Source organism: Haladaptatus pallidirubidus, from assembly GCF_020700235.1.
Classification (GTDB): domain Archaea; phylum Halobacteriota; class Halobacteria; order Halobacteriales; family Haladaptataceae; genus Haladaptatus; species Haladaptatus pallidirubidus.
This window is the reverse complement of sequence record NZ_CP085305.1, coordinates 401,746-459,416: the sequence shown is the minus strand read 5'-3', so window position 1 is coordinate 459,416 and position 57,671 is coordinate 401,746. Positions and strand designations below refer to the sequence as shown.

39 protein-coding genes and 4 pseudogenes (1 of these 43 running past the window's edge) are annotated in these 57,671 nt (G+C 50.6%); 25 read left to right on the top strand and 18 right to left on the bottom strand.

What is annotated here, in order from left to right:
• Window positions 1-240 precede the first annotated feature (240 nt).
• A complete protein-coding gene (locus LIX15_RS28975; RefSeq protein ID WP_227778264.1) occupies window positions 241-2,889 on the bottom strand; it encodes a PQQ-dependent sugar dehydrogenase in 2,649 nt (882 codons plus the stop codon).
• A 795-nt stretch (window positions 2,890-3,684) separates the two neighbouring features.
• Between LIX15_RS28975 and LIX15_RS28970 the strand changes: the two genes are divergently transcribed.
• The 7 genes from LIX15_RS28970 (at window position 3,685) to tatA (ending at window position 14,162) form a co-directional block, all read left to right on the top strand.
• Window positions 3,685-4,659, top strand: coding sequence for a sugar phosphate isomerase/epimerase family protein (locus tag LIX15_RS28970; protein WP_227778263.1), 975 nt, complete (start codon window positions 3,685-3,687; stop codon window positions 4,657-4,659).
• Window positions 4,660-6,326: 1,667 nt separating this feature from the next.
• Window positions 6,327-7,997 (top strand): multicopper oxidase family protein, encoded by a 1,671-nt coding sequence (locus LIX15_RS28965; protein ID WP_227778262.1) that lies wholly within the window; start codon window positions 6,327-6,329, stop codon window positions 7,995-7,997.
• A 493-nt stretch (window positions 7,998-8,490) separates the two neighbouring features.
• Window positions 8,491-9,570: a BMP family lipoprotein gene (locus tag LIX15_RS28960; protein ID WP_227778261.1), complete on the top strand. Its 1,080-nt coding sequence runs from the start codon at window positions 8,491-8,493 to the stop codon at window positions 9,568-9,570.
• A gap of 32 nt (window positions 9,571-9,602) precedes the next feature.
• Window positions 9,603-11,261 carry an ABC transporter ATP-binding protein gene (locus LIX15_RS28955; protein WP_227778260.1) on the top strand — a complete coding sequence of 553 codons (1,659 nt, stop codon included), beginning with the start codon at window positions 9,603-9,605 and terminating at the stop codon, window positions 11,259-11,261.
• Window positions 11,262-11,263: 2 nt separating this feature from the next.
• Window positions 11,264-12,397 carry an ABC transporter permease gene (locus LIX15_RS28950; protein ID WP_227778259.1) on the top strand — a complete coding sequence of 378 codons (1,134 nt, stop codon included), beginning with the start codon at window positions 11,264-11,266 and terminating at the stop codon, window positions 12,395-12,397.
• Entirely contained in the window at window positions 12,394-13,443 is a 1,050-nt protein-coding gene (locus LIX15_RS28945) for an ABC transporter permease (RefSeq protein WP_227778258.1), read from the top strand. Before LIX15_RS28950 ends, LIX15_RS28945 begins: the two co-directional genes overlap by 4 nt.
• A 470-nt stretch (window positions 13,444-13,913) precedes the next feature.
• Entirely contained in the window at window positions 13,914-14,162 is a 249-nt protein-coding gene (gene tatA, locus LIX15_RS28940; protein WP_390185105.1) for a twin-arginine translocase TatA/TatE family subunit, read from the top strand.
• 357 nt (window positions 14,163-14,519) lie between these two features.
• Here the strand turns inward: tatA and LIX15_RS28935 are convergent, their stop codons facing one another.
• The 3 genes from LIX15_RS28935 to LIX15_RS28925 all read right to left on the bottom strand — a co-directional run bounded on the left by LIX15_RS28935 (window position 14,520) and on the right by LIX15_RS28925 (window position 18,572).
• Window positions 14,520-16,049: a 3-keto-disaccharide hydrolase gene (locus LIX15_RS28935; RefSeq protein ID WP_227778257.1), complete on the bottom strand. Its 1,530-nt coding sequence runs from the start codon at window positions 16,047-16,049 to the stop codon at window positions 14,520-14,522.
• Between the two features lie 420 nt (window positions 16,050-16,469).
• Window positions 16,470-17,591, bottom strand: coding sequence for a Gfo/Idh/MocA family protein (locus LIX15_RS28930; protein ID WP_227778256.1), 1,122 nt, complete (start codon window positions 17,589-17,591; stop codon window positions 16,470-16,472).
• 9 nt (window positions 17,592-17,600) lie between these two features.
• Window positions 17,601-18,572: a sugar phosphate isomerase/epimerase family protein gene (locus tag LIX15_RS28925; RefSeq protein ID WP_227778255.1), complete on the bottom strand. Its 972-nt coding sequence runs from the start codon at window positions 18,570-18,572 to the stop codon at window positions 17,601-17,603.
• Between the two features lie 396 nt (window positions 18,573-18,968).
• On the opposite strand from LIX15_RS28925, the gene LIX15_RS28920 reads away from it, so the two are divergent.
• The 5 genes from LIX15_RS28920 to LIX15_RS28900 all read left to right on the top strand — a co-directional run bounded on the left by LIX15_RS28920 (window position 18,969) and on the right by LIX15_RS28900 (window position 24,698).
• Window positions 18,969-20,300, top strand: coding sequence for an alkaline phosphatase family protein (locus LIX15_RS28920; RefSeq protein WP_227778254.1), 1,332 nt, complete (start codon window positions 18,969-18,971; stop codon window positions 20,298-20,300).
• A gap of 877 nt (window positions 20,301-21,177) precedes the next feature.
• On the top strand, window positions 21,178-21,957 hold the full coding sequence (locus LIX15_RS28915) for a TatD family hydrolase (protein ID WP_227778539.1): 780 nt from the start codon (window positions 21,178-21,180) through the stop codon (window positions 21,955-21,957).
• Between the two features lie 2 nt (window positions 21,958-21,959).
• Window positions 21,960-22,835: a sugar phosphate isomerase/epimerase family protein gene (locus tag LIX15_RS28910; protein WP_227778253.1), complete on the top strand. Its 876-nt coding sequence runs from the start codon at window positions 21,960-21,962 to the stop codon at window positions 22,833-22,835.
• Between the two features lie 27 nt (window positions 22,836-22,862).
• The gene (locus tag LIX15_RS28905) at window positions 22,863-23,780 is read left to right on the top strand and encodes a UbiA family prenyltransferase (protein WP_227778252.1); all 918 of its coding nucleotides are present in this window, start codon (window positions 22,863-22,865) and stop codon (window positions 23,778-23,780) included.
• A 66-nt stretch (window positions 23,781-23,846) separates the two neighbouring features.
• A complete protein-coding gene (locus LIX15_RS28900) occupies window positions 23,847-24,698 on the top strand; it encodes a sugar phosphate isomerase/epimerase family protein (RefSeq protein WP_227778251.1) in 852 nt (283 codons plus the stop codon).
• Window positions 24,699-24,882: 184 nt separating this feature from the next.
• Here the strand turns inward: LIX15_RS28900 and LIX15_RS28895 are convergent, their stop codons facing one another.
• From LIX15_RS28895 to LIX15_RS28885, 3 genes and pseudogenes are all read right to left on the bottom strand, one after another.
• Window positions 24,883-25,065: a LysE family transporter gene (locus LIX15_RS28895; protein WP_227778538.1), complete on the bottom strand. Its 183-nt coding sequence runs from the start codon at window positions 25,063-25,065 to the stop codon at window positions 24,883-24,885.
• Between the two features lie 521 nt (window positions 25,066-25,586).
• A pseudogene (locus LIX15_RS28890) lies at window positions 25,587-26,648 on the bottom strand (transposase); the annotation flags it as partial.
• Between the two features lie 175 nt (window positions 26,649-26,823).
• Window positions 26,824-27,888, bottom strand: coding sequence for a mannonate dehydratase (locus LIX15_RS28885; protein ID WP_227778250.1), 1,065 nt, complete (start codon window positions 27,886-27,888; stop codon window positions 26,824-26,826).
• A 339-nt stretch (window positions 27,889-28,227) separates the two neighbouring features.
• Here LIX15_RS28885 and LIX15_RS28880 point away from each other — a divergent pair, with 339 nt between their 5' ends.
• Window positions 28,228-29,001, top strand: a complete 774-nt coding sequence (locus tag LIX15_RS28880) for an IclR family transcriptional regulator (protein WP_227778249.1) — start codon at window positions 28,228-28,230, stop codon at window positions 28,999-29,001.
• A gap of 320 nt (window positions 29,002-29,321) precedes the next feature.
• Here the strand turns inward: LIX15_RS28880 and LIX15_RS28875 are convergent, their stop codons facing one another.
• Complete coding sequence (locus tag LIX15_RS28875) at window positions 29,322-30,323, bottom strand: Gfo/Idh/MocA family protein (RefSeq protein WP_227778248.1); 1,002 nt, start codon at window positions 30,321-30,323, stop codon at window positions 29,322-29,324.
• A 925-nt stretch (window positions 30,324-31,248) separates the two neighbouring features.
• Between LIX15_RS28875 and LIX15_RS28870 the strand changes: the two genes are divergently transcribed.
• A complete protein-coding gene (locus tag LIX15_RS28870) occupies window positions 31,249-32,520 on the top strand; it encodes an ABC transporter substrate-binding protein (RefSeq protein ID WP_227778247.1) in 1,272 nt (423 codons plus the stop codon).
• Window positions 32,521-32,845: 325 nt separating this feature from the next.
• Here the strand turns inward: LIX15_RS28870 and LIX15_RS28865 are convergent, their stop codons facing one another.
• A complete protein-coding gene (locus LIX15_RS28865) occupies window positions 32,846-33,757 on the bottom strand; it encodes a carbohydrate ABC transporter permease (RefSeq protein ID WP_227778246.1) in 912 nt (303 codons plus the stop codon).
• A 48-nt stretch (window positions 33,758-33,805) separates the two neighbouring features.
• On the bottom strand, window positions 33,806-34,735 hold the full coding sequence (locus tag LIX15_RS28860) for a carbohydrate ABC transporter permease (protein WP_227778245.1): 930 nt from the start codon (window positions 34,733-34,735) through the stop codon (window positions 33,806-33,808).
• 218 nt (window positions 34,736-34,953) lie between these two features.
• Between LIX15_RS28860 and LIX15_RS28855 the strand changes: the two genes are divergently transcribed.
• The gene (locus tag LIX15_RS28855) at window positions 34,954-36,096 is read left to right on the top strand and encodes an ABC transporter ATP-binding protein (protein WP_227778244.1); all 1,143 of its coding nucleotides are present in this window, start codon (window positions 34,954-34,956) and stop codon (window positions 36,094-36,096) included.
• A gap of 52 nt (window positions 36,097-36,148) precedes the next feature.
• Here the strand turns inward: LIX15_RS28855 and thsB are convergent, their stop codons facing one another.
• Window positions 36,149-37,720 (bottom strand): thermosome subunit beta, encoded by a 1,572-nt coding sequence (gene thsB / locus LIX15_RS28850; protein WP_227778243.1) that lies wholly within the window; start codon window positions 37,718-37,720, stop codon window positions 36,149-36,151.
• A 145-nt stretch (window positions 37,721-37,865) separates the two neighbouring features.
• Here thsB and LIX15_RS28845 point away from each other — a divergent pair, with 145 nt between their 5' ends.
• The 3 genes from LIX15_RS28845 to LIX15_RS28835 all read left to right on the top strand — a co-directional run bounded on the left by LIX15_RS28845 (window position 37,866) and on the right by LIX15_RS28835 (window position 41,134).
• Entirely contained in the window at window positions 37,866-39,320 is a 1,455-nt protein-coding gene (locus tag LIX15_RS28845) for a family 4 glycosyl hydrolase (RefSeq protein ID WP_227778242.1), read from the top strand.
• 230 nt (window positions 39,321-39,550) lie between these two features.
• Window positions 39,551-40,438, top strand: coding sequence for an NAD-dependent epimerase/dehydratase family protein (locus LIX15_RS28840; RefSeq protein WP_227778241.1), 888 nt, complete (start codon window positions 39,551-39,553; stop codon window positions 40,436-40,438).
• 21 nt (window positions 40,439-40,459) lie between these two features.
• Window positions 40,460-41,134, top strand: a complete 675-nt coding sequence (locus tag LIX15_RS28835) for a carbohydrate-binding family 9-like protein (protein ID WP_227778240.1) — start codon at window positions 40,460-40,462, stop codon at window positions 41,132-41,134.
• A gap of 45 nt (window positions 41,135-41,179) precedes the next feature.
• Here LIX15_RS28835 and LIX15_RS28830 read toward each other — a convergent pair whose 3' ends face one another.
• From LIX15_RS28830 to LIX15_RS28820, 3 genes and pseudogenes are all read right to left on the bottom strand, one after another.
• Window positions 41,180-42,397: a mandelate racemase/muconate lactonizing enzyme family protein gene (locus LIX15_RS28830; RefSeq protein ID WP_227778239.1), complete on the bottom strand. Its 1,218-nt coding sequence runs from the start codon at window positions 42,395-42,397 to the stop codon at window positions 41,180-41,182.
• 418 nt (window positions 42,398-42,815) lie between these two features.
• Entirely contained in the window at window positions 42,816-44,309 is a 1,494-nt protein-coding gene (locus LIX15_RS28825; RefSeq protein WP_227778238.1) for a family 4 glycosyl hydrolase, read from the bottom strand.
• Between the two features lie 155 nt (window positions 44,310-44,464).
• Window positions 44,465-45,698, bottom strand: a pseudogene (locus tag LIX15_RS28820) (mandelate racemase/muconate lactonizing enzyme family protein).
• Between the two features lie 230 nt (window positions 45,699-45,928).
• Here LIX15_RS28820 and LIX15_RS28815 point away from each other — a divergent pair.
• Window positions 45,929-46,867, top strand: a complete 939-nt coding sequence (locus tag LIX15_RS28815) for a dihydrodipicolinate synthase family protein (RefSeq protein WP_227778237.1) — start codon at window positions 45,929-45,931, stop codon at window positions 46,865-46,867.
• A gap of 197 nt (window positions 46,868-47,064) precedes the next feature.
• Here LIX15_RS28815 and LIX15_RS28810 read toward each other — a convergent pair whose 3' ends face one another.
• The gene (locus LIX15_RS28810) at window positions 47,065-47,904 is read right to left on the bottom strand and encodes an NAD-dependent epimerase/dehydratase family protein (protein WP_227778236.1); all 840 of its coding nucleotides are present in this window, start codon (window positions 47,902-47,904) and stop codon (window positions 47,065-47,067) included.
• Between the two features lie 336 nt (window positions 47,905-48,240).
• Between LIX15_RS28810 and LIX15_RS28805 the strand changes: the two genes are divergently transcribed.
• Together LIX15_RS28805 and LIX15_RS28800 are read left to right on the top strand one after the other, a co-directional pair.
• On the top strand, window positions 48,241-49,374 hold the full coding sequence (locus tag LIX15_RS28805; protein ID WP_227778235.1) for a mandelate racemase/muconate lactonizing enzyme family protein: 1,134 nt from the start codon (window positions 48,241-48,243) through the stop codon (window positions 49,372-49,374).
• A 38-nt stretch (window positions 49,375-49,412) separates the two neighbouring features.
• The gene (locus tag LIX15_RS28800; RefSeq protein ID WP_227778234.1) at window positions 49,413-50,222 is read left to right on the top strand and encodes an EamA family transporter; all 810 of its coding nucleotides are present in this window, start codon (window positions 49,413-49,415) and stop codon (window positions 50,220-50,222) included.
• A 129-nt stretch (window positions 50,223-50,351) separates the two neighbouring features.
• Here the strand turns inward: LIX15_RS28800 and LIX15_RS28795 are convergent, their stop codons facing one another.
• The gene (locus LIX15_RS28795; RefSeq protein ID WP_227778233.1) at window positions 50,352-51,227 is read right to left on the bottom strand and encodes a sugar phosphate isomerase/epimerase family protein; all 876 of its coding nucleotides are present in this window, start codon (window positions 51,225-51,227) and stop codon (window positions 50,352-50,354) included.
• 100 nt (window positions 51,228-51,327) lie between these two features.
• On the opposite strand from LIX15_RS28795, the gene LIX15_RS28790 reads away from it, so the two are divergent.
• From LIX15_RS28790 to LIX15_RS28780, 3 genes and pseudogenes are all read left to right on the top strand, one after another.
• Window positions 51,328-52,407 carry a Gfo/Idh/MocA family protein gene (locus tag LIX15_RS28790; protein WP_227778232.1) on the top strand — a complete coding sequence of 360 codons (1,080 nt, stop codon included), beginning with the start codon at window positions 51,328-51,330 and terminating at the stop codon, window positions 52,405-52,407.
• Between the two features lie 269 nt (window positions 52,408-52,676).
• A pseudogene (xacF, locus tag LIX15_RS28785) lies at window positions 52,677-54,117 on the top strand (2,5-dioxovalerate dehydrogenase).
• A gap of 1,137 nt (window positions 54,118-55,254) precedes the next feature.
• A complete protein-coding gene (locus LIX15_RS28780; protein WP_227778231.1) occupies window positions 55,255-55,473 on the top strand; it encodes a PCC domain-containing protein in 219 nt (72 codons plus the stop codon).
• A 204-nt stretch (window positions 55,474-55,677) separates the two neighbouring features.
• Here the strand turns inward: LIX15_RS28780 and LIX15_RS28775 are convergent, their stop codons facing one another.
• The gene (locus tag LIX15_RS28775) at window positions 55,678-56,457 is read right to left on the bottom strand and encodes a helix-turn-helix transcriptional regulator (RefSeq protein ID WP_227778230.1); all 780 of its coding nucleotides are present in this window, start codon (window positions 56,455-56,457) and stop codon (window positions 55,678-55,680) included.
• A gap of 389 nt (window positions 56,458-56,846) precedes the next feature.
• Here LIX15_RS28775 and LIX15_RS28770 point away from each other — a divergent pair, with 389 nt between their 5' ends.
• The gene (locus LIX15_RS28770) at window positions 56,847-57,065 is read left to right on the top strand and encodes a hypothetical protein (protein ID WP_227778229.1); all 219 of its coding nucleotides are present in this window, start codon (window positions 56,847-56,849) and stop codon (window positions 57,063-57,065) included.
• A gap of 52 nt (window positions 57,066-57,117) precedes the next feature.
• Here the strand turns inward: LIX15_RS28770 and LIX15_RS28765 are convergent.
• Window positions 57,118-57,671, bottom strand: a pseudogene (locus tag LIX15_RS28765) (glycerate kinase type-2 family protein); it runs 771 nt beyond the window's last position.

Here is a 57,671-nt window from a genome sequence, read left to right as displayed (position 1 = left end):
CGAGACAAAAAGATATAAATGTATATTTAAAACCTGTAATTATATAAAAATTTATACTATTAAATTTATGGGTATATACTCTATTGATTATAGTAGATCGTATTCTGAACTGGATGAAGAATTCTACTATTTTACGAATATGCATAGTATGTTTAATTTTAATTATATAGGAAAATGAATACAACACGGATTTTCAATCTTAAACCTGCATAAAGGGATAGCAACAGAGATGAATTTGAGTTAGACTACTTCAACATCACCCACCATTGTACCCGGGTGGACGGTGCAGATATACTGAACCATTTCTGTTGAAGCGGTGAACGTCAATGATACAGTAGCACCTTTTTCTGAGACAATATCAGTCTTGATAATATTGTTCCCATTTTCGTCTTGGAGTGCGAAATCATGAGGCGATCCGTCGCCGTTCGTCCACTTGACGGTGTACTCGCCACCCTCTTTTAGCGTAAGCGTCGGGTTCGTCTCACCCTCAATCTGTGAGGGTGCAGTCCCGTTCCAACCAGAAATTACGCCATTAACTTCGATTGTCGTTCCTGGTTGGATCACCTCCGCCGGCGGGTCATCGTCTCCCGGCGGGTCATCGTCTCCCGGCGGGGACGTCTGATATTCGACAACGTGGATGCCGGAGTACATGCCCATGATAACTAGCCGGCCGTCGGAGAGGACTTTCATGTCGTAGGCAGCAGCGATAGTGTCGTCATTTGGGAGGAACTCATTCATCTCGAGGCTGCCGTCGTCGTTGAAGGTGACATACCGGGTGACATCAGAGTTACTCGGCCGCATGATGAACGTCTTGCCGTCGAAATATGGGTCAAGCGCTCCTTCGCCGTAGTCTTCAGAGTAACGGTAGACCACGCCGACGTCCGCTGAGCCGCCGGTGTCGAATTCGGGATAGGTGATCTCGCCGGGACGAGGCTGGTCCAGCCACGGAAAGGTCTCGGTGGCATTCGCTAAATTCTCGAAGTTCTGGGGGTGCCAGAAGAGTGCCGGAGTAACGTTGGGGATATCCGTAATGCCGGTGTTGTTTACCGAGTCGTTGCGGAGGTTGTCGGGCCAGAACGGCTGGCCGACCTCATCAGTCTCGAAGTCGTAGTCACGGTAGGGGTAGTACGCCCGGAACCACGGATAGCCGACGTTGCCCGGCTTGCACCACAGATGGTAATCCCCAAAGCCAGGCATGCCGAGGACACTAGTTCCCCCAGCGTCGTTGCCGTAGTTGGCGGTCCAAAGGTAGCCAGTATGCTCGTCAATAGAGATCGTGAACGGATTGCGCAGTCCCATCACGTAGATTTCCGGTAAGAACTCTTCATCAGAGTAGGACTCGCCGGTCTCCGCTTCCCATTGCTCTTTGAGATTGCCGTTGGGGATGTCGTAGCTACCGTCCTCGTTGAGGATGATCCGGTGGACCTTTCCGCGCTTGTCGGCCGTGTTACCTGAAGTGCGCTGGGCGTCGGCGACCGGACCTGGTCGCCCGCCGACGATTCCTTGACGCTCGTCGCCCATGAACGTGTCGACAGTGGCTCCTGGTAACCCATCGACAGTATCGTCGGGTGGCCAGTCGTGAGTGGGATGTCCCACGTTGTTAGAGTTGTCGCCGGTCGAGATGTAGAACTCACGGTTCTCGCCGAAGGTGATGTAGCAGCCGTGGTGACAGCAGGTATTGTACTGCTCGGGGAGCTCGAAGACGACCTGTTCGGAGTCAGGGTCGAGGGTTCCGTCGTCGGCCATCTCGAACCGGGAGACGAGCGTATTGGCGTAGAAAATCTCGTCGTGGTAGGGGTTGTCGACCTCCTCCAAATTCTCGCTTGAAGGATGGTACATGATGTAGACGTAGCCGTTTTCCTTGAAATCGGGGTCGATCGCAATCCCCTGTCCGCCGAGTTCACGGGCGGCGGACGATTCCCCGGAGTAGTGTGGTTCGGCGATGTGTCCGCCGTGGAAGGCGACGGGGAGTTCGAGGGCGAGTTGGTGCTCGCCGCTGTTTGGATCGACCCAGGCAACCTCGGCGTAGCCATCGCCTTCGCTGACGAAGGGGGCCCCACGGGTGATGACCCAGATACGGTCCTGGGGGTCGACGGCCATCTGCATCCACTCGCCCTCCTCGCCGTCTTGGAGGTCGTATTGACTTGCGATGTCGCCCGTCGAGAGGACAGTACTAATGTTGTAGTTGTCCCAATTTGTAGCTTCCTTCGGATTGCTTGGCGCCTCAAGGTCGCGATTCCACGGTACTTTCTCCTCAACGATTAGGGTTCCGCTAGCTTCATCATTTTCGGTAGCAACGGTGAGGGTGTACTCAGCCGGGTCAAGTCCGCTCGTATCGATGCCTTCGAAAACGACAGTGGTGCTATTGTCCGCAGCAAGGGTAAGGTCTTGTGAGTCAACGGTGTTATCGTCGATTAGGAGAGTGATTTCCTGTGTCCCTTTGCTGCCACCGGTATTGGTGATCGTCGCGGAGACATCGAGGGAGTCGCCCTGTTCGACGGTTAGCCTTGTAGGATTGAGGTCACTTACCTTAAACCGAGATACTCCCACCTCGATGGTGCCCCGCATATCGTGACGGTTGGTCTGGGAGTAGTATTCGGCCATCGCTTCGGTTGCGGTGAATGTGACAGTTTGTGTCGCGCCTTTCCTCGGCAGCACCTTGCTCTTGTGGAGCTTCTTGCCATTGGAATCCACAATGGTGAAGTTTTGCGGGTGGCCGTCAGTATTCGTCCACTCAACCGTATACTCTTCGCCGGCAACCAGGGAGAGCGTGGGATTTGTCTTGCCCGCAATCCCCTCCGGTGCGACTCCTTTCCAAACATGTTTTGGATTATTTGCCTGATCGGGCGTTTTTTGGTCCTTTACACGGACTGCATCAAGTTTAATCATATTTTACGCTCATAGTGAACAATTAACTCACGTGACTTAAAATTAACGGATAAGACATAGGAGATAGAGACGAAATACATCTCGTTCGTCTTCTATGCTACACTGATCGGCGTGTTGAATTGGCATCTAGACAAATTCTACCCTATTTCTGACCGACGACCTAACTTCATCAAAATACAAGGTGGAGACCCTGAACCTTGACCACAGAGAGGAAGTTGACACTATCCTCTACTAACAATACTTGATGGCAATTCCGGCCCCCGGTTCTAACCTGCTACCTTAAATGTAAATATAAAATTTATTATATATGTCAATCATTCAATTATCAGCTCAAACTCGGCGTTCCTGAGGACGCTCACAGCGTTATCGATGAGACGTTTGAACAGCTCTAGCAAGCAGTCTATATATGTCGCTGGCCACGGATGGAACAACACCCCCACGTCATCACGGAAACGAAGAACATGCTCTACAAGGAAACGTACTATCACGATCGTGAATGCGTTACAAATCAAGTTTGGTGAGAAATTGTGTTGTTTTGGACAATACAACCGTATTTTGTGGAGTACAAATTTCAAGCCTTTGCCAAAGACATGCTGCTCAAATTGCGCTACCTCCCACAGAGTTCACCGGAACTGGATTCCGTGGAGGAGTGATAGCGTCAACTCAGCCAGTGCTTCAGAAGCCGTTTCTTCGACGAACTTAATGTACTCCGAGATGCTGCTCTCACCTCTCCTCCCTCTCAATTCCATCGCATATACCCAAACAATTAAGTTGTATGGTAATAATCCATATTCTATGGTGCAGAAATCAGACGACCAAAAGATGACAGATAACAAGTTCTTCAACGTGAACCGTCGGCGAGTCCTTCAGGGGATTGGTGCTGCCGGTGTGGGCACTGCGATTACGTCCACCGCCTGGCAGGCAAAGACGACCGTTGCAGCCCAAGAGACAGATGACGATATTCCCATCTCCACGCAGTTCTACTCGTACCGTGATACTGGACTCTCGGTACCGGAATTGATACAGAAGGCTGCCGCCGCTGGCTACGACGCTTTCGAGCCCTATTCAGTCGGCGCCAATACTAATGTGAACCCAATACTTCAGGCAATGGACGACACGGGTCTCGAGATGAGCAGTGCCCACATTAGTATCAGTGCTGTTGAAGACAACACTGAGGCGATGGCCAATACCTTCTCACAGTTCGGCACACCGACCCTCATTGACCCAGGTGCTGGTCCCGACGATTGGGGCGACGAAGCGGCTGTTATCGACTTTGCCGAGCGGTGTAATGCGGCGGCAGACCTGCTAGCCGAATACAACCTTGAATTCGGTCATCATAATCACGACTCCGAGTTCACAGAGATCGGCGACACAACTGGCTACGACATCTTCGCCAAGAATCTCGATGATCAAGTCCAGATCCAACTTGATGTCGGTTGGGCACTTGTCGGCGGCCGGGATCCAATTAGCTTCACCGTGGATCACTCGACAAACGTTAGATCACTCCATATGAAGAATATGACTGTTGATCCCCAGGAATTCACCGAAATTCACGAAGGCGACGTCAATATGCGTGCAGTGGCAACGGCCTTCCGCAACACCGGAGATACCGACTATCTAGTCTTTGAACACGACGCACCGGGGAATCCGCTCGAGTCAATGCAAATCGGAGCTAATTGGCTTGAGAAACTGAATCAGCCTTGGCAACCTGGTGGTATCTGTGCTATCGAAGGTGCAGACACCCACCCCGCTAAACTCTATAGTCCCTAACTACCTTCTAAGAGGAGCCCCTCGTTTCGAAATTTTTTATCCAAATTGTTAGAGAGGTAGTAGCTATACATATTAGCTACGTGAAATTGGATGCACCAGGTATGACTTGTCCATCGCCACTAGTACGATTTATGTCCAGTGCGAAACACACGCACTCTTAGTATTCACTATCAGTAGTCTGCCTCATGCTAGAGGCGACTGACTATCTGCTTGAGCGAGTCCATTTCGTATTTCACTCCCTGCACCTAAGCGCTATTCTGTGATGAATGCGTGTACTAAAATCAGTACTTGACCATGGCTCGGAAGCTATCCACGTTCGTTTTTAAAAGTTGTTGGCTCCAAATCTTTAATTAATTTCGTTGGTAATTGCTCAAAGCTCTTTCTGATGAGCGCTCCCAAATAAATTAATTGAGGGGTATATGATTTTTATATATTATAGGTAAATTGTTATATTCTCTTGGCCATCGGCTAATTCCCTTCTGTAAGAACACGCAGCCAGTTGTGTCCCTTACCTATCTCCTATATGTGGTTTGTTACCATTCGAATGGATTCTTGGTAGAATAATCCTAATAACGTCACTTTCAACCCATCTACCCATACAATAGGCCCCTGGCTTGGCCTACTCAACTTGTGCTGCACTGTCTTCATTTTTTCTTGGTTAATATCGTTAGGAAGAGCCAGGCATTCACGGTCAGAGGCCAATTGGGGTTTGATTAGTGCTTATAATAGTAGATTCGTATCGTGGAGTAATCTGGACTTTACTTGGTGAATTTAAGCGATTTTCTTATTGAGTGTCTGTTTTGTATGTCAGTACATAACAAGTACCTAAATCATTTTTTACCTATTATTTGAAGTAGTATTTTTCTTTATTACTGGCTATCAACTCGTTATCTCCTTACCTTTACATTACTAAACCTGTAATAGATAGAGATTCTGCATCTCATAACGATTATTAAATCTAAATACATATATTAAAGAGAGTATAAGCCACTATTCATGATTCGAAACTTTATTTCAAAACCGTGTAAAAGTATGAATAACAATAATGGTAATTGGTGAAAGTTAGCGTTGCTGCTGTTACAAATATAGGAATGTAATGCCACCTACAGCGATTTGTATTCCGAACGTCGAAATATTACGGTCGTTCTGTAATCAAGAACAGAACGACAAGAGTAACACCGTAATCCGCTTTAAACGTCATAGTGAAAGAAAAAATGCTGATAAAATCTTGGTGATAGTTGCTTTTTCCTATTTAAAGAAGGTCTTATCATAGGTGCATATTGACCAACTCAATCCATAGTTCGTAATAACCTCCACTTAAGATTGCAGTTGATACACGTTTTCTATGGCTTACCTTTTATTACCGTCAAACTTTACAGTATCCATTTCAAAATCAGACTATTTTATTGTATATAACTATATTATTAAATATTATAACCACGTAATTAGGTTATGGGCTTTGGGCAAAGTATCGTGCCCGTTCAACAATCTCGTTTAATCCATACAAGATGGAAATCATCTTATTTTTGGCTAGTTGGCCAAAAGTTTTAAACGATTTATCTTCCAAACCAGTATTGAGGTTGAATACAATATGAAACTTGATGATGAAATTTACGATGTGATCGCTACTGTTAATCGCAAACCAACTTCAATCCAATTAATTAACCATGACTAAACTATCTAGGCGGCGCTTGCTCCAAACTGGTCTAACCTTTGGAGTAGCCAGTGCAATACCTCAAACAACAAGTGGGACAGCTGCGCAATCATCTCCTAATCTTGAGAAATACGTACAACCACTTCCCATTCCAGAGGTCAGAGACCCCGATGGAAAACGGAGAGGTGCTGATACCTACGAAATACCTATCACGGAATTCACGCAAAATCTCCATCCTGACCTGCCAGATACCACACTTTGGGGCTTCGACGGCGTCTATCCTGGGCCACTCATTGAAGCTCGGCGGAATCAGCGGATGATGGTGCGTTTCGACAACAGTCAACTTCCGACCGATCATCTGTTCGAAGTTGACGAGCGAATTGGTGGAACAACGGCCGAAAACCACCCCGGATACGATAAGGCCGTTCCTGTTCCGGAAGTTCGGACAGTGACTCATTTTCATGGCTTGAAAATTGCTCCCGAAAATGATGGACAGTCTGACATGTGGACTTCTCCGAGTGGCGTTGTTGGACCACGGTTCACCAATGAGTGGCAAGAACTTCCAATGCGCCAATCTAGATTGACATCGACATACCATGACCACACGCTTGGCATCGTCCGGCTCAACGCCTACGCCGGACTAGTTGGCTTATACTCTATCCGGAGTCAGAAAGAGGCGAAGCTCAATTTACCAAGTGGTAGGTATGATATACCGCTTCTCCTGCAAGATAAGTCGTTTAATTCAGATGGTTCGTTGGATTATCCAGATACCTGGACTCCGATGTTTGCTGGTGATACTGCAGTTGTCAATGGTGCTGTGTGGCCCTATCTGGAAGTCGAACCCCGACGATATCGATTCCGGATCGTAAATGGTGCAAATCATCGCACGTTTAGCCTTCAACTTAGTAACGAATCGGGCCAAGGCGCCCCAACTCTCTACCAGTTTGCCCCGGATCATGGATTTTTGGAGTCAGTAGTTCCAATTGGGCCAACTGGGGATCTTGACTCACTTGTTCTCCAGCCGTTTGAGCGCGGAGAAGTTATTGTCGACTTCTCCGACCAGGTAGGCGAAAGATTCACCCTCACCAATAACGCCGAATTACCATACGTGGGCGAAAACTCGGGAAGCGATCTCGGCGAGCTTATGCAGATAAAGGTCACTGACCCGAGTGAGGATCCAATAGACAACAGCGCAAATCCAAAGAATTTGAATCTCCCATCCTCTAAGAAACTCAATAAAAATAGTGCAATTAAAACGCGGGAAATGGATCTCGGTTTGGCTGTGAAAGACGGGTTAGTCACGTATCAATTGAACGGACACGGGTTTGGAGATAAGGAAGCAACTGTCCGACCACAGCTCGGAACGACTGAAATTTGGGAACTAACAAACAATACAAATGGTTCACACCCAATCCATCTTCATCTTGTCACATTTGAAGTGATTGGACGTGGACCGAATGGAACTGATACCCCCGATCCAAATGAACGAGGCCAGAAGGATACCGTCCGAGTTGAACCAGACGAAACGGTACGTATTCTTGCGCGCTTTGACGGTTACTCTGGAGAGTTCCCCTGGCATTGCCATATGCTTGAACACGAGGACAATAAGATGATGCTTAAATTCGATGTCTCCACTGGAAAAGGACGAGGGCGCGAACCACCCGGACGAGGGCATAAACCATGACAGCGAGATAGATTACGATAATATTGTTGATTTATTAAGCACTTTGAGGAACTTGTTTCCCCCAGATCGTCAGAAATCAGATGGTTTTTAGAATAACCGCGATTCGTTCAGGATAGTCTAATGACCACGATTTTCACCAACTAAAAACGGATGACCGAAGAAGTAGAGTGATTAGCAATTGAAAACGAAACCTTAGCATACTTTGACACTGTTAAGCCAAAAAGTGAACAGTTCTTGGAGACGGAGGCTATGGCCACCCAAGAACAGTTCACCGTAGGTCTGCGAGTTGTATGAGTATTTCTCGCTCCTACCTGCCCGTTTCTCAAACTCTCAACTAGACAGGGCCGGTTTGGTTCCCTGCCGTCGGATTCATCCTGCGGCTAAAGCTACAGGTATTCTCCTTGTATATCTATAACCACTATTCTATCTAGAAATTTCCGCAATCTATAAGTGTAGACTTCGTGTTGACAGAATTGAAGCAAGGGATGTAATTATGGACCGAAGAAATTATCTCAAAGTTATTGGTGCTTCCACAACACTCAGTGGACTCGCCGGCTGTCTCGGCGGCAACGACGGCAACGGTGGTGGTTCCGGAAACGGGGCGACGAACATTGCGCTCGTTTCGAGCCCTGCCGGCTTCGACGACGACGCTTTCAACGACCTTGCGCTTGAGGGCCTTAAGAGCGCCCAGAAGGAGCATGATATCGAGATTAACAAGGTCGAGGAAACCCAACAGGCTCAGTACCAGTCAACACAATCGGAACTCGCTCAAACCGGCAAGCATGATCTCATCGTGCTGGTTTCGTACAACCATACCCAAGCGTTAACTCAGAACGCCGCAGACTACCCCGATCAGAACTGGATGCTCATCAACGACCACGTTGACGAGTCCAACGTTGCCGGGTACACCTGGGCCAACCACCAGATGTCCTATCTGGCAGGCGTTCTCGGGGGCACGTTGACCACCGAGGAGTTCGCCCAGGGAAGTGGCGAGACGGGTCCGGAGAATGCTCAAATCGGCTTCGTCGGTGGCGTCGACGAGTCGCTAATCAACGCGTTTGAGCAGGCTTACATTGCCGGCGCCAAGTGGGTTACCGAGAACGTCAACGTCAATGTTGGGTATATTGGTAACTATACCGACACGGATACGGCAGCCGACATCGCTAGCTCTCAGTACGACGCCGGAGCCGACATCGTCTATCACGCCGCCGCAGCTGCGGGACGGGGGGTCTTTGAGGCCGCACAGGCAAAGGGCCGATTTGCTATCGGTGTCGATTCCGATCAGTCACAGACGCTACCTGACTTCCAAGACGTCATCCTCGGGTCTGCGGTCAAATACATTAATGAAGGAACCCGAGAAGTCGCGACGGCGGTCGCTAAGGACAATTTCAAGAGCGTTTCCGGCGAAAACATCCTGACACTTGAGGATGAAGCTATCGACTGCGTGATCGGCCAAGCGTTTGAAGGAGATCTGCCAGGTGTCGTCGACAAGAACTTAGAGGAAGCCAAGCAAGGTATCATCAACGACGAAATAAAGGTTCCTTGTACTGCTACCGGATGTAACGGATCCTAGCATAGATATGATACAAATCCTGTATTTGAAATATGACTAGAAAAGACTCAGGGGTACCCACAGTCCGACTCAAGAGCATCACCAAACGGTTCGGCGACGTCGTGGCTAATGACGAGATCGACTTCACGCTCGAACAAGGCACAGTTCACGCACTGCTCGGTGAGAACGGGTCGGGAAAGACGACGCTGATGAGCATCCTCTACGGCTTGTATGATCAAGATTCGGGGACGATTGTCGTCGACGGAGAGCCTCGCGAGTTCGACTCACCTCGAGATGCGATGGAGGCGGGCGTCGGAATGATCCATCAGCACTTCCAACTCGTCGGCCCGATGACGGTGCTGCAAAACATCATTTTGGGCCACGAACCCGCGTCGAACGGGCTAGTTGATGAGTCGGCCGCCCGGGATGACATCGAGGCGATTTGCTCGCGTTACAGGTTCGACATCGACCGACATCTTGACACACCAATTCGGGATTTCGATCTCGGTGTCCGCCAACGCGTTGAGATCGTCAAGACCCTCTATCGGGGCGCCAACATCCTTATTTTCGATGAGCCGACGGCTGTTCTCACGCCACAAGAGGTCGATCAGCTCCTCGAAATGATGCGTGAACTCACCGAAACCGGATGCTCACTAGTTTTTATCACTCACAAGCTTGATGAGGCACTGGCAGTCGCTGATCAGATTACCGTCCTCCGCGACGGGAAGGCCATCGATACCGTAGCTGCCGACGAAACCTCCGAACAGGAGTTGGCGCGCATGATGGTCGGACGGGAGGTGTTGTTCGATCGTGAATCCCGAGAGACCGTCCCTGGCGAGCCTGTCCTCGAGGTTAATGGCGTTCGAGTTGACGGTGACCGCGGCCTCGAGCAAGTTAGTGGCGTCGATCTCGCTGTTCGAGAAGGTGAGATCCTCGGCATTGCGGGCGTTCAGGGCAATGGCCAGAACGAACTGATCGAGGGAATCGCTGGATTGCGACCTGTTACAGCAGGAACGATCCGATTTGACGACAAGAAAATTACTGATTTAAGCCGTCGCCATCGCATCGAGTCGGGGATCGCCTATATCCCCGAGGATCGCCAAACTGAGGGGCTGGTACAAGACTACGATCTAGTCCGCAACGCACTGCTTGGTAACCAGACGATCAGCCCATACGTCAGTAGCGGCATCATTGATTGGTCAGCCGTTCATGACCACGCCGAGACGATCATCGATGAATATGACGTGCAGGCACAAAACGCTAATTCCGAAGCGATATCGCTGTCCGGTGGCAATCAACAGAAGTTCATTGTCGGGCGTGAAATAATGCGCGATCCAGATGTCATGATCGCATCACATCCAACCCGTGGGGTTGACATTGGGTCGATCGAGTTCATTCATAATCGACTACTGGAACTGCGGGATGCAGGATTAGCAGTCGTGGTTGTCTCCTCGAAGCTCGAAGAGATTCAACGCCTCTCCGATCGCATCGCGGTCATGTACGAGGGAGAGTTTATCGACGTTGTCGATCCTGACAAGGTCACAGAAGAGGAACTCGGTCTCCTGATGGCTGGGCGAAGTCGTGACGAGAGCGGCGAAGAAGACGAAGAAATGCACATTACAGAAGCAAATAAGGATATGACTACAAAGGGAACTGAAAAAGGCGATGATACAGACACGACAGTTACAGATTCTCGTGACGGAGGCGTTTAAACATGAGCGACTCTAATTCCGAAACTGCTCGTGACGTTCTTGACCGTGTCGCAGCTGCTATGTTGAAAATGTCGATCATAGAACGGTTTGTTATTTCAATGGCAGCGATTATTCTAGCACTATTCGTCGGGTTGCTTGTCGTGGCTACAACCGGGTATAACCCAGCCGCATTCAGTCAAAACATGCTCGAAGGGGCATTTGGCAGCGAAGCTGCCATTGCACAGACACTCATGTTCACGACGCTATTTATCCTTACTGGCGTCTCCGTGTCGATCGCGTTTCGCGCTGGCGTGTTCAACATCGGCGTCCAAGGGCAGTTCATCGTCGGCGGGTTTGCGACAGTGCTTTCTATCCTCTGGACGGCTCCATTACTCCCTGAGGGGACGATCGGCGGTGTTATCCTCATAATCGTCGGCACCCTCGCTGCCATCGTCGCCGGCGGCGCGTATGCAGCGGTGCCCGGCATACTGAAAGCGTACGGTGGCGCAAACGAAATCGTTACAACGATAATGCTAAACTTCATCGCGATTGGGACCGTCGGATGGCTTGTCGAAGGTCCATTCCGAGGAGAAGGACAATCCGCGCCGAACACAGAGCGGCTCCCGGAATACGCCGAGCTACCCCAACTCATCTATAATTCCCCTAGTTTTTCTGTCGTCGGCCTGGGTGTCGCATTCCTGATAGCCGCGATAATCGCGATTCTTATGAGCCGGACCAGCTTCGGGTATGACATAATTACCAGTGGCCATCAGGAATCTGCCGCGGCGTATTCGGGCGTAAACGCCAAGCGAATGGTCGTCATAACGATGACCGTCTCCGGGATGGTCGCCGGGATCGCAGGCGCGATTTTTACTATCATGATTCAGGGGTATTACAGCGACCCTGCCGGAATTGGCTCATATGGCTATGATGCGATCGCCGTCAGCCTGCTCGCGGCGAATCACCCACTTGGCGTCATCCCAGCCGGCCTCCTATTTGGCAGCCTCGATTCTGCCGGCTCCTATATCGGACTGAGCAGCGATGTGCCAGCGGAGTTAATCAATGGAACCGTCGGCCTCGTCGTTCTGTTCATCGCCGCACCGGAACTGTTTCGGATGGCTGCAAAGCGGACTGGTCTCGGAGGCGACGAGCAATGAACATCGCTGCCTACGCCACTCAAAACCGCATGCGATTCGGGGCTGGCGCTGCGATCGTTCTCGTGTCCATGGTGTTTATCTCCTGGTTTGATCTGCCACTTGCGGATATTCTCACTGTCGGCTTTCTCACACGCTCACTTCAGGCAGCAGCACCGATCGCGCTCACTGCGATCGGCGGACTATACGCCGAGAAAAGCGGCGTGTTCAACATCGGCGTTGAAGGGTTCATGATTTTTGGAGCTGTCAACACGGCGGCTATCACATGGCTCGTCGGTGGCAAGACGGCTGGCCAGAGCGCCCTCTGGATCGCCATACTCACGTCGACGCTGATCATCCTACTATTCGCACTGGTCTTTGCCGTACTGATGATCCGATACAAGGCTGATCAGATCGTGGCGGGTCTAGCGGTTTGGTTAATTGGCCTCGGGTTCGGGCCGTTCATGGCCGTGTTACTTTGGGGGAGCCAGAACAGTCCCGGCCTCGCCAGCATCGACAATCTAACGATACCGGTTCTCTCCAAGTTACCAGTCGTTGGGCCGCTGTTGTTCAACATCTCTCCCTTGGTGCTCCTCACCGTTCTCGGAACCGTCGCTGCTTGGGTGGTCCTCTATCACACTCGTTATGGCTACTGGATTCAGGCCGCCGGTGAGAACCCCGAGGCGCTGGACACGGCGGGTATTAGCGTCACCCGCGTCCGCTATGCAGCGGTGATCTTCTCCGGCGTAATGGCGGGATTGGGTGGTACCGTTCTCATGGCTCATGCTGGGTCGTTCACTGGCACTGGCGAGACGATGGTCAGCGGACGTGGATGGATCGGGATAGTCGCCTACCTATTCGGTAACTATAACCCGATTGGGGCTGCCCTCGCGGCGCTTCTGTTCGGAGGCCTAGACATGCTACAAATCCAGTTCCAAACGGTCGGGATTAACCTTCCCAACCGGTTGGTGAATCTGTTCCCGTATATAGCCGTAATCGTCGTGCTTACGATTTGGGGGTCGACGCGTGTGCCCTCTGCTGTGGGGGAACCTTACGAGAGCGAAGAGTGATCAGCACTAGCACCTCTGTTTCCCGTTCGAGTCGATCGTGAATGTAGATACGCGTTAGGGTACTTCATTAAAGTTGAAACTCTTTCCGTTCATGGTGGGGATACACGACAATTCAATCACAACCACCGGAATTAAGCTATCCAACGATGTATCGAGCGAAGAAGCACAACGGACAAAATTGGCGGTTGGAGTAGGACCTGCCCGGTCAATGAAGGCCACTACACCGTCCCGAGAGCGCGTCACCTCGGCGAGGCCGTCACCAGATAGTGGTCAAAAAGCGACTCTCGTCCGCATGTGTCTGTCCACCGTGATCGATCGAAAGATCGGAGAGTGAACTTGAAACTCCTGCACGGCTTCAGTTCCCGTCTGTGAGGGGAGAGAAGCCACGACTTTAGTCATGGGAGAAGTCACTCCGACAAAGCGGTTTATTAGAGCCAAACTTTTAAACTATAGATCGGGGAATAAAGCATATGGGAATGATGATCAAAGTATTAATCCCATTATTCGGTCCGATTCCCGGTGGGACAGAATTAGCCATAATCTTACTACTAATAGTGTTATTATTTGGTGCTAGCAAAATCCCGAAATTAGCCAAATCAACTGGTGGGGCAATAGGTGAATTCAAAAAGGGACGTAAGAAGATGGAATTGGAACTTGAAGAGATGCGCAATGAAACAACTCAAGAGATTGATCCAGTGCCAAAGCAAGAACAAGAGTAGAGAGTTAAAGCAACATCCACTAGCCAAATGGCAGTGAAATCGCTGTTCATCGTGGTTTACTAGAAGAGAGCAATGTTTTGGTGATTTGGCCACCGAAACTACGAACGTATCTAACAACGATCAGTGATCCCACTTTGAGGTGACCGCCGAGATGATCGAGTCCGTTTGCAAACCTCACCAAGAATTGATGAACAGCGATATCGTCGTCCAGTAAGATACTCAGGCATCAGATCACCATGTGCCCATTATTATAAATTTAAATTAGATAAAATATAGCCAATTTTAGAAATCTCGACGCTTCCTTTCCGTGAATTGGTCAATTATGGTTTCCAGGTCGAAATTTCGAAGGTATATGTTTTAGTCGAGCGAACGTGCCCAAGTGTTGCGGAACTGTATTAGGCTGTTGTCCTCTTGGAGGCGAAGCGGCAGCTCGGACGCGTGTTCCTCATATTCTACGAGCTTGCCGTCGGCGTTCGGACCATCGACTAAGAGCCGCGTCTGGACGGCGACGCCGTTGAGTAAAGCAGTCACTTGTGCTGGCTGAACCTCGACACTGTCAAAGCGCGGGCCCTGCCAAAGGATGTCAAGTTGTTGCCACTCACCAGGACGGCTGACGACATCGTGATGGGGTTCAGCTTGGTCCGTGTAGGCGCCAGTCCATTTGTCGGCGTCAGCGTTGCGGTGGAAGCGCATGTCAACGATTTGAATCTCGTACTTGCCCATCATTAAGACGCCGCTGTTAACCCGGTCTATGCCTCTCCCTCTAACGTCCTCGGGGATGCGGTACTCAACGTGTAACTGCACGTCACCGTACTTGTTGTCACTCTCCCAGTTACCGTCTCCTGGCTCGAGGGTCAGCCTATCATCGATCAACACGTCGGCGTCTTCGGGCGCATCGCCAGTCGTTCCTACTCCACCGGGTTCGACTTGCTTAGGCATCTCATAGTCGCCACCCGAACTGTCATATTGGGGCATCGCGTCGGGATTGTCGATCTTCACAGGTTCTTCGGGCAGGTCACGATACCATATATTCCGGAAGTGCACCACGTCTTGGCTGCTGCCATGATCCTGCAGATTGAAGGGAACCTCCTCGAGAAATGTCCCATCGTCATCCCGGGGATGGCCGAAGTCCTCGTGATCGAAATCGTACAACGTGTCATACCAGACAGGGCCCGGGATATCGAAGTGGGTTTGGACGGCCACGCCGTTGAAAAAGAGCGTCGCCTGGGGATAGCGAACGAGTTCGCCATCCTCGAAGCGCGGACCGCGCCAAATAATGTCGTACTCCTGCCACTCTCCCGGAGGCCGGATTGGGAGAACCAGCGGCGCGCTGCCGCCACCTGGCTGGTACTTATAGAACGATCCCGCATGACCGCTTGGGTAGGTGGGATTCTCGTAGCTCTGGAGGATCTGGAACTCATACGTTTCCATCATGAAGAGACCACTATTTCCTGGTCCCTGACCTTCTCCCTCTAAGCCTTCGGGAATTCGCCACTCGAGGTGGAGGTGACAGTCACCTATTTCTTCATTGGGTTGAATGTCGCCAGTTCCAAGATTGGTCTTGAAGTAATCGTCGTGCTCAATCCATTCAGCATCACGACCGTCGGGATAGTGCTGCCAATCGTCGAGAGAGGCCTCTTTACCGTTCCACAGGATCGTCGCGTCCGACGGTGGGTCCGCGCTGAGCCCTTCGGCACCTGGCTTAACACGTCGCGGCCGAATTTTATTCTTTCCGGAGTTCTTCCTGCCGGGGCAATACTCTGAGGCTTGTCCGAGCCCAACGAAAGAACCTCCTAAGCCGATAGTACTAATCCCTTGGAGAACTTTCCGTCGGTTTGTTGATTTACTATACTCACTGTTTCCTTCTATTTGGTTTGAATCACTCATATATTGTCTCTTACTGGTCGTAGCACTCATCCGACAGAATGAGTGCTACTTGATATCATCTCGCACTTGACTAATAAGCATTTCTATTCCAATAATACATAATATCTATTACTACATAATATTTAAAATTCGCAGTGAAAATATATATTAAATTTAGTTTATATTTATATACTACTTATAATATTTTGCTAATTTTAATCAATCGGAAATGGCATCAACTATCAGTTATTGCTTTGTTGACTCTTCTATGAGACGGGAGAACTTCGGGTATTCCAGGATGTTGGTGTCCGCCTGTGATTAGTGGAGTGAGACGGCATCAGAGAGTCTATTTGATTTGGAAATATCTCATTCTGATCCAGAGATTAAAACTCAGGTCAGTGGTCGCATAGTAAGCCGTTGATTTCAGATTAATTTAAATATCTATTTCATCGTATCTAATTTAATCCACTCATGCTGCTTGTTACTCTGTTGGATTGCATCAAGAATACGCTGAACCCGATAACCATCTTCAAAAGAAGGAGAGAACTCTTTGTCCTCGCTAATTGCGGTTAAGAACTCGTAGTTCTCGTGGATGAAGGTGTGCTCCCAGCCGATGATGTGGCCCGGCGGCCACCAGTGGTCGATGTAGGGGTCGGACTCATCGGTGACGAGCACCGTTTCGTAGCCGCGGTTGTCGTCCCGCAAGAGTTCGAGTTCGTTGAGCCGTTCGAGCGAGAACTTCAAGCTTCCCTTGGAGCCGTGAACCTCGACGATGTGGTCGTTCTTGTGCCCCGTAGCGAACCGCGAGGCCTCGAATGTTCCCATCACGCCGTCCTCCAACTCGGCCTGCGCGGAGTACGCGTCATCCACCGTTACCGGCCGGTTTTCGTCTTCCCCTTCGACCGGACGCTCGTCCACGAAGGTTCGGAGGTGGCCCGACACGCGCTCTACGTCGCCAACGAGGAATCGTGCGAGGTCGATGGTGTGCGCGCCGAGGTCGCCGAGCGCGCCGCTGCCCGCCAACTCCGCGTCACTGCGCCACGACCACGGCGCGTCGGGGTCGACCAGCCAGTCTTGAAGATAGCGCCCCCGGAACTGATGAATCTCGCCGAGTTCACCATCCTCGATTAGGCGTTTCGCGTACTTGATAGCTGGGACAAATCGATAGTTGAATGCACAGCCAGCAAGGGCTTTACTATCAGCAGCTGTTTCACGCATTTCCTTGGCTTGTCTGAGAGTCGGCGCCATCGGTTTCTCACAGAAAACGTGGGTGTCAGCCTCCAAAGCCGCAATAGAGGGTTCTGGATGAATATGATTGGGACCGAGATTGTAGATGACGTCTACCTCCTCAATCGCCTCTTTCCAGTCCGTCGTGGTATTCGTAAAGCCAAACTGTTCGGCAGCCTCTGTTAGTGACTCTTCGTCCCGGCCAATGAGCGTATGACGAACTATCTTTGGTGCATCCGGGAAAAACATTGGCAGCCTTGCTAGGGCATTTGAATGGGCTCTGCCCATAAAACGATATCCGAGGACGCCGACATCAATGGTGTTGTTTGTACTCATTCTTCTCCTCTATTCAGCCCAATAGGCTTCGCCGGGTGTCGTCTGGAACACAGCGCGTTGCAACAATGTGATTGCCTTCTCTAACCCTTCTCGTGAACTAGTCAACGAATCCTCGTGCTCGACGGAGAGCGCGCCGTCATACTCTATCATCCGGAGCGCGCTGACGATGTCCTTCCAGTGTTCCTCACCATGGCCGTAGCCGACGGAGCGGAACAGCCACGAGCGGTTGGCTTCCTCGGTGTATGGCGTCGTGTCGAGAACGCCCTTGTAGCGGGCTTGGGACTCGTATACCTTCGTATCCTTCGCGTGGAAGTGGTGGATGGCGTCGTGTTCGCCGAGGAGCCGGATGGCTTCGACTACATCGATGCCCTGCCAGTAGAGGTGGCTGGGATCGAAGTTCGCCCCGATTCGCTCGTTGGTTGCGTTGCGGAGTTCCAACATTCCGACGGGCTCGTGGATGAGCATGTTCGGGTGCATTTCGATAGCGACGTCGACGCCGTGGTTTGCGGCGTGTTCCGCCACGTCGCGCCAGTAGGGGATGGCGACTTCCTCCCACTGGTAGGTGTGCGCCTCGTCGTGTTCCGAAGGCCACGGGGCCGTAATCCAGTTCGGCACCTCGTCGTTTGGGCCGCCGCTCGGTAGCCCAGAGAAGCACGTGACGGCGTCCACGCCGAGTTGGTTAGCAAGGCGGATCGCCTCGCGGAGTTCGGTATTCGCCGCCTCGGCCACCTCGTCGTCCGGATGAAGCGGGTTGTTGTGGGTCGCCAGCGCAGATATCCATAGATCATTTTCTTCGATAAGATCAAGGAGTTCTTCTTGCTTCGTCGTATCGTTGAGATACTTTTTCCTTGGAAGGTGATCGTCACCGACGAATCCACCACAGCCCAACTCAACAGCACCAACACCCTGGTTGGCGAGATATGCAAGGGCTTCTTCAAGCGATTCATCTGCTAGTGGGACAGTAAGTACACCTATGTCCATGAATATTAGTATAATCAATTCATACATTAATATTATTATTTCGGCAATCTAGTAAGAGGGAATTATTATAGCCAATACTAAGAACGGCCAAAAATAGTCAAAAATATGGTTAATACCATCATAGTTTTGGTTCTAATAAAGAGATTGTGAATGGTAATTACTTTATGAAACTTCATCGAGAACGGATGAAAAATAATATCTATTCACCATTATTTACTATTATATAAAACATAATTGATTTACTATAAACATTATTAACGCAAGAGTCAATAACAAGGAGTTCAATTGACGGAGATAGATGTGTGACAAAGTACACTATCCTGGCCAAATAAAGAGACAGTCAGACCAAATTCAACTACAGCAGGAATCGGCTAACTCAAATAATCGAGGGAATCAATGACTAAGTTCGAAGCTAAACGAGTCATCGTATTGGATATTGTCGGTCTACAACCAGAACATATTACACCTAAGCTTGCTCCAAACTTGGCAGATTTGCTTAACGATGTGATTCCGATGCGCCCATCGTTCCCATCACTGACTGTTCCGGCGCAGACGACACTCGCTACAGGGCAGTCACCGAGCAGACACGGTGACGTTGCAAGTGGTGAGTACAATCGCACCCAGCATGAAGTAGAATTCTGGGCACGCGACCGCAACGGCCGAGATCGGCTCTGGGAGACTGCTCATGATGAAGGTCTAACAACAGGGGCCCTATTTTTCCAGCATCTTATTGGGTCAAACGCTGATGTAGTTATCACGCCTTCGCCGATTGAGGATGAGAACAATAACATGATTGAGATGAACTGTTGGACAAACCCCGATAATCTGTATGATACCCTGCAAGAGAAGTTTGGCCACTTCCCATTATTCAACTACTGGGGTCCAGGTGCTAACAAAAATAGCAGTAAATGGATATTTGATGCAGCGACTGAAGCGATACACCAATTTGATCTCGATATGCTTTGGGTGTATATCCCGCATCTAGACTATACAGGACTTCGAGAAGGGCCTGGAAACGAACTAAACGCTGAAATTGAAGTTGTTGACGAACTTGTCGGTGAATTCTTAGCTACTCTCAAAGCTGGCGATCGCTGGGAAAATACAGTCGTTAACGTTGTAAGTGAGTACGGCTTCCACTCTGTCGATACACCTGTTTTTCCTAATCAAGCCCTTCGAGAGGCAGGATTACTTTCAGTTACCGATGACGATGAGAGAGGTGAGGAAGTTGACCTTGTCTCTTCACGTGCATTTGCGATGGTTGACCATCAAATTGCTCACGTGTATGCCGATAATGAGGCGATTGCGGCCGCCAGAGAAGCACTTAGTAAGCTTAACGGTATTGATACGATTATAGGCAAAAAAGAAAAGATTAAATACAACATTGACCATCCGAATTCAGGTGATTTAGTAATAATCGCAGAAACAGATTCCTGGTTCCAATACTACTGGTGGGATGCCCCAGATGACGCACCAGAGTATGCAACCGCTATGGATATTCACGCTAAACCTGGATTTGACCCTTGTGAGCTCTTTCACGGTGAGGACGAAATAGTATCACTCGATCCGACAAAAGTCGGCGGATCCCATGGACGCATTGATCCAGAGACTTGGCCTGTTTATGGCATTGGAGGACCCGCTGCGCCAGATCTAGAGCTCGCATCACAAAGTAGTGTAGATGCACGAGCAGTCGCGCCAACAATAGCGAATATCCTCGAAATTAAAAATTAGTTGCTATCATAATAAAATAATTCATCTGCAAATAGATAAATAATAAACGCAATTCCTACCCATTCTTGTCCGATATATTATAGATAATGCCTTATTTAATTCAATAATTATTTTATGTAATAAAACTATTAGGGCTTTGTTCAAATTCCTCACTGTGTTCATCGGAGCAGAAATGGTACTCTTTGTTTTTAAATACTTTTGTAATATCCTCGTACTGATGAACTGGATTTCCGCAGATAGTACATTGCATTATTGTATTACCCTATTTGAAGAAGATACAGGTAAATCAAATAAAAGTTTCGGTGGTTGACTTTATTGAATCTTATTACTAATAAATATATAATGAATTTAGAATACCAAAACGGACTACTACAGAGAAAGACATACAATTACAATAACTGTGAAGTGCCTCGGGGCGTGATCTCGAGGCATCCCATTCGACGATGTTGTTAATATCGAAACTTTGATATTAGGTTTAATTCGATAAATCTATCAAACGTACAGATTACACCACTTAATCCATGTAATGTTTACCATTCCAAATCAGTGTCAGATTCCCGCCGTGATATCTGCTCCTGGCTTTCACTAAAGTCAAGCTCCTTGTTGAGTACAGTTTCCTCTGGATGGTACCATTCTTTTTCACAGTCTTTGCACTGCCATACCTCGTATGACCGATCGTTATCAGATGTCCTCCGAGTTGAGTCAATGGGGTCACCGCAGAAGGGACAAACTTCTGGCATACTAGAAATTACGTAGACAGTTGAGAAAAATCTATCCCTTCGTTGGGTCTCCTAAGTATTTAACTTTTCATCAATAAACTTAATATACCTACAATATAACAAAGCAGTATATGTCGATTCCAATAATCGATCCCCATATGCATATGGTATCCCGTTCGAGTAATGATTACAAACGGGCACGCCTAGCTGGAATTGAATGCTGTATTGAGCCCGCATTCTGGAGTGGAACAGACAAGCAACACGCAGAATCCTTTTTCGATTACTTTGAGCAGATAATCGACTTCGAGACTGAGCGGGCCGATAGGACAGCCGGTATCGACCATTATGTTACCATTGCCCTTGAACCAAAGGAGTCAAACTATCCCGACATGGCTGAAGAGGTGATGGACCAGATTCCAGCGTATCTTGACCGCGAAAACGTGGTTGGCGTCGGCGAAATTGGTCTTGATCAAGGAACAGAAGAAGAAGAATATGCCTTCCGCCGCCAACTTCGGATGGCCGAAGAGCGTGAACTTCCTGTCATCGTCCATACTCCCCATACGAGTAAACCGGAGGGAACCGAACGAATTGTCGAGATGATCCACGACGAAGACGTTACTGAAGAACGGATCGTCATTGATCATAATACGGAGAACACTATCGAAATTGCGCTTCAGACAGACTGTTGGATCGGCTTTACGTTGTATCCTGGGAAGATAACGGACGAGAAGGCGATTGACCTCTTGGAAGAGTACGGCAGTGATAAGATGCTTCTTAATAGTGCCGCTGATTGGGATCCATCTGATCCCCTCGCTGTGCCGAAAGCACGTGACAAAATGCTCGACCGAGGCTGGGATAGAGAGGAGGTTCGCAAAGTAGTTTTCGAGAATCCTCTAGAGTTCTTCAACCAGTCTCCAAACTTCAATTACAAACCTTAACAATGAAATTTGGATTCTCTACCAACGCATTCCGCGAATACCAGCTTGAAGAAACTATCAGCATACTCGCTAATGCCGGATACGACGGTATCGAGATACTGCTTGATGAACCCCACCTCTTTCCAGCAGAGGCAGATGAAAAGAGAATTAAACGCATTCGGAATGTGCTTGACGACCATGACCTCACCGTAAGCAACTGCAACGCGTTCATGCTCAGCGCCATCGATCGAACTGAGAAGAGCCGTATAGCAAAGTATCCCCATGAGACGGAGTTGTTCCACCACCCATCATTTATCGAACCTGCAGCGGTTGACCGGCAGAATCGAATTGAACATACAAAAACCGCGCTCAAGACAGCAGCTGAACTCAATGTACCACAGATCTCAATCCAGCCCGGTGGACCTGTTCCAAAAGGTACCTCTCAAGAACAAGCGATGGAGATGTTCATTGAGGCTCTTCAGGAAGTAACGGAGACTGCCGAGATGGTCGGCGTCGACGTGCTAGTTGAGCCCGAGCCAGACCTACTAATAGAGACTTCCAATCAGTTCCTAAAACTTGCTGACCAAATCGATTCCTCTCGAGTTGGCTGTAATTTCGATGTAGGTCATTTCTATTGCGTTGACGAGGATCCTGTCGACCTTATCTATGAACTCGATTCATACACTGGGCACTATCACCTCGAAGACATCCCCGCTGATCGGACACACGAACATACCCAACTTGGAAACGGTGCGATAGATATTAACGGATTCCTGGATTCACTCAAAGAGACCGGCTATGACGGATTCGTTACTATTGAGCTGTACCCGTATGAGGAGACAGCAAAGGAAACTGCCCACAACGCAATGCACTATTTGGAGGAGAATGGGTGGGTCTGACATCATGATTATTCCAGCTGACCCGCGATGAGTAGGAAGGATGGAAGTCGCCATTGGCTCACGGCGTATGCCACGTTAGTTAGGCTCCCCAATCTCTTCACAGCACCACCTGACGTTGTGCTCGGTGTTGCACTTATTGCAAATCTTGGCTACGATGTGTCGATTCGTACTGTCGCCGGGCTTGCAATTGCTTCTGTTCTACTATACGCGGCAGGAACGACACTAAACGACTATTTTGACACATCCGAGGATATTCGCGAACGTCCGGAACGGCCTATTCCCTCTAAAGAAGTATCTCGCGGAGCAGCACTTATATTCGGAATTAGCCTCCTCGTTGGCGGTATCGTGGTTGCCCTGACCGTTTCTGGAAAGATTGCCGGAGTAGTTGCTGGCAGTCTTGCACTTGTCATTCTGTTCTACGATAGTTTGTTCAAAGGCTCGACTATTGGTTTCCTATTCATGGGTGGGTGCCGAGGGTTGAATGTTCTTCTCGGGATGAGCGCATTTGGGTTTCCCACTACACTCCCACCATGGGTACTTACAGTACCTGTAGTGATCGTCGTTTACATTGCCGGGGTCACGTATATGGCCGAAAGAGAGACTGGAGGAGGCGACCAAATGGCTGTGATGACTGCAGTGGGTGGTACAGTAATCGCAACACTTGGAGTTATCGGGCTCCTTGTAATGCGCTCTCCGTCACCGATCGAAATCGTCTTGGTAGTTGTTCTTCTTATTGGGTTCGTCGGCTGGACTGGCCAAGCGTTACGGGCTGCCTACGATAACCCCGTCCCAGAAACGATTGGGCCGGCTGTCGGCGCATGTGTGTTAGGACTGACCGTGTTGGATGCAGCGTTTGCCGCAACCGTTGGATCGATATGGTCGCTCGTTGCGCTGGCATTTGTTATCCCCGCAGTCGGTTTCTCTCGTCTATTTGAAGTGACATGACCACTACAAATATGAAGCAACTATAGGCAGGACAAAATATTTAATCTCAGAACAAAATCATCGTGTATGGTTCAACTTGCGTTCTCTACGAACGCCTATACGCGCTTTGAACTCCCAGAGGCTGTTCGGCACATCGCCGATCACGGCTATAAGGGCGTTGAATTGCTCGCTGATACCCCTCACGCGTTTTTACCGGAGTTTGATGACGGAGATCAAAAAAAACTCAAAGCAGTTCTTGATGAAACTGGACTCGCGGTGTCAAATATCAACGCAAATACCGCGAGGGGTTACTACGATGACGCACCGGCTTCATCGTTCTTCGACCCTACTATCATCACTGCAGACGATGAGAATCGCGCGTGGCGGATCGAGTATACAAAGAGCGCAATCGATTTAGCAGTAGAGGTCGACGCGCCGTCGGTTTGTATTGCGACTGGCCGCCCACTTCCAGGAAATCCGCCGGAACAAGCCAAGAAGTACCTGTTGGACTCGCTTCACGAGATCCTAAATTATGCCGAGACGAGAGAGGTAACAGTTGGTATCGAGTTCGAGCCAGAACTACTCGTTGAGTGCACTGACGAAGTATTGATGCTTATCGAAGAGATCGGGCATGACTCGCTAGGAGTTAATCTCGACATTGGCCATGCGGCCGTCTATGGAGAGAATCCGGTCGAGAGTATTCACAAGTGTGCCGGTTATATCACCGGTGTTCACCTGGAAGATATTGTCGGCGGTCATCGGGGAAAGCACTACCATCGTATTCCTGGTGAAGGGGATCTTGATTTCAAGGCAATTTTCGCAGCCCTTAACGATATCAACTACACAGGGTTTGCAACTCTGGAGTTGTATACTTACCCTGATGCCCCCGATAAGGCAGCCGAGAAGGCCTATGAGGAACTTAAACCGAATGTCAGTTAAATCTATAATACTAGATCGATATCTTCTGTTTGAACACCTTAACTAGCGATTGATTCTCCAATACTTAATGACTCCATGTGATAATTGTAGTGTCGAGAGAAAATACAGAATAAACAGGAGAATTCATTACGTGTTCGGGTACGGAAGGTGCTTCGGCTAAAAGGATACCGGGAAGTTAAATTAGTTAAATGCTTATTTTCCTATTTGATATAACATAAGTTCGGAGGAGAGCGGAGAGTCCGAACGCTGCCGTAGTAGTATGAACCATAACTCTAGTTGCTGTTCCGAATCCAGCAACAAGACCAGCGGTCCGTCCGCTCTTGATACTCTGCGTCAAGGCGTAGATCGTATTAGGTCCGGGAGCCATGATGACGACAAAGGCTGCTAGAATAAATGTAAGAAGGATTGATTGACCAACCATTAGTGACTAAACAACACCACCAAAAAAAGGAGATTTTGATAAAGGGGATATTCATGTCACTTCTCGTTCCACAATTCGTCGTCAACATGCGCTACGAATTTTGCACAGATCGATGTGGGGGTACCGGGGGTTGGCCACTTCCGCTTAGAAATAAATGGAGAAGTACACCACACACCATCACGTCCAGTGTAAACCCATGTTTCAAGCCCTATATCGAGCGATAGCAGCCATTCGAACATCTATAAATTATATATTGCTATATCAAATTTGTGTACCCGGAAGATGAGATTACAGCAGGTATAGAAACCCCATGGTGCACGATTTCTGCTAATTCACCCTTCTGCAACATTTCAAACTAAACCTCGGAAGTCGGTTCTGGTTACTATACTAACTTATTCATGACATACTGATTGTTCGAGCCAAAGCTGCTGCTCATTGATTGGCGTTCACTGTGTTATACCACAGTGCTAGCCGATACCAGTTTGCTTCAGCAGCGTCAGGGCAGTGTTTGCGGTCACAATCGGTGATCACTCGTACCCATCAATTCGATCTGCACAAGGAGATCAACGGCACGCCAAATCGAATACAGCAGGCATGCAAACGTGAAGTAGAAGAACCGCAACACGAAGCTCTTAGAAGTCGTTGCGGCCATGAACTGCTTGATGTTCTTGTAGCCACTCTCGATTTCCCATCGGTATCCATACTCTCGCAACAAGCTTGGCTCCCCGTCATGAACACCGAATACTGGCGATGATCCGTACAATTAGAATTGTCTCTGCGTCGGTACACTAGCGTGGTCTCATGCCGTTCATCGTCGTTCAATAGGAGGTTCCGATTAGTCACGTACTGATCCTGATCCACTGAAGTAACCGCTGTGCTTGAGCTTGCTCGCTCGTCTGCATTCGTTTTGGCACGACATAACGGAGCCCACGCTGGTCGATTTCCTCCAAGATGTGCTGACTATCGAATTCTCGATCGATCAGGACATTGTCGACAATGACGTGCTCTTGGGCGGAATCTAAGAGATCCCGTACGATCTCCAACCGAGAGTCACCCTGTCGAACCGGCCGAGCGTCCAAGAAGATTGGCACTGCATTGCCGGTGAGCTGGACCGTCGCCCACTGGTAGGCGTACTCACCATCTTTCGTTCCGATAATCTCGGCTTCGTTTCCTGTGCGATCTCCAGTAAAGGGCTCATCCTCTGTCGTATCGATCGCGACGATGCCAGCCCGATGAATTGCGTCTGTTTCGGCAATCCGATCGAGTAATCGACCAACCGCCTCACGGTACATTTCGCTGATTTTGTTGATAGAAAGGTCACGAAGGTGCGCCCGATGAGTATGTCCGAGCTGCGTCTGCTCGCGTTGTGATTCAAGCGTGAAACTCCGTGCGCCCTCATTTGCGGCCAAGTTCTCACGAAGTTCGAGATACGTCTGTAAATCCCAGAATGCGTTCTCGTGTATTTCATAGCCACTACTACGGTCAAGCGAAAAGCCCGGATAGACGATACGGGTAACGTGATTTCGGATTACGTCTTGCGATGTGTCAATCTATCACCAACATCTTTCGTGACTGATATATTTTTATTCGACTTTCCGTATAAATTTCTGTCATCTATGTGCCGTGTCAGTCTATTTTTCACACGAAGCTCTTGACTACGGAGAAATATTTCATCACAGATCGCCGGACAGTGGATCGGGGTCGTCACTCCGAACGTACGGTATCAATAACCCCTCGGAGATATCCGACGGTAAATCCGCGTGCTCTGTGGCGCCAATCGTCGTCTCCAGCCATCTTCGGGACGTGATCCGGGATGACGACTCCATCGAATTCAATGTCCTGGAGAGTTCGAACCACTTCGACGGTATCGAAGTTCCCCATATCTACGAACGTTTCGTGAAACTTTGGAACCATTCCCACGACGTCCCGAAAGTGGATAAAGACGATCTGATCACGTTCGCCAAATCTACGAATTACTCGAGGAATGTCCTCACCCATCTGTGAAAAACAGCCGAGACACAGCTTTAACCCATGGTTTTCGCTCGGAACCAGGCTCATCGCTCGCTCGAAGTTTTCGACGTTGCGGAATAGTCGAGGAATTCCCCCGAGTGACTCGATCACTGGTGGATCGACCGGATGCAGTGCGAGTTTGACACCCGCTTCTTCCGCTACTGGAAGAACCACCCTCAGAAACCCGCGGTAATTCTCCCAAAATTCGGATTCCGTGTATTTCCGGTCCAGTCCGGGAGCGAGTGCGTCCGTGTCGTCGAGTTCAGCGAGGTCAAATCCGGTGCCGAGCGCTCGACCACGCGTTCTCACTGGCGACGTTCGCATCGGAACGACGCCACGGGGATTCCATTGATAGCCCAAGATGGGAATATCTGCTTCGCCGAGATTACGGACGAGGCTCGTGATCTGATCCAAGGATTTTTCACTTCCCTCCCGGCCGAACATGATGTCGCCATACAACGAATACGGAAGCGATTGAATACCTGTGAGCGACAATCCTGCCGATTCGACACGCTCGCGTGCTGCGTTTAGTTCGGCGACCGATGGTATCGAATCACGGCCAACCGAAACGGTTTGGGCCCCGTCTCGGTCGTTGAATTCGTCTGGTTCCTCCTCCGTATCGGCATGATCGACGAATATGTCTGTCGCACCCAATTGTCGAGTATATTTTAATCTATCCTCTGAGAGGGAACGCGTTCTGACACCGATCCGGGTACCGATATCTTGACTCGTCTCAGTAGTAGCCTGTTTGCTAGCCATACCCCCACATTGTTCTGAAACACAAAAAGGCAATTGATAGGAATAATATAGATCCTCCTATCATCCACACTTGAGGACACAGTGTTTGATCGTATTCGAATAGTAGTATGGCGAATATAATGGTTATATTGGTGTATAATTTTTAATGAAAAATGGATCTCAGTCTTATTCCCTACTAGAATCTTCCTCAACACAATAATATTTTTATTTAATTACAATATTTTATAATAATATAAATTAAATAAAATGTACTTTGACCTATTATTTAGAAGTTTGTTCAGTATTCAAATCAACCATTAAAACTGTAGATTTTTTATTGTGGAGAATAGTAGGTGAGGTATGACTCCAAGCACGAAAAAACCGGAAAATAAAATAAAATCCATTGATACATCGTTCGATATCATTGAATACCTTATGGAAAATGATGGTGCTGGAGTAACGGAACTTGGGGATAACTTGGGACGATCTAAAAGCACGATACACTCTCATCTCAATACCCTCAAACAACGGAGATACGTAGTACAAGTCGGCGATATATACCGCGTCGGGTTGCGGTTTTTAAATCTCGGTGGATATGCTGCTCACTCGAACTCTATTTATCGACTTACGAAAAACGAGGTCGATGAGCTCGCGGCCGAAACAGGTTTCGCCGCCCAACTCGTCGTCGAAGAACACGGCAAGGGTATTATGGTTCATCAGTCGAGAGGGAATAAGGCTGTCCAAACGGATTCTCATATCGGGACGGAACGGTATTTACACTGCACAGCGTTCGGGAAAGCCATGCTTGCATACTATCCACGCGAACGGGTTCGAGAGGTCCTTGACAGACATGGGATGAGTGAACAGACTTCGAAGACGATCACATCGATGGAGGAACTATCCAAGGAGTGTGAGGAAATCCGTTCACGAAACGTAGCGTTCGATGATAACGAACAAATCGAGGGGGTTCGGTGTGTAGGGGTGCCAATCCTCACAAACACGGAGGAAGTACTCGGAGCGATCAGCGTGTCCGGTTCGACTCGTCACATGGATGATGAAACGTTTCGGAAGAAAGTACCCGAGTTGATCCAACACACAGTGCGTGTTATCGAGATAAACTACTCAAACATTTAATTTTCTCTTGTACTTTTTCTTTTTTGAGTTTGGGCCAGCATTTCATAATGGACTGTTCAATTGCACCAGGGTAGGTCGGGTTTTTCCCATCAAGAATTCATCGGAGTGGTTCTACTTTACAGACATAGTGTTGTAATCTGCTGTTCGATAATACAGAACGTCGAAAAGTACGCGAAGCGGGGTCATTAAAACAAGTTGTCAAAATAGGCCACTTTATCGTTCTGACTTCGGAAGGTCACCATGGACAGATCCCAATCGAACGCAAATTCAAACTGTGTTCGATAATACGGAACATATTCCGTAAAAGCTGGATGTTTCAGTCATAGGCCGGTTATCTCGATTCGTTCATTAATAGCGGCGGACTCGTACGCTGCTTCCTTGACGATCGTCGTACGCAAAGCATCACGCGCCGTTGCTGGAGGTGCTACGTTCTCTTGTATCGATTCGATGAATGCTTCCGGCTTCGTTTTTCGCTCACCACCGTTCATATATGGTGACAATTCGGATCCGTCCTCGTTGACCTTCTTCATCGTCCGGTTGTCCCATTCTCGCCCCTCGAGGTAGACCGCACCTCGGTCGTCCCAAATGTGAATATGCTCACGCGTTCGAGGGACGATACCCGAGTCGGAAACGTTTGCAATTGCGCCATTTTCGAACTCGATTATTATCGAGGACTGCTTGTCGAGCCGTTCAATGTCGTCATGCCACTCCATTTCGGCGGTTACGTACTTCGGCGTCAGTCCGGTCACCCAGAGGATCGCATCGATGACGTGGGTACCCGTTGTGTAGAGATGTCCACCGCCGCTCAATGCAGTATCCATACGCCAATTGGTGCCCTTGTCGAAGTGGTGACGCCAGTCTTGGGTAATCTCGGCGGTGATGAATTTCGGTGTCAGGTCCCCGAGTGCCCATCGTTTTCGGGCTTCGATAAATCCGGGATTCAGATGACGTTGGTACCCCACCATCAACACGGTGTCGTTCAATTCATCACGTTCGACGAGAGCTTCCGCATCGGCGGTGTTGATGGTCAACGGTTTCTCACACAAGACGTGAAGTTCCCGATCGAGGGCGGCAACGGTCTGTTCGTAATGGAGGCCGTTGGGCGTGACGATGAGTATTGCGTCCAGTGGTTCGTCATCCAACATGCGTTCGTAATCATTGTATAGCGACGTCTCGGGGACGCCCAGCTTCGTTGCTGTTCTCGATAATGCAGCCGAATCGATGTCAGTGATCGCCGTAATCTCGGCCGATGTGAGTTGGTTGAACTGCTTACCTAATACGATTCCAAGGTTTCCAGTACCGACAATTCCAATTCGATTCATCGTTATGTCACTCGTACTCTCGGTCATATGCTGTATTCATCGAGATCAATTATAGGGTGATAAAGCTATGCAAACATTAGTATCCAATCACGTGCCGAATCATATGAACCATAGCGCCGACAAGTAGGATTTTAGGGGGCGGGAGGAAGAGTATCAATTTTCTCCCAAGTTTGAAGGTCCATAGCTCTGTAACACAAGGTTGGAAAATTCACGCCTTAGCCACCTTATATGAACGTTGAGAGGATAGTCGTCCCGAGGATAAACCGAATATGAGGAGCGACGGTTTATAATGCTCGCCTTTACATACTACTGTATGAAACAAACACCAAACCCAAGCGTCACTTCCCGTGCTCGAACGGACAACACACATTGGCTCACGCTGGTGGCGTACGTCGTTGTTGGCTTTCTCGCGACGATTTATACGGTTTACACGCTTTTATCCGAAAGTATGAGTCCGTACAGCTTCCTTACGGGTCTCATACTGACAGGGACAGCCTTGTTGAGCATATTTGCCTATCTCGCTCTATTTAAAGATACGATTTATCTCTCTCATACCGAATCTCGATGGAAACCCAGTTGGGTCCGATACTTTCTGTCAGGATTCAGCGTCCCGCTCCTTTGTTATTTGCTTCTCACGAATGCGATCTCGCTCGGAACACCGACACCGTTGATCATCGTCTATTCACTGATTTTTTCTACGACGGTAACTTGCGCCATATACCTATTCCTCCGTCGTCAGCACGTTGAACGCCTGTAACTAGGTATTTATTGACACGTCTATTGTGTATGCGTATCTGTGAGAATTACACGACCCTATCTCATTTCCATCTTATCATATACAATATTAACAAAAACTCATATATAGGGTGGAATCATCCATTCATGATAGACCATGTCAAACACAGGTTGTAGTAGACGCAAGTATATGAGCCTCGCCGCTGCGATGGGAGCAGGCAGCATTGCTGGATGTTCTGGTGGCGGCGATGGTGGTGATGGCGGTTCAAATAAGGTAACTGTCTGGTCTGATGCATTCGACTCACAGACACCGAAGCTCAAGAAATTGATGCGCGAATCGGTGGATGGAAAGGTCGAATTTTCGGACATGCGCTACGACAGTATCAAAAAGAAGTACCTTACCGGTGCGAAAACCGGGACACCGGATGTCGTTGAAGCGACGCCGAACCACCGGGGCGATTACGTTTCGGCGGATCTAATCGAACCACTGACCGACCGGCTGGACAAATTGGATTACAAGGACGGTTACACCGGTTTGGATACAATGAAATACCAAGACGACATTTGGGCACTTCCGTACATTGGAAACGGCCGCGGGTTCGTTTATCGGCAGGACATTCTCCAAAAGTACGGCTTTGACGTTCCCGATAAGTGGTCCGATTTCGTTGAGATGGGCGCTGAAATCACGAAAAAGGAGAAGGGGATGCATGGCTTCACGCTCACTAGTCAGAAGGGGAATACACGCGGACTCCAGGAATTTCTGTCATTCCTCTTCCAACGGGTCGATACGGTCTTCGAACCGGACGGTGACGGTTGGAAACTGGTCCCGACCGCCGAGGATTTCGGTATCGTATTCAAAGAGTACTTCTGGGACCCCTTCTACAAGACGGATAAACCGGCTACGGATCCGAACGCGAGAGGGATCGATTCCCTCGCTCACGACATCGCATACGTGAATGGGAACTATGCCGCCATCTCCACTGGCCCATGGATTCCAGGACTCGCGAGCGGTTCGGACGATACTAATCAACAAGCGATGAAGAATTATCGAAACAGCGTCGCTACACACAACCCTCGGGTCGAAGGTGGTGAGAAAGGGACCTACATGGAAGTCAAACCGTTGTTCATGAACAACAATTCGAAGAACAAGGAGGACGCATGGGAAGTAATCAAAGCAGCTACGAGTCCTGAGGGGATCAAGACGTTCCTCGAGGAGGATCCCGGTAATCTTCCGGCTCACGAAGACGCCGAGTGGAAGGTCCCCGAGCAGACGAATAATCCCGATTGGAAGGGATTCAAGGAGATCTTCAAAACAGGGAAATCTTACGGATTCTGGAGCGTCAGTAAGGTCTCGACGACTTGGTTCGACCTTTCACAGAAGGTGATGTACGATGAGATCGATCCGATGAAGGCGGGCAAGCAACTCCACGAGGAGTGGTCAAGCAAGGCCGGAGAAATCTAAATCCGTCCGTTTTTCGCTCGTTCCGACTCGAACTCACCGGTGTAGTACCGGTAATACCGTTTTAAGTGACCGTTCCGGGAATAATAAGCCTCCTCTTCCCAGCCAGCTAATACTCATTCGGGAGAGAAGAATATGAGCACACCCGTTTGATAGGATACTATGCATCTGCGAACCCACGGACTAACCTGGAGATGAATGATGAATACGCCGCGATCTGCTGCTCCCAGTCCTTCCCGAATCTATCCCCGCATCAGTTGGCCGTATTATATAGGTGTTTACTGTCATCACGAAGAAAGTTGACAAAAGGGCGCCGTGGGTTGTACCGTTATGTTCCGTGCATTCCACCGCTCGCAAGCCCCTCAACTATGTAATTTTGAACGAGGGCGAAAAATATGATCGACGGGATCGCGGTGAGGGTTGCCGCGGTAACCGTCGCTCCCCAGTTGATCGTGTTCGCGCTCTGGAACAGGAAGAGACCGAATGGGAGCGTACGTGTTCCCCCACTCTGCGAGAGGACAGACACGAAGAGGAAATCATTCCACGACGTGACGAAGGTGTAGAACGATGCGACGGCGATACCCGGTAGCGCAAGCGGGATTATCACGTGATAAAGGGTAGTAAAGTGGGAACATCCGTCTATGCGCGCAGCTTCGTCGAGCGCTTTCGGAATCTCGTCGAAGAACCCCTTCAGTAACCACATAGCCAGTGGTAACGCCCGAACGCAGTGTGCAAGGATGATCCCGAGATAGGTGTCGACCAGGCTGAACGAGTACATCATCAGGAAGAACGGGATGATGATCAGGGCAGGTGGTAACATTTTCGTCGACATGAAGGCGACGAGCAGCGTTTTTCGCCCTGGATACGTGAATCGACTCAGTGAATATGCTCCCAGAACCCCCAACACGAGTGTTATCGCTGTCGTGCTGAAAGAGATGATTATCGAGTTGACGAACAGCGCCTGGAACTGTGGATCGGTGAGCACCAACTCGTAATTGCTCAACGTGAAGTTCTTCGCCGAGGGGATGATTATGAGATTATCCGCCTGAATAATTGATCCTGATTTGATCGTCGATAGCGCCAGCCATACTACCGGGACGAGAAACCAAATGAAGTACAGCGCTAACGCAGCGTACACGCCAAGCGCGTATTTGAGGCTGTGTTCTTCGCCGACCCATGCATTCAAACGGGTGGCGATACCCGTCTTTCCGTCTGCCGTGTGTTCGTTGGAAGTTGCCATAGTCGTTCTATTTTCCGTTGATTGTGATTCGATAGTCGTTCGAAATCGTCATTCCGTGTCCTCCAGTACGATGTAGACGACCGTGAAGATCGCCAACAGTGTGAGCATCACGGCACCGACCGCTGACGCATAGCCCAGCGCGTACTCACGAAACGCCTGTTGGTACACGTAGGTTCCGAGCACTTCGGTCGCGTTTACCGGACCGCCGCCGGTCGCAATATAGATCATCTGGAACGAATTGAACGCGGCGATTGTCTCGATGACGATCATAATCATCGAGATGTACGAGATATTTGGGAGAGTGATGTATCGAAACATCTGAAGACGACCGGCACCGTCTATTTTCGCCGCTTCGTAGTACTCTTCGGGAATGGATTGCATACTGGCCATGAGCGCAATGGCGACGAACGGGGCGTCCTTCCAGACCCGTAACATGGTCACGAGCGGCAGCGCCCACGATTTATCGCCGAACCATGATTTGTTCGGTCCACCGACCATCTTCATTAGCAAGTTGACGAGGCCGTAGTCGACCTGAAACATCCAGGTCCAAATGATGACGATCACTACGGGTGGAATTACCCAGGGTACCATCGACAAACTTCGGAGTTTTCCGATTCCGGGAAGGTTCTCCTTGAGCAAGAGCGCGAGCCCCAGTCCAAGGAGATACATCGACACCACAGCGCCGACCGTCAACAGTATTGTTTGTTTCAATGCGAGCGTGAACACTGGATCTGCAAACAATTCCTGATAATTCACCAATCCGATCCATTCGACGTCCTCGGGGTTCAGAAATGATCGGGAGTGAAAGCTGATCCACAGGGCTTGTATCGTCGGATAGACGATAATCACCAGCATCATCACCGTTGCGGGTAATACGAGCCCATATCCGACCCAGGTTTCACGTGTAAACCACTCCGCTTCGTCGAAAAACCGGCGTACGCGATGAAATCTATACTCTTCTCCCGTAGGTGTGGACATCAATTGTGACAATTACCGACGGATATATAAAAATCTATGCCAAAGATATCCACGAAAATATATAAAATAATATGGGGATGAGTAGTTCGAATTCCGGATTGGTACCGTCGATGAACTTCTTCGAGAGGAATAAGGAATCTCTAGGGTGTTCAATCATCTACGTATCAATATTGCTCCAAAAGACATATATTAACAATTCGCAAATATCCCAGTCAGCAATGGCGGATCTAGAGCTACGAAACTTCACAAAGGTTTACCAAGCAGGTTCCACGGATCCGATCATCGGCGTCGATGACCTGAATATCACTCTCGAAGAAGGCAACTTCCTCGTTCTGGTTGGCCCGTCCGGATGCGGAAAATCGACTACCCTCCGGAGTATCGCCGGACTCGAATCGGTGTCAGAGGGTGAAATTCGAATCAACGGTAACGTGGTGAACGACGCGAAACCAAAGGATCGCGACATCGCGATGGTGTTCCAGAATTACGCGCTGTACCCTCATATGTCCGCTCGTGAGAACATGAGCTTCGGGCTCAAAATGACCACAAACCTGTCAGATGAAGAAGTCTCGGACCGCGTCGAGCGTGTTGCGGACATGATGGGTATCGGGGATCTTTTGGGCGATAAACCGAAAGAACTCTCGGGTGGACAACAACAACGTGTGGCCCTTGGTCGTGCGATCGTCCGCGAACCGCAGGTGTTTCTGCTGGACGAACCGCTCTCGAATCTCGATGCCAAGCTTCGAGCACACATGCGCACCGAGATTCAAGAGCTGCAAAACGACCTGAACATCACCACCGTGTACGTCACTCACGACCAAACCGAGGCGATGACCATGGGGGACAAAATCGCAATTCTCGACGGTGGGAAACTGCAGCAAGTCGGAACGCCACTCGAATGTTATTACGCCCCGAAAAATCGATTCGTTGCAGGATTTATCGGCGAACCGGCGATGAACTTCTTCGAAATGGAAGTGGATAACAGTGACCTCCTGAGCGACGGGATCAGATATTCTCTCTCCGAGTCCCGTTTTGACTCGGTGCGTGGCGAGGGTCGCGTCACACTCGGGATCCGACCAGAGGATATCGAACTCGTCGACGGGTCAGGTGACCATACGGCCCGTGCGAAGGTCAACGTCATCGAACCGCTCGGAGATATCAACTACATGCACGCCGAAGCCGGGGGTACCGAGTTGACGGTGAAAATACCCGGCGAGCGGTATGTAACGGAGGGAAGCGAAGTCACGCTGGCATTCCCCGAGGACAAGATCCATCTGTTCAGCGGCGAAACTGGCGACGCGCTCTGCAACCGAAGTTTACCGACGGACGAATCGTTCTCCGCCCAACTTTCGCTACACGATTGATCGGTTGTGATGAGTCGCGATTTCACGTCCGAATACGAATCGGAAAGCGTGTTTAACTGTCCGTCTTTAGTTCTGTCGCGGGAATCACGTCGTCGACCTTGAGAACGAGGTTTGCGGCTTCCGTGGCACTAATGATCGCGTTCCGTTTTACCGCCGCCGCATCGACTATTTCTGACGCGTATGCGTTGGTGGGTTTCCCGGAACAGATATTTATCCCTGCATCTGTCTTCCCGTCATCGTGTGCGGACCGTAGCTCCGTTAGGACTTCTAACGGGTCCACCCCCGAGTTTTCCGCGAGGATACACGGGATTCGTTCCAATGCATCCGCGAAGGTTTCCATCGCCAACTGCTCACGACCGCTTTGCTTTACCGCACTTTTTCGAACGCTTTCCGCGAGTTCCATCTCTATCGCACCGGCACCCGGAACGACTTCGCCGTCAGAGAGCAACTGACCTCCGAAGTTGATCGCATCGGTAATGCTGCGCTCGAGTTCGTCCGCAACCATCTTCGTCGACCCTCGGAGAACGAGCGTCACAGCAGATGCATCATTCCGTTTGAGGTAGAACGTATTTTGCGATTCTGTATAACTAATATCCGCCTGTCCTGTTCTGTTCTGTATCTCCGCGTTTAGGTCGGAAACAATCGGGCTATCGAACAGTCGTGCCAAAAATTCGATATCCGGTTTGGGAGTGAATCTGGTTATCGGAATTCCTTCCTTCGCTAGTAGCTGTGCGATTTCGTCATCAACGCTCTTCTGACAGAATACGGCATCGACCTTAGCCTCGGCGATCCGGTCTACGATGCGACGACAGACACTCGAATCGCGATCAACGAATCGTTGATATCGATCCGGGTTGCTAACATCAGCGACGAGATCACGGTTTGAGTCGTCCACCTCGATTGGTGTGTCTACGAGCAATATGGAAGCATCGTCGAATTCTAAGGGTACATCCTCAACGATAGGTGTTTTCTCTATTAGGGCGCCAGAACGCACCTCAGATTCGCCGATTCGTCGACCGGGACGACTGGTGACTGCGATTCGCTTTGCATAGTCACCCTCCTCGAAGTCGTCTATTTGCCGAAAGGCATCGACGATTAGCCCCGCCAATGCTTCCCCCTCTGTACCTGATATGGTTCCGGCGAGGTTGCTCGTTATCGCTTGTTCAAACAACGGATCGTCCTTGTCTTCGACACTCGTGGACAACAATTCTAACTTGTCGCACGCTAGCGAACTCGCGGTGCGGAATCCGGCGACGATCGACGACGGATGAATTCCCTTGGAAAGGAGATCGCGCACGCCTCGTATTAATTCTCCTGCGATCACTATCGCTGTCGTCGTCCCATCACCTACCTCTGACCTCTGTGCGAAGCCCACGTGTGCAGTCATCGTCCCGAAGGGGTCATTGAACGTCATCTTCTCCAAAACGGTCGCGCCGTCGTTTGTGATCGTCACATCTCCGTTTTCGTCGATGACCATCTTGTCCCTTCCGTCTGGACCAAGCGTCGATCGAACCATCCCTGCGACTGCTTGGGCCGCCATAGCGTTATGATATTGCACCTCTCGCTCTTCTCCGCCGTTGAAGGAGTCCCACCATCTCCTCGCATCCGTGGGGGCTTGAGCCATATGATACCTATTTGCGCAGACATGCATAAATACGTTCTGTGAATCGATATTATGGGGAACGAATTGTTGCTCCGATATTGTGATTCTTGATAAATTTCCGCATCCACAAAATATAAATCCTCTCGAAAGATTATGTGATTTACTCATGGAGAGCGAGATAGGCAATAAGACCGATAGTGGTGCAACCGTTACGAAAGGGAAAGACCTAGTCGAGGATATAAAGATCGGATATATCGGTGGGGGGAGTCGAGGATGGGCGTACACTCTGATTAACGACCTCGCACAATGTAAGACAATAACGGGCGAAGTGGTATTGTACGATCGTGTTTTTGAAAGCGCCAAACGAAACGAACGGTTCGGTAACTGGGTTCAAGATCGGGAAGATGCTGTCGGTGACTGGGAGTACACGGCGGTCGAAGACCGAGCAACGGCACTCGAAGGTGCTGACTTCGTCGTCCTCTCAACGCAAGACCCACCCCCAGAAACGATGGCCCACGAGCTCGATATTCCTGCCAAGTACGGCATCTATCAGTCGGTCGGTGACACAGTTGGACCTGGCGGAACGGTGCGAGCGATGCGAACGATTCCGGTGTATCGGGACATTGCTGGGGCAATTCGAGAACACTGTCCGGAGGCGTGGGTAATTAATTATACGAATCCGATGACCATCTGTGTCCGGACTCTGTACGAGGAGTACCCGGACATCAACGCGGTTGGTTGCTGTCACGAGGTGTTTCACACCCAAGAACATCTGGCGAAACTCGTCGGAAAGTACCGTGATACGGACCAGCCGTCCAGAAAGGAGATCAACGTCAACGTCAAAGGAATCAACCATTTCACGTGGATCGACGAGATGAGTTGGCGCGGTGAGAATCTCCATCCCCTGCTTGAAACGCATCTCAAAGAGGAGATTCGAGATCGCTCATTCGAACCAGGAAGCCTGGATGAGGACTCCTATTTCGTGGATAACGAACTCGTCACTTACGAGCTCTACGAACGGTTCGGTATCTTTCCGGCCGCAGGGGATCGTCATTTGGCGGAGTTCGTCCCGTGGTTTCTCACCGCAGATGACGCAAAGGACGTACAGCAGTGGGGGATCCGTCTCACTCCCAGCGAGTATCGTGTTAATCGACAAGAAGACGCTCTTACGAAGTTCCACGGCCCCATGAATGGAGAGGAGGAGTTCGAATTCTTCGAATCCGGGGAGGAGCTAGTTGACATCATCCATGCACTGTTGGGATTCGAAGATTTGAAGACGAACTTAAACATGCCGAATTGTGGTCAAGTATCGAATCTACCAGAGAATGCTGTTGTCGAAACGAACGCGCTGTTTACCGACGACTGTGTAATGCCGCTGACTTCGGGAGAACTCCCTGCACAGGTACATAACATCGTCAGTACACACGTAGTAAACCAAGAAACGCTGATCAAAGCGGGATTTTCGGGCGACGTAGACCTCGCGTTCCAAGCGTTCCTCAACGATCCACTCGTCACTATCTCGATGACGGATGCACGTGCGATGTTCAATGAATTGATGACCGCGGTTCGCCCCTATCTGGAAGATCACTGGAATCTCGATAACGCGTCGGTGGTTCATTGAGACCCTTTCGGACGAATTACAAACTGAAACCGGTTTATTAGCAAACCGTTGCATTGATCCCGGTTCTCTAAATAATAACGAAAACAGATACGTTCGAATTCTATATTTGAGTTTTTTCTTCTCTGAAGTACTTGCTTCCCAAAAAACAATCCTTCGAGAAATTTCTTGGCGATACCACCCGCACAAATTATTAAATATGATGTCTACGAGTATGAGAACGGAAATAACCAATGAAGAGGGTATTTGTAACTGGTAGTTTAGGCCGGTTAGGTCGCTGGACGGTCGATATGCTGGCTGATGAGGGTCATACGGTTATTGGCGTCGACAAAACACACCCGGGATCCGGAACGAAAGTACGGGACAACGTGGAACTCAAATCCTGTGATCTCTCAACTCACGGTGCAATCGCGGAATTGATTCAAGAAGTCGATCCGGATGTCATTGTGCATCTCGCAGCGATTCCGAACCCGGAAGTGCACCCGGGGACGCAGGTATTCGAGAATAATGTGATGAGCACGTACAACGTTCTCACCGCAGCAGGGAGGGGGAATATCCCTGTGACGTGGGCATCGAGTGAAAGTGCATATGGATTTCCGTTCGCGGCAAACCCGGTACAACCTGACTATCTCCCCATCGACGAAGCTCACCCCCTGCGGCCGGAAGATCCGTACGGTTCGTCGAAACTGGTCGGCGAGAACATCGCGGATGTCGTTGCACGACGGTATGACATCCCAATCGCCAGTCTTCGGATTTCGAACGTACAATATCCGGGCAAGTACTCGGTTCTCGACGGCCGCGATTCGTTGCAAAACGGCGTCGGTAACTTTTGGTCATACGTAGACGGGCGCGACGTAGTAAATGCAGTCGCACGGACGCTGGACGCTGATTTGTCGGGGCACGAACCGTTCGTGATCGCGGCTGACGACAATTACCTCGGTAGACCGACGATGGACGCATTCAAGGAGTTATTCGATGGCCTCCCGGACGAAGTCTCGATAAGCGGCGAGGATTCCGCATTGAGCTCCGAAAAAGCGAAAACTGTCCTCGGATGGGAACCAAATCGCACTTGGCGAACGGCGGCCGACGAGAATCAACCCGTTCCGTCACTCACGAAATAAACGTGATAGCAAGGAAATAATATGAGAGAATATATTATCAGTTCGGTAGACGACGGCGTCCAACTTGTTGGCGAGGTCGAGGGAACGTCCTGGGCCAGAGCCAACCGAATCGAAGTCGATCAGTTCAATTGGCATCGGGACGGCCCAAAACCGTCTCTGACCGCACGAATCTTGTACGACGACGAGACACTGTATTTACACTTCCACGTCGAAGATCATCGCATCTCTTCACAGGTAACCGAACTGAACGGGCCGACCTACCTTGACAGTTCGGTTGAGCTGTTCGCCGATCCGAATCCGAACGAGGATTCACGGTATTTCAACTTCGAGGCGAATTGTTGTGGCTACTTCAAACTGGCCTGGCAGGAGGAGGACTGGCAGGAACGCGATATCGGTCGTGACCTCGTCTCGATGCGTGTAGCAGAACAAATACGTGTCGAAACGTCCGTCGAAGGATCGACTCGCGAACCACGGGACGACGACACAGGGTGGTGGTTAGCCGCCGCCATTCCGTTCTCCGTGCTCCGATCGTTGACGGGCGTCGACGTCGGCCCAACCCCCGGTACTGTCTGGCGAGGAAACATGTATCGGAGTGGTGTTTCCTCCGATGAACAAAAAGCGACGTGGAATCCCATGCCGACAGAGGAACCGGCGTACCATTCACCGGAGTATTTCGGTCGATTCCGATTCGATTGACGGATGCATTTTCATGCGCTTTCCCTTCGGAACGATGTCGGCTACTCAACTGACGAATTCTGTCCACGGGCCGTCGACGTACGGATACTTCTCGATAACGTCGTGATTCACCTCAATTCCGAGTCCGGGCTTGTCTGAGAGTACGAGCATCCCGTTTTTGATTTCGAGTGAGCTGGACAAGATGTCTGTTGCAAGCGGATTAGGATACATTCCCGACGTACTATCGTCCTCGTAGATGGGATATTCGAGGAACGGTGTCCCGGGTGTAGCCGCCGCAAGATGGGCATTTGCGATCAGTCCAAGTTCCGTTCCGAAGTGGTGTGGGACGAATGTGACCGGCGCCCCCCGACAGTATTCGATGACTCTTAGGCATCCGGAAAACCCGCAATGTTGTCGAACATCGCCTTGTAGGTAGTCGACACCTCCGACGCTCGCGAATTCAATCAGATCCTCGGGCATCGCTTTGCTTTCACCACCAGCCAACGGAACGCCGGTTTGGCTCGCGATGGAGGCATATCGTTCGTGGTCGCTCGGTTCGATCGGTTCCTCGACCCATCGAACGCCGTATTCTTCGTGATCCGATACGAGTTCGACGATCGTGTTCGAATCATATGACCGTTGCTCGAGACCCCACCAGGTATGCCCATCGACCATGATGTCGATTTGATCCCCGACGGCGGCGTGAACCCGCCGAATCATCTCTCTGTCCTCGACCGGACCTCGACCGGCGTGATATTTGTAGCCTTTAAATCCTGCCTCCATGATGCTTTTCGCTTCTGCGGCCATCTCGACCGGGGGGAGGTACATGCCTCCCGACGCATAGAGGGGAACTTCCGAGGTGATCTCGTCCTTTTCCGAGAGCAGCTCGTACACTGGCACTCCGTTTTGCTTACCCTTTATGTCGTGGAGCGCGATGTCGAGCGCTGCAATGGACCGAGATTTGAACTGCTGTGACAGTCTCGTCTGCCGAATGATCTTACCCACCGTTTTTATCGATGTGATCACTTCCCGTTTAAGACTGGGGGCGATCGCACGTTCGATCACGTCTACGAACTTATCCAGGGACCCATCGTTGGAGAATTCCCTCATCACAGAACTACTGGCGTCTACCGGTGCGTATCCTATTTCCCCGCTGACCGTCTCGACGGTTACGAGGACCAAATCGCGTTTGAGTATCCGCCTTCGACCATTGTAGAGTTGGTATTCTCGAGGGGGATCGAGTGGGGACGACAGATTATACGCTTGTATATCAGCAATTTGCATCTCTCTGCACTACAGTACACGTAGATGGTTTATATAATTATTCTCCTACAACAATTGTTGTCTCGGCGGGTAGTTGATCTCACTGCCGGGGAAACCCTCTCGGTTCACGAACCGGCCCTCACCAACGCACCCATTTTCGTTTGACTCGGACGTATAGAAATCATCGGCAGGCGGCATGAGTGTTCGATATTATCGAACACCCCCTTGATGATCCCGTTTCGTCGGCATTGCGTTACAATACTACTCTTGTAACAGTACTTTGCACTGGCCGTTCATGAGGTGAATATCCGGAACCGTTCGGGATTATCGAACAGGAGATTGCTCGATAGTTCGAGTTACTGACTACGAATACGGATACGGGAAGCCGCGGGTGGTGAGCGTCAAAGAGCTGGCGATACCTCAAAACGGTCGTCGACGATCAGGAGTGAAACGCGTTCGATTCCGAAAGGACTACCGACGCCTCAAGGTCCCAATCTCCAAGATAGTCCGCTTCCGCATCGACGAGTTCAGCGAATAGTTCCCGTGCAGCTTCCGTTTGGAGCGTCCGGACTTGCGGATCGTTGAGGAACGCTTGAAACGCGAGATCCACGTTTCCTCCATCAACGGCCGCCTTGATGAGTGTTTCATGGGTGTCGACGTGGGATCTAAGCTGTGTACGGACCGGCCGCGGAAGCGGTCCAGCCGTGATCGGTTTCGCGTTGTTCGGCTTGATCAGTGCGTTCGTTTCGACCACCACCCCTTCAGGGAGGTCCGAGACCTGCCCACGGTTGGGGAGGTTTACATGTGTCTTCATCATCCCCCCCGAGGAGAGTGTTTTCATTAGGTCGACAGCAATTTCCCCGGATTCCGTGAGCGAAAACTCCTCTTCCCCATCCATCCAGGACTTGACATCGTGGGTCTGGTGATCTGTCGCGTCGTCTTCCCAGTGCTGACTGCGATATTCGCTCGTCGTGCGTTTGACACCCCACCGGTTGAGATCGTCGGGCATCGTTCCTTGAATGAACCAGGGGGCATACTCTACCAGGTGTCGGTCCCCCGCCGCCGGAAGAACCCCAAACCGACGGTAGAGCTCAAACGTCACTTGGTTATTGTCGACGAATGGGTCTTCGTCCGCCATCTCCGCTACGCTGAACTCCCGTAGTGCTCCTTTCTGTTCCAGATGGTGATCGATGACTTCGAAGAGATCGATTCCACGCCAATAGGCTTCGTCGACCCACGTGAAATGGTTGATCCCTTTGACGTTCATGTCGATCTCATCGCGATTCGGCCGTCCCTCATCGAAATATCTTCCGACCAAGTCGGCCAGCATATCCTGTGCATGGAACACTTCGTGACACAATCCGAGTGCATTGATCTCAGGAAACGCTTCGTATAGTGCCCGTGTTGCCCACGTCATTGGGTTCGTGTAGTTCAGCACCCACGCATCGGGACAGTGTTCACCGATCGCGGCACCCAGTTCACGATACACGGGAATGGTTCGCATCGCACGCAGTATCCCTCCAGGACCGATAGTCGCAGCGACGGCGCCGTATATCCCGTATCTCTTCGGAATGTCGAGGTCATGAACAAAAGTATCGGCGGGATCAAATTGGGTCGAGAGGATGACGAAATCGGCACCCTCGAGTGCCGTCGCACGATCCTCAACCGCGGTGAACTCCCAGTCACCGACGGCTTCATTCTTATCCAATACCCAGTCTCCGAATTCCGCGTTGAGTTTGGCACTTTCGTAGTTGATATCGTATAGGGCTACCTCGCCCTCGATCTCGGTACAGAGGGCGAGGTCACGGAACAGGTTCGGTGCCCACTGCCGACTACCACCTCCGATGTAAGTAATTTTGACACGACCGTCAGGCAGTTCCGGAAGCGATTGCTGTTGGCTAGTCTGGTCGATCAACTGCTGATCATTCACCATGGTCAGTAGTATCTTTTACATGGGTCTTAGGTGTTATGCTGATTATTCAACTCGATGTTCACTTTCCCAGTAGCTGATTGGGATATAGTGGAAGACGGCGTATCGACCCGAATGAGAACAAGTCTTGGAAGCAAAGTGGCTACAAATCTCGGGGCTTACTCGTCGTACTCAAACTCGGTCCATGCATCCTCTGTGAACGGATAGTCCTCGGCGACATCCATGTTTACTTCCATGCCCAGTCCGGTCCGTCCGGAACCGTCAAAACGCCGGAGTCGATACTATGCGTTCCGTCGATGAGGCCGAACGCCAATTCGAACGGATATATCCCCGGATCCTCAGATGAATCGATCGTCGGATCGTTCTCGAAGACGGGGTACTCCAGCAACTCCGACTGTGGTGCTGCCGCAACGAGATGGGCATTCGCGATCAACCCGAGTCACGTCCCGAAGTTGTGTGGGACGAACGTGACGTTTCGTTCGTTGCAGAACTCCACGGCAGCCAGCTCCCCGAAAATCCCCCGTGATGACGCACGTCACCTTGAAGGTAGTCGACCGCATCAGTCTTTCCGAGTTCGAGTAACCCCTCTGCGGACTCTTCGCTTTCACCTCCGGCGAGCGAGACCCCATTCCCGGATAGAGCGCGATACCCGGCATAATCGTCCGGGTCTACCGGTTCTTCGACCCAATACACGTCGTGTTCCGCGGCGTGTTCGACGAGCAAGGTAACGGTTTCTTTCCCATACGATTGATCACCCATTTTCTACCATGTATGCGTATCGGCCACGATCTCCAAATCGACGGGTTCGTCTAAACGCTCGACGATTCGGCGATCATTCTTCGGTCCGACTCCGGGACGATACTTGTATCCAAAAAATCCCTCGTCGTCGAGAATCTTGGCCTGCCGCACGTACCCTTCTGGGTTCATATACATCCCTGCACTCGCGTACAGTGGGAGTTTCTCGGTGGGTATCGTATCGTGACGCTCATAAAGTAGTTCGTAGATCGGTGCTCCGACTTCCTTTCCGAGCAGGTCGTACAGCGACACGTCGATCAAGGATTGAACCTGACGGAGACGGACCGGAAAGTCCATTTCTGCGATCAGGGAATGGGCTCTTTCGACATCGTCGATCGTCTCCCCTTCGAATTTGTCTGCAACGGGTCCGTTGATCACGTCAGCAAAGGTGCTTTGTGATGCTCCATCGAAGTGCTCTCGCATCGCTGAACTGCTTGCGCCTGCAGGTGCAAATCCGAGCGTTCCGTCTGCAGTCTCGACGACGACGAGAACGACGTCTCTCTTCAGGAGTTCACGCGTGCCTACATGAAAACGACGCAACTGCGGTGGATCGATCGGTGATGACAGTGCATATCCGCGGACATTAGCGATGTTCATGTTTTTTCCATTGGTGTCAGTTATTCAAATTACTAGCTCAATACGGTCTTTATTCCGTGGCAGCTACCTCGCCCCTAGACCACTAACGAGGCTACTGCACGATTTTGCGCCCAAAACGAATATCCGAGATCGGCACCTCGAATACAAACGCCAATACTTCATATATCGATACAGATTTATGGCACTCAGTTGATAATAGGACTTATATCGTACGGGATGGATTCTCAACTATGTCTTTGTCAGACGATAAGGTGCGGAAGCGGCTTCGAGGCGTTGCAGTTGGATTATTGACACCCTTTGACGATGAATTGGAGGTCGAATACGAAAAGATAGCAGAAAATGCACGAACGATTTACGGCGAAGGGATCCAAACGTTTCTCTCGACGGCGAATATCAGCGAATATCACTCACTGACGCATGATGAGAGGGTACAAATAGCCGAAACGAACGTCGACGCACTACCTTCTGACGCATGCATCCTTGCCGGGGTTGGGGGAAACACGGTGGAAGCACGGCAACTCATCAGGGAATACGACGACGTCGGTGTCGACGCCATGATGATCATGCCGCCGGATCATACGTACGTTCACGAACAGGGATTACTTCGGTACTATCGAAAGCTCTCCTCGGCTACGGAAACACCGCTCGTTCCGTACGTTCGCGGATTCAACCCGTCGGTGGAGTTTCTCCAGGATATAAGCAGGATGGACGGTATCATCGGCATCAAATACGCCCTCGAAGATCCGGTGAAGCTTGGAGCGGTCGTCGATGCTGAGGACGACGATACCGTCTGGGTCGACGGACTCGCGGAACCGTTTTCGGTCTCGTACTGGAACGAGGGTATCGAGGGATTCTCTGCGGGTGTCAGTAATTTCCGACCCGAAGTAGGCCTTGAGCTCTTCGATGCCCTCTCGTCCGGTGATTGGGAGTACGCCCGACAGCTCCGGAACATCTGTCTTCCCTATCAGAACTTCCGTGGGGAAACCGGCCAGAACAACGCTCTCCCTGGTGCGATCAGCGTTCCTGCGGTGAAAAAGGGCCTCGACCTCGCCGGGCTCAATGGTGGACTGGTACGAGAACCGATTGTTCCGCTCTCGGTGGAAGAGGAACGTCGGGCTGAGGATCTGTACCAACAACTCGACGACGATATCGAGCGATTGATCGGATAACCTTACGCTCCGACTAGCCACGGTACGACGGGCGACGTTCATTTCGAGGGAATGATCCGGTTCGTCACTGCTATGAACACCCAATAACTTCGATACGCTCCGTTCCGGAATCGAGATCGGATATCTCCATATCAATTAGGTACTTTTTGCGGCGCCGAATACTCCTCTAGAGCGAATTTCGCACGGTTTGTGCTCACTCATTCCGGCGGTGCGTTCCACTCCTCACCGTCGTCCTGTGGTCGATAGCCGATTCTCGACCGTGCATGCTCCAAATCGAACCAACATCTATAGTTGTCACTGACACCGTAGAAAATGTCGAACTCGACATCGTCGTCCTGAAGGCAGCAGTCGACTTGGTGGGCAAAATCACGTCGAGACTGCCACATCGCCTTCATCCGTGCAACTTGTTCCTCGTATTCCGAACTTTCTCGTTCGAATTTCCCTTCCGCAACGCCATTTTCGGCATCACCGAACGGATGGTCGTACTCTTCGCTACGGACGCTACAGATCCGTAGTGCGTAGAATCGTTTCGGATATTCGTAATTCTCGACGTAATACCGACCGAGATTTTCGCCGAAACTCTTGGTGGATCCATAGAAGGAATCTGGACGAACGGGAACGGTATGATCCAGTACGATATCGTTATCGTGTCGGTAGATCTCGGGCGAATTCTCCCGTTCATACATCCCGACAACGTGATTCGTCGATCCGAAAACGAATGTTTCGACTTCCGCCTCCCGGGCGGCCTCCAAAGCGTTGAACATTCCGATTACGTTCGGTTCGAAAACATCCATCCACGTTCCATCCACGTACGGATAGGCAGCGAGATGAATGATCGCCTCCTGTTCGTCGAAGGCAGGTCGTATCGCCTCGTAATCCGAAACGTTTGCGACCACTGTGTCGAAGCCTCCGTACGGATGATCGTCAGGACGATCCGACCGGTTCAAATACGTGAACTGGTACTCGGATCGGTCGTGGAGATGGTCAATAATTGCTGTGCCACAACGGCCATATGCGCCGGTTAAAACAACGTTCATCGTTTAAAACGATAGAGCGGTGTATGATAAATTTGTGCTTCTGACGATTATTCGTAGGGGGATCAATGCCGTTCACACAGTTCACCGTGTCACTTTCGTTTGTTCGGTTCAGTCAGTTAACTCATCACCGAGCCCGAAACACATATGTACCGCCGAAGAGAGTTCAATCCATAGGTCAAACAGCGACATGAATTATGATGGTGAAAAGTCGACAACATCCACAACCAGTGTATTCTACGTAAGGACGCACTGTCTACGAAATTCCTCCGTAGAAAACTTTTCACTACCAGTAAAGCCAGTTACATCAATTCTGAACAAACAAACCTTAAAAATAGTATGGAAATCATTGAAATAGAAGCGATTCCACTCTCCCACTCGCTTGACGAAGGTCGTGGCGTCGGGAGTGCACGTGGAATCCACACTACCCGATCGACGACGCTCGTCAAACTGAAGACGGCTGATGGATCCGTTGGCTGGGGTGAGGCGTTTGCCCCAGCACGGACAACGGCGACCTTGATAGAGGAACTGTTCGCGGACAAAATCGTCGGAATGGATCCCTTCGCAGTTGAATCGCTGGCAGAAGAGTCCTACATGGAAGGGTATCACTTCGGCGGGAGTGCTATCGTCCAATGTGCGCTCAGCGGGATCGACGTTGCGATGTGGGATCTCATCGGCAAGATCGTGAACCGACCAGTGCATCAAATTTTGGGCGGGAAGAAGACAACCTCACTCACTCCGTACGCTTCGACGATGTACGTCACCGAATGGGATCAAGATCCCGCTGAACCGATCGAGCGGGCTATTGAAGAAGGTTTTACCGCGGCGAAAATAAAGATCGGCCGCGGTTTCGAAGACGATATTGAGCGGGTTCGGACGGCCCGGGAGATTCTCGGTGATAACGCATCTTTAATGGTCGATTTTAATGGGAATTATCGACCAAAGCAAGTCGCTCGCTCCGTCGAGAACCTCTCGGAGTTCGATATCGCGTGGATCGAAGAGCCGGTTCCACCGGAAAATCATTCTGGCTATCGGCAGGTTCGGGATCTCGTAGACATTCCGATTGCGACAGGGGAAGCGCATTACAATCGATTCGAATTCAAACAACTCATCGACGACCGAACCGTCGATATCGTCCAACCGAATTTGGGTCGGTGCGGCGGGTTTTCGGAGGCACGGCGGATTGCTGATATGGCGACGACCGAAAACGTGGCGATTCGTCCCCACGTGTGGAACAGCAGCGTTGGGTTGGCGGCCGCAATCCAGTTCGCCGCAAGCGTACCGAAGTATCCGCATGCAGATTACATCCCAGAACCGCTACTCTTCGAGTTCGACCGAAGCAAAAACCCCCTCCGGGACGATCTAATGATCGACTCGATCGACCCGACAGGTGGCGTGTTGGAGGTGCCTCAGGATCCTGGACTCGGAATCTCCGTAGATGAGGACGCCGTCGAACGGTACCGAATCGATTAAGTTGGAATTCAAATATATTTTGAATTGCACTATCGACCATGGATCCAGTTCTCAATAGTGGAATGGTATACGCGGTCATTGGTGCCGTCGTCTGGGGATACTTCCTCTTTCTTAACAAATATCAGTTCGACCGGGTGCCATCGGATGCTTTTATGACGATCACGTTTGCCTCGGCGGCGGCCTGGTACGTGTTCGTCACGGTAGTGAAAGGGATGCCAGTTACACTACCCGCACGGTATTCCAGTACCGATTGGCTGTTCGTACTCGGTGCTATCACCTTCCTGGCTGCCGGACTACTCATCCTATTTCATTCCATCAAGATCGGGCAAGTGTCATACGTCGCACCGATCAGTAAAATCACGCCCGCTTTCGTTCTTCCGTTCGAAATCGTTCTGCTCAACGAGCAATTGATGTTTGTTCAGATATTTGGCGTAGGACTGGCAACTTTGGCAATGTATGTCGCGAATTATCAGGGTGGGAAACTAACGACGCCGGTTTTGAAAGCGACTACGTATCGACCCGCACAGTTGGCACTCCTAAGTGCGTTTGTCTTAGCGATTTTGAACGTTGCACAGCGAGTCGTTCTTCAGGAGTTGGCGTTCCCGACGACGACGACGTGGGTCATACTCAAACTCGGGGGAACGGCGGTTCTACTGTCACCGCTGGCGATTCGTGATTGGCGTTCCGAATTTCGCGGCGATCTTCCGAAACTTTTCCTGGCGGGTACAATCTTGATCGTGGGTGAACACTTCATAGCACTTGCTTTTGCACGGATTCCAGCTAGTATTGCGTCGCCAATTCTTAGTACGCAGCCATCATCGCGGTTCTGTTGGGAGGAATTATTCTAAACGAAGATAATCTTCAAATCCGTGTCACTGCCGCCGCTATCCCCGTATCTGGGGTTGCGTTAATCGCAATTTGAACCGCTTCGTGATCGTATTACTTGGAACATAACGCGGAATGCGTACGAGTGACTCCTATTCGTAGTCCACACCCGCTTCCGTGAGGACGGAACGAAACGCGTTAGCCGCCGTCTGAAATCCTTCAGGACCACTCATCCCCGTGCTTGGGCCCGCATATTGAAGATGGGGTTCCAGAGAGGCAAACCCGTCGAATCCCCGTGCGTCAAGCACGCGAACCAAGTCGTCGAACTGGCCGTCGCCTTCACCGGCGGGTCGTATCTCACCACGTTCGCCCATCCCGGCATCCTTGACGTGGAGATACTCGACATATTCGGCGAGGAGTGCAAAAGCGTACGGATAGGCCTTGACTCCAATTTCGACGAAGTTCGCAGGATCAAACGCAGCACGGAGGTTTGGGGAATCCACGGTCGTGAGGATGTCCCGGCATCGTTCGGCAGTGTCGCCGTAGATATCCTTCTCGTTCTCGTGGATGAGTGTCACGTTTTCCTCCTTCGCACGCTTCGCTTTCCAGTGCATTCGATTCATGACTTCCCCTCGGTATTTCGAGGGGTCGTCGCCCTCCGGGATGTAGTAGGAGAAGATTCGGATGTACTCGACGTCGAAGAACGTCGCGACCTTGATGGCGCGCTCGAAACGTGCTTTGTGGGGCTCGAAATCGTCTGTGATACCGATTTTACCAATGGGTGAGCCGATGGAAGAGATGGCAATGCCGCGGTCGTCTATCGTGTCCCGGATGCGTTCGAGGGAATTATCGTCTAAATCAAGGACGTTGGTCTCGTCAATGCCGCGGAGATCAAAATAGCCGATATCGAGGTCTTCAAGGACGTCTAGCTGCGTTTCCAAGTTCGGATCGATCTCGTCCGCGAATCCGGAGAGAACGAAGGTACTGCCGTCGCTGGTCGTTGTACTTTGTGTGTGGTTTGTTGCCATGTCCGTCGGTCGTGTGGATGGCCGTAAACATGTTAATGGTTTCGGCACCGGGAAAATAACCGGTATCCTTTTGGCGAGACCGCGAGACTTTTCGAGCCGAATGACGGAGAATTATCGTATCGCTATCGCCGGTATCGGAGCGGTAGCGGAGATGCATGTGGAATCGATAACCGACCTGTCGAACGCTGAACTAGTCGGAGGTTCTTGTCGGACGATCGAAAAGGGCCGTGCGTTCGCCGATGAGTTCGACTGCACGCATTATACGGACACTGAGACGTTGTTGGAAGAGATGCATCCCGACGTGCTCATTGTCTGCACACCGAGCGGTGCCCATCTCGAACCTACGCTTGCTGCAGCGGATCACGGCGTCCACGTCCTCTGTGAGAAACCCCTCGAGATAACGACCGAACGTATCGACGACATGATTGAAGCTTGTGAGACGGCAGGCGTTCGGCTTGGAGGCGTCTTCCCACAACGATATAACCCCGTGGTCGAGACGATGCACGACGCAGCAGAGTCGGGTCGATTCGGTCGGCTTGCGGTTGCGAATGCGTACGTGCCGTGGTGGCGTCCAAATGATTACTATGAGGGGTCGTGGCAGGGAACCGTGGAACTCGACGGCGGTGGCGCGATTATGAACCAGTCCATCCACAGCGTGGATGCCATCCAGTGGCTCGCCGGTGCAACGATGGATCTCGACGAGGACGTCAACCCGGTCGCCGAGGTGTTTGCCTACACGGACACGCTCGCGCACAATGGCGATCTTATGGAAGTCGAAGATACCGCAGCCACTGTATTTCGGTTCCGAAACAAGACGCTCGGCCAACTTCTCGGTACGACCTCTATGTATCCGGGGTCGCTCAAACGCATCCAGCTGGCAGGTCGTGACGGCACCGCGGAAATCCTCGAAGATGAGCTCGTAACGTGGCAGTTTCGCGAGGAGCATTCGAATGACACAGCGGTTCGTGAGGAGTTCACCGAGACGGCCAGGGGCGGGGGTGCGTCTGACCCGATGTCCATCGACTACGAATATCACCGCCGAAATATCGCGGCCTACCTTGACGCGCTAGCGAACGAGGAGCCGTTCATGCTCGACGGGCAGGAGGCACGCAAAGCCGTCGAGATTATCGAGGCTGTTTATGCCTCGGCCGACCGTAGGAAGCCGGTTCGACTCGGGTAGAATCTCGCTTCCGGACGTCGTCCCTCAAACCGTTATCGTGTGATATCCTTCCTTTTCGGCCTTCCCTCGAAGCTCTCCACTTCGGGCGTGCAGACGCCAAAAGAATTCTCACAGCTCACTTCCAATGTCAAAATTCTATATACAGCATTAAGTTTCACAATATTTAAAATAGTAAAATATACTTCCATACCTTTAGATAGTTATTGTATATTTTCGACGTACCGTAAAAGTCCTATGGAAGAACTGAGACCAAATATACGAGGTCGGAAATAAACCAGAACTATGTGAATGGTGAGTGGGTCGAATCGGAAACCGGTGCTCTTATCGAGGTTGAAAACCCAGCGAACCCCGATGAAATCGTCGCAAGCTACCAGAGTTCGAGTGCGGAGGACGCAACTGCTGCCGTCGAAGCCGCTGCCGCCGCGGCAGACGATTGGGCAGCGACGCCCGGCCCAGAGCGTGGTCGAATTCTCCGCGAAGCCGGCACCCTGCTTGCCGAGCGTAATGAAGAGCTAACCGATTGCCTGATCGCAGAGGAGAGTAAGGCGTACGCCGAAGCAAACGGCGAGGTACAGCGTGCGATCGATATCTTCCATTACTTCTCCGGGAAGGCCGCTGACCCTGGCGGAACGGTCAAAGGCCCGAGCTCCCCCAACCAAAATCTCTACACCGTCGAGGAGCCAGTTGGTGTCGTCTCCCTCATTACTCCGTGGAACTACCCGATAGCCATTCCAGCATGGAAACTAGCACCGGCCCTGGCCGCCGGGAATACGGTCGTTCTCAAGCCGGCATCGGCTGCACCCGGTGTCGCTGTCGAAATCGCACGATCGCTCGACAAGGCGGGTCTTCCGGACGGAGTGATAAACGTCGTTACGGGGTTAGGAAGTACCGTCGGGAGTGGGTTCATTGGACACGATGCGGTAGACGCAGTTTCGTTCACCGGCAGTAGCGAAGTTGGTCAGATGGTATACGAACAGGCGACCGATGCCGGGAAGCGTGTCCAGACAGAACTTGGTGGGAAGAACCCAACAGTGGTCACGGATTCGGCAGACCCCGCCGATGCAGCCGACATCGTCGCAAACGGTGGGTTCGGGACGATCGGTCAGTCATGTACGGCTTGCTCCCGTGCTATCGTTCATAAGGATGTCTACGATGAGTTCGTCGCTGAACTCGTCGACCGCGCTGAGTCGATCGATATCGGCCCCGGTTCGGATCACGAGATGGGACCACAGGTCAATGCAGATGAACTCGATTCGACGCTCGACTACATCGGTATTGCGGAGGACGAGGGTGCCACGCTCGCGGCAGGTGGGGGCGTCCCCGAGGGTGAAGAAGTCGAGTCTAGATACTTCGTCGAACCGACCGTATTTACCGCTGTGGACACCGACATGCGCATCGCACAGGAGGGAGGTTTTCGGTCCAGTCATCGCGGTCCTCAAGGTGAGTGACTTCGACGAGGGTGTCGCGGTGGCAAACGACGTGCCATACGGGCTTTCAGCGAGTATTGTTACCAACGATCATATGGAAGCGAATCGTTTCATTAACGAGGTGGAATCCGGGGTCGTGAAGGTCAATGACAAGACAACTAGTCTGGAGCTTCACGTCCCATTCGGCGGGTTTAAGCGCTCTTCTAGTGAAACGTGGCGTGAACAAGGTGACGCAGGACTGGACTTCTGCACGATCGAGAAAACCGTGTACAACAGTTACTAACCGAAATCGAGCGGCCCTGAGACCATTTTTTGAACTGTCTTCGTTTCTCTATGATAGTGATATCGCATCAGCTTTAATCTTAATAAATATATGATATAATATAATAAAAATATAGATAGTGGAATCAAATGCTAAAATACAGAGAAGTTTGTTATGATAACGGGAACCAAACTTAAACCGACATTAGCAGGATACAGATCTGGCGCTGCCACATGTTCCACAGAAAACCACCACTCAACTCAAAATATCGGTATTGGTGGAGGTGCGACCACTGACCCCAATTTTAACCTACAATACAATCAATTCAGCTGTGTTGGTTAATATCGGTGTCTCTCTTCACACTCATGGTAGAGTAATATTGCCTTCAAGAATCTATATTTTGGCTTACAGGAGCGAGACATTCCGATTTAATGCGGTCTCCCTCTCCCACTGGAAGTATAATACTGACCATCGTTAATGAGTTTCGTCACGATCGGTGCTTTCGCGGGACATCTTTCTTAATAATCGTGCTCCAGTCCGTGACGTCGTCCGGAACCCCTTTCGCATGGGCTTTAGCAGCGAGTTCACCGGCCGTCGCTTGTTCAATACGATGTGTGTCGGCGGCAGCTGTATGGTCGGCCTCCACCTGCGCGGCACGATAGACCTGGAGTTCTTGTGCATAGTGAGCAATGGCTCGCAGTGTTTCACTGTCTTGTTTTTAGAGTCCCTCGGCGATCTATTCTGGTAGTAAATCGGAAGGCTAAGCTTCGTTAATTCCTACGCCTGTGTTATATTTTTAATTATAATATAATATAGTTTTGTTGGTTAATTAGTTAGATAGTTACGTTCCCAAGCAGGGTGGCAGAGAAGAAAGATAACGATCACAATGCCACTTTATATTTTTGTACGGTAAATTTTATCCTTACTAGAGGAATAATGTCTGTTCAAAAAGACAAAACATTGTGGCAAACGGAGCCACCGGTTAACACTGTTATCCAACACTGGAAGTTGCGTCATTGCACCCGACGTGGTTCATGGATATACCGAGCATGTCAGCACCACTTACTAGATTGCTCCCATCGAAATTAGAAATTAATCATAGGCTGGCATCATAGGGAATATTAAGTGAAAAGCGACCGTAGCAACGCACGTAGGATCATGGAGTATGTAGACGAAGAGTACAAGTCCATTGTTCGACTCGATCCGGGTGACCAAGTGCTCGATTCTCTAGAGCAACTCAGAGAAACAGCATCTATCGAGAGTGCCTTTTTTACGGGAATTGGAGCCGTCGACGAGGTAACACTCGGACACTACGATGCCAAGCGACAGCAATACCACGAAGAGACACTCGAGGGCGAATTCGAAAGCCGCATCTAAGTCGTTCAATCAGCGAGAACATTAGGTAAGATCCAGACAGCCATATCGGGGCTCGCCCTGACGACTCCGCCATGTCGAGAAGAGTCCACAACGTAGGATTGAGAACATTGATCTCAACTACTGCACGTATTGGAAGTTCTATTGGTGTTCTTGATCGAAAGACAGCACTCGATACCACCTCCGCGACGGCCAATCTTAATAGGGTCAGTTATGGCGCGAAGAGTCGTATTCGGGCGGCTGTGCCGATTCCCAGTAAAATTCGAGAAGGTGTTTACCCCAAGAGCGCGCTTCATCAGTGTCAGCAATAAATTCCGTTTGCGAGTCGTAGGTTCCGTCTAACGTCGGTAGCGAAAGGAGAAGACAGTCATCGGTAACGGTGATTGCAACCGAAACATCGGTCACTCGAATCATTTCCTTGGCACTAGGCTGTGCATAAACCATTTCCGTGATGACCTCGTCGAAAACGGCTTCGTCAAAGATGAGTCGCGTTATGTCAGCATCGCTGGCCGCATCGGCCAACTGATCGTTGTACACTGGTGTGATCGCACTGATTGAGTTCGCGTCAACCAGTCGTTGTTCGACTTCGTAGATGGCGTTTGTTGGTCGTGTCTCAGTTGCCTTTACCACCTCGCCACCAGCAAGTTCCGAAAGACGAAGCCGAAAACGTGGCGGTAGTGCAGTCACATCGTGGGTCTGCCAGTAGTCTGGATCAATCGAAAGCACTGACTCGCTTTGTTGGCAGCTGCCGATGTAATCGGCGGCGACTTGCCCCAGACCAGTTAGTGACCATCGTTTCGATCGGGATTTGCGTATCAACCCTTGTTCTTGGAGACAAGTTAACGCGTTGTATACTGCGGACTCGCTGGCGAGATCGGAGTCTACCAGTGAACGGGTTGAATCACAGCCGCCCGCGATCGCTACGAGGATGGCTGTTCGTGCATTTGACCGGAGTATAGTGTCAGTCAGCGGCAAGTGATTGCTCATAGCCAGAGTTCTTTATCTAGTCTCATTATCTTTTCTCCTCGACTAACGGTACTGCGCTGTTTCCGACTGAGAAGTTGCCGTCAGATGAACTCTGTATCGTTCCCCAGAATTCAGACGTATTAGAGCGGACTAATCTCAGCTACAGCCAGCGTCCGGAAGGTTTCACAAAAATAAGTCTTTTCCCGGGAACACTGGCGGTCTGGAGAGGACTCGGTCGTCGCCGACGTATCGAACGGCATGACGAAGTACCACTACTTCTCCTCTTCGAGTTGGCCTGGATATTCGTGTTCACGTCTTGCCAATCAGCCATTCGTCATTCGGAGGAGGCAGTAGACGTTAGCTGGTTTGGTTGATCGCTGAATGGCAATTTTCCACTTGTTGGTGTCGCCGTGACAACCGGTATCGTCGCCGTGGGCGCGACGTGTCCACACGTTAGTGACACAGCCGCGGTCGTCACCCAATCGTTACGAAAACGTCTCACGGGTCGGACGTCCGATTACGGGTTGCGGACGGTTCGAAAACATGTCTCGCAAGCTGAAGAGTTCGTCAATATTGACCCAGACTCGCCGACCGTGGTTTCGAAGCACAAGAGATCCACTAGACTCTGAACGATACGGGTGTCAACTATCTCTTGCCGAAAATAGAGCGCTCTCAATCTAATTACCGATCTGAAATGACAATAACCCGGAGGTCATTGACATTCGTCCCTGTAGGGCCGGTGAAGAGCAGTCCACCTTGACGATTTAAAAATCCTCCCGCGTCGTTGTCTTGCAGCGCAGCCCATGCCTCCCCAGTTGGATCCACTGTTTCCGGGGATGCAATACCACCCGCAGCCTCGGAAGCGCCGTCGATGCCGTCGGTATCGACACTGGCGACGGTAACGTTCGATTCCGTAAGCTGCAGGGCCGCACTCAGAACGAACTCCTGATTCGGACCGCCAGCACCGTCGCCACGGAGGGTAACAGTCGTTTCGCCTCCCGAAAGTAGTCTGCAGGTGGCTCTACTGGAGTACCGGTGTCAGCACTTTCTTCGGCGATTCCGACCAACGTCTTGGCGACTTCTCGGGCCTCTCTTCGAATCCGTGAAGTCAGTATTAGCGGTTTGAATCCTGCCTCACGGGCTACCATGGCAGCCTTCTCAAGCGCGGTGTTCCCGTCGGCAAGCACGTGTTGGCTAACGAATCTGAACGGTGCGTCGTCTGGAGACGGAGTCTC

Excerpts from the sequence above, each read along its gene's own strand:
- LIX15_RS28895 (WP_227778538.1), bottom strand. The coding sequence starts at position 25,065 with ATGGCTCCCGGACCTAATACGATCTACGCCTTGACGCAGAGTATCAAG.
- LIX15_RS28970 (WP_227778263.1), top strand. The coding sequence starts at position 3,685 with ATGGTGCAGAAATCAGACGACCAAAAGATGACAGATAACAAGTTCTTC.
- LIX15_RS28920 (WP_227778254.1), top strand. The coding sequence starts at position 18,969 with ATGACTAAGTTCGAAGCTAAACGAGTCATCGTATTGGATATTGTCGGT.
- LIX15_RS28795 (WP_227778233.1), bottom strand. The coding sequence starts at position 51,227 with ATGGCAACAAACCACACACAAAGTACAACGACCAGCGACGGCAGTACC.
- LIX15_RS28790 (WP_227778232.1), top strand. The coding sequence starts at position 51,328 with ATGACGGAGAATTATCGTATCGCTATCGCCGGTATCGGAGCGGTAGCG.
- LIX15_RS28900 (WP_227778251.1), top strand. The coding sequence starts at position 23,847 with ATGGTTCAACTTGCGTTCTCTACGAACGCCTATACGCGCTTTGAACTC.
- LIX15_RS28775 (WP_227778230.1), bottom strand. The coding sequence starts at position 56,457 with ATGAGCAATCACTTGCCGCTGACTGACACTATACTCCGGTCAAATGCA.
- LIX15_RS28855 (WP_227778244.1), top strand. The coding sequence starts at position 34,954 with ATGGCGGATCTAGAGCTACGAAACTTCACAAAGGTTTACCAAGCAGGT.
- LIX15_RS28840 (WP_227778241.1), top strand. The coding sequence starts at position 39,551 with ATGAAGAGGGTATTTGTAACTGGTAGTTTAGGCCGGTTAGGTCGCTGG.
- LIX15_RS28975 (WP_227778264.1), bottom strand. The coding sequence starts at position 2,889 with ATGATTAAACTTGATGCAGTCCGTGTAAAGGACCAAAAAACGCCCGAT.
- tatA (WP_390185105.1), top strand. The coding sequence starts at position 13,914 with ATGGGAATGATGATCAAAGTATTAATCCCATTATTCGGTCCGATTCCC.
- LIX15_RS28905 (WP_227778252.1), top strand. The coding sequence starts at position 22,863 with ATGAGTAGGAAGGATGGAAGTCGCCATTGGCTCACGGCGTATGCCACG.
- LIX15_RS28930 (WP_227778256.1), bottom strand. The coding sequence starts at position 17,591 with ATGAGTACAAACAACACCATTGATGTCGGCGTCCTCGGATATCGTTTT.
- LIX15_RS28780 (WP_227778231.1), top strand. The coding sequence starts at position 55,255 with ATGGAGTATGTAGACGAAGAGTACAAGTCCATTGTTCGACTCGATCCG.
- LIX15_RS28835 (WP_227778240.1), top strand. The coding sequence starts at position 40,460 with ATGAGAGAATATATTATCAGTTCGGTAGACGACGGCGTCCAACTTGTT.
- LIX15_RS28925 (WP_227778255.1), bottom strand. The coding sequence starts at position 18,572 with ATGGACATAGGTGTACTTACTGTCCCACTAGCAGATGAATCGCTTGAA.
- LIX15_RS28870 (WP_227778247.1), top strand. The coding sequence starts at position 31,249 with ATGAGCCTCGCCGCTGCGATGGGAGCAGGCAGCATTGCTGGATGTTCT.
- LIX15_RS28880 (WP_227778249.1), top strand. The coding sequence starts at position 28,228 with ATGACTCCAAGCACGAAAAAACCGGAAAATAAAATAAAATCCATTGAT.
- LIX15_RS28910 (WP_227778253.1), top strand. The coding sequence starts at position 21,960 with ATGAAATTTGGATTCTCTACCAACGCATTCCGCGAATACCAGCTTGAA.
- LIX15_RS28815 (WP_227778237.1), top strand. The coding sequence starts at position 45,929 with ATGTCTTTGTCAGACGATAAGGTGCGGAAGCGGCTTCGAGGCGTTGCA.
- LIX15_RS28945 (WP_227778258.1), top strand. The coding sequence starts at position 12,394 with ATGAACATCGCTGCCTACGCCACTCAAAACCGCATGCGATTCGGGGCT.
- LIX15_RS28955 (WP_227778260.1), top strand. The coding sequence starts at position 9,603 with ATGACTAGAAAAGACTCAGGGGTACCCACAGTCCGACTCAAGAGCATC.
- LIX15_RS28865 (WP_227778246.1), bottom strand. The coding sequence starts at position 33,757 with ATGGCAACTTCCAACGAACACACGGCAGACGGAAAGACGGGTATCGCC.
- LIX15_RS28805 (WP_227778235.1), top strand. The coding sequence starts at position 48,241 with ATGGAAATCATTGAAATAGAAGCGATTCCACTCTCCCACTCGCTTGAC.
- LIX15_RS28885 (WP_227778250.1), bottom strand. The coding sequence starts at position 27,888 with ATGGCTAGCAAACAGGCTACTACTGAGACGAGTCAAGATATCGGTACC.
- LIX15_RS28810 (WP_227778236.1), bottom strand. The coding sequence starts at position 47,904 with ATGAACGTTGTTTTAACCGGCGCATATGGCCGTTGTGGCACAGCAATT.
- LIX15_RS28825 (WP_227778238.1), bottom strand. The coding sequence starts at position 44,309 with ATGGTGAATGATCAGCAGTTGATCGACCAGACTAGCCAACAGCAATCG.
- LIX15_RS28845 (WP_227778242.1), top strand. The coding sequence starts at position 37,866 with ATGGAGAGCGAGATAGGCAATAAGACCGATAGTGGTGCAACCGTTACG.
- thsB (WP_227778243.1), bottom strand. The coding sequence starts at position 37,720 with ATGGCTCAAGCCCCCACGGATGCGAGGAGATGGTGGGACTCCTTCAAC.
- LIX15_RS28800 (WP_227778234.1), top strand. The coding sequence starts at position 49,413 with ATGGATCCAGTTCTCAATAGTGGAATGGTATACGCGGTCATTGGTGCC.
- LIX15_RS28915 (WP_227778539.1), top strand. The coding sequence starts at position 21,178 with ATGCATATGGTATCCCGTTCGAGTAATGATTACAAACGGGCACGCCTA.
- LIX15_RS28965 (WP_227778262.1), top strand. The coding sequence starts at position 6,327 with ATGACTAAACTATCTAGGCGGCGCTTGCTCCAAACTGGTCTAACCTTT.
- LIX15_RS28960 (WP_227778261.1), top strand. The coding sequence starts at position 8,491 with ATGGACCGAAGAAATTATCTCAAAGTTATTGGTGCTTCCACAACACTC.
- LIX15_RS28860 (WP_227778245.1), bottom strand. The coding sequence starts at position 34,735 with ATGTCCACACCTACGGGAGAAGAGTATAGATTTCATCGCGTACGCCGG.
- LIX15_RS28950 (WP_227778259.1), top strand. The coding sequence starts at position 11,264 with ATGAGCGACTCTAATTCCGAAACTGCTCGTGACGTTCTTGACCGTGTC.
- LIX15_RS28935 (WP_227778257.1), bottom strand. The coding sequence starts at position 16,049 with ATGAGTGATTCAAACCAAATAGAAGGAAACAGTGAGTATAGTAAATCA.
- LIX15_RS28875 (WP_227778248.1), bottom strand. The coding sequence starts at position 30,323 with ATGAATCGAATTGGAATTGTCGGTACTGGAAACCTTGGAATCGTATTA.
- LIX15_RS28830 (WP_227778239.1), bottom strand. The coding sequence starts at position 42,397 with ATGCAAATTGCTGATATACAAGCGTATAATCTGTCGTCCCCACTCGAT.